This window comes from Fibrisoma limi BUZ 3, from assembly GCF_000296815.2.
GTDB classification, from domain to species: domain Bacteria; phylum Bacteroidota; class Bacteroidia; order Cytophagales; family Spirosomataceae; genus Fibrisoma; species Fibrisoma limi.
Genome location: NZ_CAIT01000006.1, coordinates 1,554,461 through 1,612,131, shown reverse-complemented (window position 1 = coordinate 1,612,131; position 57,671 = coordinate 1,554,461). Strand labels below are relative to the sequence as shown.

The following is a 57,671-nucleotide window of genomic DNA, read 5'->3' as shown; positions in this document are numbered from 1 at the left end:
CGGTTACCAGTGCCGGTCAGGAGCAGTATGCTCCGGGGCGTAACTCATGCATATACCTCGCCATGAAATCTGACCGGAAGACGTACCTGATTGCGGCAATTCCCAACCCGCCGACCAGATTAACTATCTTCAGGCCGGCCCCCGGCTTCTGGGCCGCAATGCCGGTTTCCATGATTGAGCCGGGGCGCTACCGTGTAGGAATCGTACGAACAAATTCCCATGAAGCCGATGTCCGATACACAGATCAGTTTGTGGACGTACACTAGGTTCATTGGCCGATGAAACAAGTCCCTGCCGGGTTTTTAGGAGAATCGCTTATTTTTGTGCGAATAACCACCAGCCACTTTGGATACCGAAACGGCCCCTTATTCTGAACGTATCAATATTGTCATTCCTCTTTTCAACGATTGGCCCGCATTAGGACTACTCCTGGAGCGAATCCGGGCGGTGGTGGATACTCCGATACGCGACCGGCTGGCGTTTCTAATCGTAGATGATTGCTCGGCTACTGACTTTGATACCCTGCCGCAGGGCGTTGGGCAGTCGTTGTCGGTACTGCGACTGTTCCGGAACGTTGGCCACCAGAAAGCCATTGCGCTTGGCCTGTCCTACCTGGCCGATCAGGCAGAGCAGTACCCGACCATCGTTATGGACTCCGACGGCGAGGATCGCCCTGAAGACATTATCAAACTGCTGGAAATGGGGGTTGCCCAACCGGGCCGCGTGGTCTTTGCGCACCGCGCCAAACGGCACGAAAGCTTCATGTTCCGGCTGTTCTATACGATCTACAAAAGCGTGTTTCGGCTGCTCACCGGCAAAGTGATTACGTTTGGGAACTTCAGCCTCATACCGGCGTCCAGGCTGCGAAAACTGGCCCACGTATCCGAAATATGGAACAACTACCCGGGGGGCGTAATCCGGTCAAGGCTGCCTTATACGGCCGTACCGCTGGAACGGGGCCGGCGGCTGGCGGGGCAGTCGAAAATGAACTTTGTTTCGCTGATCATGCATGGACTGAGTGCGGTGTCGGTCCTGATGGATACGACGGCCGTCCGGATTCTGCTGTTCTGCGTCATGATGGCGGCCGTGTCGGCGGTGGGTATCGGTGTGGCCGTGTACCTGCGGTTGTTTACCAATACGGCCGTACCGGGCTGGGCCAGCTACCTCGTGTTTTCGTTTCTAATTCTGATTTTACAGGCTTTTTTGATTTCGTTGCTGTTGGTATTCATCGTATTGACCTACCGAACGCAACCGCAGTTCATCCCCGCCCGGCAATACCGGGACTTTGTGGAGCGGGTCGAGCGCGTTTACTGATTTTACCGTATGCTGTTCAACTCGCTACAGTTCATTCTTTTTTTTATCGTCGTTACGCTCGCCTACTTCAGCCTGAAGTGGCAGGGAAGGTGGGTGTTGCTGCTGCTGGCCAGTTGTTATTTCTACATGGTATTTCAGCCGATCTATATTCTGATCCTGCTGCTGACCATCGTAATCGACTACATTGCCGGGCTACTGATCGAACGAACGGAAGGCCAGACCCGGCGCTGGCTACTGATCATTTCGCTGATTTCCAACCTCGGTATTCTCGCCTTTTTTAAGTACCTGGGTTTTTTAACGGAGAATATTGCCGGGCTGTTCAACTTCCTGCACCTGCCCGAACTGGCCGATCAGATTACGTATGTGATTGACCGCGTGTTTGTGAAAGTGCTGCACGTATTCGGGCAAAGTGGTATCAGTTCGTTTAAGGACAATGCCACGAGTATCCTGCCTATTGGGTTGTCGTTTCATACGTTTCAGGCCATGAGCTACACCATCGAGGTGTACCGGGGCAATCAGAAGGCTGAGCGTCACTTCGGTATCTACGCCCTCTACGTTATGTTCTACCCGCAGCTCGTAGCTGGCCCGATCGAGCGACCGCAGAACGTACTGCACCAGTATCATACGTTTTTTCCCTACGATTTCGAAAATGTCAAAGCCGGCCTCATGCAAATGGCGTTTGGCCTCTTTAAAAAGGTGGTCATCGCCGACCGGCTGGTCATGATGGTCGATCCGGCGTTCAACAACCCCGACCAGCACAACGGCCTGACGCTGCTCGTTGCTACGTTCTTCTTTACGTTCCAGATTTACTGCGACTTTTCGGCCTACTCCGACATTGCCATCGGAGCCGCGCGGGTGATGGGCTTTACGCTCATGGAAAACTTCCGGACGCCCTACATTGCCCGCTCGATTACCGATTTCTGGCGTCGCTGGCACATTTCCCTGTCAACCTGGTTCCGTGATTATCTGTACATTCCACTGGGCGGGAACCGCAAAGGAGAAGCCCGCCGGAACCTGAACCAGTTGACGGTTTTTCTGGCCAGCGGCCTGTGGCACGGCGCCAACTGGACCTACGTCATCTGGGGCGGTCTGCACGGCGTGTATCAGGTTGGGGCTGGTCTGCGCGACAAGTACCTGAAGCGGCAGGGTATCGAACTCCCCGAAAGCAATCGGCTGTATCAGGCGCTTCAACTCCTGCTGACCTTCGTGCTGGTCATGCTGACCTGGGTGTTTTTTCGGGCCAGAAGCGTTGGCGACGCATTCCTGATTCTGGGCCGGATCGGTACGTTGTCGTTCAATGATACCGTCAGTACACCCCTGAATGCGACCGAAATGGGATTCAGTATTTTCCTGATCGCGTTTCTGATGATCAAGGAATATTATTACCTCTATATTCCAACGCGCAATACATTGCGGTTCTACGTGCTGTTTACGCTGATTATGCTGGTGAGCTACCTGTTCGGTGTGTTCTCGTCCAACCAGTTTATCTACTTCCAGTTCTAACTATGGGGTAGGTACACCGTGAACGTACTACCCTGGCCGGGCTTGCTCTGGACCGTAATCGTTCCGCCGTGGTTTTCGACCACCCGTTTGCAGATGGCCAGGCCGATACCCGTTCCCGTGTGCTGACTGCGGTTATTCAGGCGCTGGAACAGCTCAAAAATGCGCTCTTCGTGTTCCGCATCAAAGCCAATACCGTTGTCGCGGATGGCGATGACGACAAACCCGCCGGGCGGGATATTCAGCCCCGATGGCAAGTCGGTTTGCTGGTTTTCGTGGACGTCGATGTGGATGTCGGGTAGTACGTCGGGGCGGCTGAACTTCACCGCGTTGGCCAGCAGATTCTGAAAAAGCTGCCGTAGCTGCAATGGGTCACCCTGAATGACCGGCAGCGGATCGATGGCCAGGTGGGCTTTTGTTTCGGTCAGCACAGGCTCCAGGTCATCAAGTACGTCGTCGATGATGGTGTTCAGGTCAACTACCTGGTGGGGCTGGCGGTCGGTGGTCGTACGGGAGTAGGCCAGCAGGCCCCGGATCAGTTCCTGCATTCGGGAGACAGCCCCCTGCATGCGCCGAACCAGATCAGTTCCCGCTTCGCCCAGGGATGGTTCATACGAATCGAGAAGCATATCACCGAACGTCCGGACTTTTCGGAGGGGCTCCTGTAGGTCGTGTGAAGCTGTGTAGACGAACTGTTCCAGGTTTTCGTTCAGCAGGTTCAGTTCGGAGATTTTGTTTTCCAACTGTAGCTGGGTCTGTTTCAGCAGTGTATGGTTTGACAACGTGACCAGTACCTCACCGTCGAGCGGCACCGACTGAATATCCACCCAGGCGTCGATCCCATCGGCGTTGTAATGAAACTCGAACCGTTGCCGGACCTTCTCGTCGGCCGTTTGCCGGTAGCGCTCAAAAAGCCCCAGTGTTATATAGGAAGGAAACGACTCGCTCAGCAACCGCTGTACAATCGGCACCGACGACTTTATGTAGTCTTCCAGCGCTTTGTTGGCCAGAGTTATTTCAAAATCAACAATGTCGGAACCAGGTTCATCAGCACGTACGGGCTTCAGCGTAGCAACGGCCGTGTGCGCCTGATCAATAATGGACTGGAGCCGGGTTGTGGCCTGTTTACGGTCGGTAATGTCGATAAAGGAAGCCAGGAACCCATCGCCGAGGGGAGACAAACCGATGTCGACCCATCGGTTGATATGACTCGAGAAAAACTCGACCCGGGTCGATTGTCGATGCGTTACGACCTGATGCAGCACCGTCATGATGGCAGGGAGGTGGTCGGGGGGAACCTGCTGCCGGAATGTTCGCTGCCGGAAATGGTTGGCCGACAGGCCGGTCAGGGCCAGACAAGCCGGATTGAAAAAGGATATGCGGAAATCAGTAATAGCGTTTTGCTCGTCCCGGATAGCCACGAAGCCCATCAACCCACTCAGCGAATTGTCGATGATACTTTGCAGCATCGACGGCTGGTCGGCGGGTTGAACGTCTGGCTGTGCGCTCAGTTTGTTGAACGATATCACCAAGCCCTCCAGCAGGGGCGTGGCCTCGATTCGGTACCTGCCGCTGAAGCCGTCGGCATTGTACGAGAAGTCGAACTGCCGCCCTTGTTTTGTAGCCAGGGTTTGGGCGCAATGATCAAGCAGACCGGTCGCTTTGGCAGAAGGCAGGAAGTGGCTTACCGGCTGATTCACTACCTGATCGACCGAACGACCCAGTAACCGGCAAAGTGGCTGATTGACTACCTTGTATACTAGATCAACGAGAGGAGACGGCTCCGGACCGGTTTTTTCCCAGATGGGCTCGCAGTAACAAAGGAATCCCGGCGATGCATCAAGCATACCCTGCAAGAGGTAAACAAGGCTTCGGTCACCTGATTCTGTATTCGAAAAAAAAGGATTATCAGCACTCATAACGTCGGCGATCAGAAAGCGACAGAAACGTACAGGGCATCTGCCGCACCGTTTCCGTCAGGTCATAAATGCAAAAATAAATCGAGAGATTTGGAATTTTATAAACATGAAAGTTTCTAAATAAAGAATATAGTAATCTGAATGTGTCTGTTTTGCTTTAGTAAAAATTAAGTGACAAACCGCTTGCGCGCGATAATGATCTCACCGAAAGGCGAGTATGTAGAGATCGTCGTTTTTTATCAGCACGAGTTTACCACTACGAATTTCAGTGCCAAATTCCCCGGTCAGGATCAAACTTTTGTCGGCGGTTGTTGGCCAGGTTGTCTCATCCTGAAAGGTGATGACCCGCCCGGAGGTCGAGAAGGTGCCTTTGCTGATTAGCGGACACAAACTGCCACTGGAGCTGACGCTGTTGACTGTGCCGGTATACCGGCCTTGTGGCTCAAACGTAATCGTTACCTGACAGGGCACCGATCCCCCGCGTTGAAACGTACCGTCGTAGATGCCCTCCAGCGGGCCAAGCGAATCATCGGGTTTTTTGCAGCCCAGTAAGAAGACAAGGGCGGAATAAAGAAGTAGTCGTTTCATGGAACAAGCGCTTAGATCCGTACCGTAACGACGAAAGATAACGATCGATCCAGATAGTTGTCGGGATATTTACTGGAAGCGGCTACTTCTCCGGCTATTGGCTGTATGAAGACAAAAACCCCTCTCCGTCTGTCTAAACAAGGCAGGAGAGGGGCGTTGAAAAAAATGGACGGCTAGTCGGCGGTATACTCGTACACGTCGAGTCCCAGCACATTACTGGTAACCGTGCGAATTTCCTGCAATAATTGCGGGTCGTCGGCCAGCGAACGGCCGTACGACGGAATCATTTCCTTAAGCCGTTGCTGCCAGGCTTCGGAATTCAGTTTGTCGGGGAAACACCGCTTGAGCAGATCGAGCATGATTGATACGGCCGTTGACGCCCCCGGCGATGCACCGAGCAGGGCGGCAATGCTGCCGTCGGCCGCGCTGACAACCTCCGTCCCAAACTCCAGTACGCCCCCTTCCTCTTCGTCTTTCTTGATCACCTGCACACGCTGGCCAGCAATTTCCAGCTCCCAGTCTTCCATCCGGGCGTTGGGGAAATAGTCGCGCAGGGCGGTCAGGCGGTCTTCCGGCGACTGAAGCACCTGCTCAATCAGGTATTTCGTCAGCGGAATGTTATGCAGACCGGCCATGAGCATTGGCGCGATATTGTTCATCTGGATCGACTTGGGCAGATCCATGTATGAACCGTGCTTCAGAAATTTAGTCGAGAAACCGGCGTATGGACCAAAAAGCAGTTCTTTCTGGCCACCAATCATGCGGGTGTCGAGGTGGGGAACCGACATCGGAGGTGAGCCGACAGCCGCTTTGCCGTATACTTTAGCCTGGTGCTGCTCGATGATGTCGCGGTTCAGGCACTTCAGCCACTGCCCACTCACAGGGAAACCACCGTAGCCACGGGCTTCCGGAATATCCGATTTTTCGAGCAGACGCAGTGAACCACCACCCGCACCGATGAAGATAAACTCCGACCGAACGTCGCGGATCTGGTTGGTCGTCAGGTTTTCGACCCGGATTTTCCAGCCGCCCATGCTCTTCGACCGCCAGATGTCCCGCACATCGTGGGCGAAATGCATATTTACACCCTCCATGTTCTGCAACTGCTGGAACATGCTGCGGGTCAACGCACCGAAGTTGACATCCGTACCGATGTCCATGCGCGTAGCGGCTACCTTCTGCGCCGGGTCGCGGCCGTCCATCACGAGCGGAATCCACTGCGAAAGCTGCGCCGGATCTTCTGAGTACTGCATGCCTTTGAACAAATGCGACTGCTTCAGGGCCTCAAAGCGTTTGCGCAGGTACGTTACGTTATCGTCGCCCCAGACGAAGCTCATGTGCGGAATCTGCCGGATGAAGTTGGGGGCATTTTTCAGGAAACCCTGCTGGATCAGAAACGCCCAGAACTGCTTCGATACCTCAAACGATTCGGCAATTTTGATGGCCTTCGTAGTCTCGATGGAGCCATCGGGGCGTTCGGGCGTGTAGTTCAACTCACAGAAAGCCGAGTGGCCGGTGCCCGCGTTGTTCCAGGCATCGGAGCTTTCGGCCGCTGCTACGTCGAGTCGCTCGTATATGTCAATCGTTAGATCGGGTTGTAATTCTTTGAGCATTACCCCAAGGGTAGCGCTCATAATCCCGGCGCCGATCAATACGACGTCCGGACTACTATACACTGCATTTTTACGTTTAGCCATACTATAAGCGGAACATCTCCGATTTACCTACAAAATTGCTGGGTTGGTTGTTCCGAAAAAAGCCTTTCTACTTAGTAAGTGGTTGATTACTACTATTCCAATAAATAATACTATCAGTTGAGCGCCTGCCGTACATCGTCGACAAACTGAAGCATCCGCTGGTGGTGCATACCTTCCCAATACACTCGGTTGCAGTGCGAACATTGCCAGAACTGGTGCCGATACGCCCGAACTTTCGGGGGAAGCTGATCCTGAACATCTGCTTTACTGACGGGGGTAAGCTCACCGTTGCAGGCCAGGCACCGTGTGAACGGTCGGATGTGTTCAGTCAGTTTAAACCGTTGCAACACGTCAATCAACTGGCGGGCCGGTTGGGTGTGGCGTACAAAATAGCCGTATTCGACCAGGCTCCGCATCAGCAGACCCCGGTCGCGGGTCAGCAGAATCCAGTGGTCGTTGTGCGAAATTCGGGCCAGTTCGTCGTCGGCGTAGTCGTTACGGTAGAGCGTATCGAAACCCATCAGGCGCAGGTGGGTTGCCAGCGTACCGAGGTGAACGTCCAGCACAAACCGGACCTCCGCCAGTGGGGTGGGCTGAACCAGCGAAACCGCCGATACGTCAAACGCCCCGAAGGTCGGATAAACGCTCACGTAATCGCCATCGCGCAACAACTGCGAGAATGGAGCTGACTGGCTGTTAATCAGCAGCAGCCCAACTTCCGGATGCGGCACCCCCAGCGACTCGACTACGTCCTTGACCGACACCCGCCCGCCGACGTTGTGTGTGAAGGACACCTGCTGCCGGTTGTTGGGCAGAAAATCGTTAAGAGAGCCGTAGAAGCGAAACGTAGCGGAAGTCATATTAAAATAACAGTAAATACGACTTTCAGTTTGCTTGTCTTTACCCCCGGGTACTTCTCCCACAATGGGAGAAGAAAGCCCACCGCTCATTGAACACCCTGGTCACCGGTTAAATATCTTTTCCAGGCACTTGACCGTGATGAGATACGTTGGTTTGACGCCCAGGGTGCCAAGACTACCAGAAGCGAGCGTACCGCCCGTGATCAGCGGGTTGTCCGACGCGTAGTAGGCGTACCGAACCTTGACGTTTGCTGGTACACTGTTACGAATTTTCACGTGGGCCTGAATCGCCTTCTGGTAGTGCGCGCCTTCCATTTCCAGGCCGACTGCCTTCCACGATGAATTGCGGAAATAACTCAGAATGTCTTTGTTCTGAAGCGACGTCCCCAATACGGTAATCATCGCGCCTTCGTACACGGCCAGGCCGTTGCCCTCAAAGTCGGCGGGGGTGAAGTCATTGTCCAGGGGATAGTTGTCGGCGGTTCCCTCGAAAATATGCGAAGTCGGAATCATCAGGTCGCCTTTGTCTCCGGTCAGGATGCCGGCTTTACCGATGATCGACACCGACGCTACGTTCAGGTCGAACGACTCTCCGTTCTGATCGTACGGCTTCAGTAGTTCGTCCATGGTTTCGAACGCCTGCTCGCCAAACGCATAATCCATCACCAGCAGCAGCGGCTGCGTTTCGTCAATGTAAGCGGGATCGTGGCTGATTTCGCCGGGTAGCTTTTTGGTCGGTAACTGGGCTGTATCGATGAGCTGTACCAGCAGGTTCGTGCCGCCCGCATCGGCCAGTTCATGCAGCCCATGCGCCAGGGCGTATTCGGCTACTTTCGACCGCAGGTTCTGCTGAAGGGGCTGGCTGAGTTTAAGCGCCAGATCGTAGAGGTTATCCCACGTAGTGGTACCGGTCAGAGCGGCCGGGGCATACAGGCAGTTCACGACGCTGTGCGGATTGGCGCTGATGACGTGAATCGGGCGTTCGTGCAGGTTGTTGTCCCGGATGTACTGCTTGATGCGTGTAGCCCAGCGTTCGCCGTAGAGGTGCTGGCCGATCCGTTCGCGGAGCATGGGCGTGAAATTGATTTCACGATCGGCCTGGCTCTCCCGAATCTCGCGGATCGATACGCTGCCCAGCCCATACACGATCCGAAACAGGCCGTTGTTAGTGCCCCCCGTCTCATCAAATCGCTGATACGCACGTTGCGTTTCCTCGAATGTTCGGCCCAGAATGGAGCTCAGGTACGTCAGGGCCAGTTCACGTTCATCGTCGGTGACCGTACCGCCGGCCTGAACAATAGCTTCGAGTTTTTCCCACTCACGGGTTTTGCTGCCCCGTTCCTGAAAGGCGTTGCGCCGGATTTTGTCAGCCTCCATGAACATGAACGTCAGGTGAGTCAGGATATCATAGATCTCACTGCGGCCGTTGGTCACCTCGATGACCATTTGCTCCTGATCGATGCGGTAACAGTTCCGACGGCGTTTGGCGGGAACCAGGATTGGAAAGTGCGAATGTTCGAAGCCTTCCCGCGAAGCCAGCGTAATGACCCGGCAGGATTCAATGCCTTTGGGCAGGCGGTCCATGACGTACACCAGCCCGTCGAGTTCCACGCGTTGGGAGTCGCCGACCAGTCCGTAAATTTCGGGTTGCAGAACGAGCAACGCCCGGCGGATTTCTTCGCCTGATATACCCGACGGCTTATAAAAACCCCGGTTAAAGAGGTGCCGCATGGTGATGTACAGTCGTTCGATAGCAACGCGGGACGCCTGGGCGCGGGTGAGGGGAGGGGATTGTTCCTGGTTCATGAAGTGGTATAGTGTTGTATTCGGGTGCAAGTTACGGGGTCTGTCGCTTTCAGAAAGCAGATTGTTGGCGAAAGACCTGCCCCGTGTATATTTGGTGATCTTAACCCCATTCAACATGCATCGGTTCTTCGTCAGTCTCTTTTTTCTGTCAACCACCGCCTTAGCCCAGCATGCCCGTACCGGAACGAACGGCAGCCGCGAACCCTTCGCGCATACCTTCTCGATCGTAGCCCGCGACGAAAAAACCGGCGATCTGGCCGTGGGCGTACAAAGCCACTGGTTCTCGGTCGGCACCACCGTCTCGTGGGGGGAAGCGGGCGTTGGCGTAGTCGCTACCCAGTCGTTTGTCAACAAGTCGTTTGGCTTGCGCGGCCTGGCGCTGCTGAAGAAGGGCAGAACCGCCCAGCAGGCCCTGGACGAACTGCTCCGTACTGACGATGGTCGAGATGTACGGCAGGTGGCTATTGTCGATGCCAGGGGTAACGTAGCGGTGCATACCGGTAAGAAGTGCATTGACTTCGCCGGCCACCGCAAGGGGAAGAATTATTCGGTGCAGGCCAACATGATGCTTACCAATAAGGTCCCCGATGCTATGGCCGCGGCTTTTGAAAAGAATGCCGCCTTACCTCTACCCGAGCGGGTGTTGTCGGCGCTCAATGCGGCTCAGGGGGCCGGGGGCGACGTTCGTGGCCGTCAGTCGGCGGTGCTGCTGGTGGTCAAAGGTAAAGCAACGGGTGCGCCCTGGGATGATAACCACGTAGTCGATCTGCGCGTCGACGACGCCAGCCAGCCCCTGCGTGAACTCGACCGGCTGCTACGGACGCATCGGGCCTACGAGCACATGAACAACGGCGATCTGGCCGTTGAGAAAAACGACATGAAACGGGCCATGCAGGAATACGGGGCCGCCATGCAGCAGTTTCCGCAGAACCTGGAAATGCAGTACTGGACGGCTATCGCCCTGGCCAACACGAAGCAGGTGCCCAAGGCTGCGGATATGTTGCGGACCATCTATGTCAAAGACCCGAATTGGCGGGAACTGACCCGAAGGCTGCCTAAAGTTGGCTTACTGACCGTGTCGGATACAGAGTTAAAGACGCTGCTCCAATAACAAACCCGTCATACAAAAAACGCAGACCGCCATCAGTCTGCGTTTTTTTGTATGACGGTAAATTGATCTTATTTGTAGCGACCACCCCCAATATCAACGCCCAGTTTAATACCGAAATAGGAGTTTTTGCTCGATACGTTTGTGTTGAGACCGTTGTTCGACATAATAATGCCTTCCGTAGCCGGAATCAGGTTGTACTCCAGACCCAGGTTGAAATGGCCTGCCTTGAAGCCTGCGCGCACCATGCCGCCAAACTTCGTTCCGCCCGTCAGGGTTCCGGCTTCGGCTTCATCGTCTATGACGGTAACTCCCGTGCTGGCAACTGAAAACAGACCGGCACCCGCTCCAATGTAGGGCCGGAAATTCGTGTTTGTCAGCAGATACGTTCCCGTAACCAGGTACGACCCTGAGGCTTTCAATTCGCCCTCGGCATCTTCGCCATTGACAACAACCCCGCGAACCATCAAAGCGCCCTCAATCCGCAGACCCAGGTCGATGTTGTCCGAAAGGCCGTACTTCGGTTCCAGTGAATACAGGAAACCGCCGGAGGCACCCGGACCGCTTGGTTTTGCATACCCGAGCGAAATGTTGAATTTAAACGGTTTAAACTCCTGGGCCGTAGCAGAAACGGCTACCAGCATGAACAGTGAAAGCAGAACTTGCTTCATGAATTTGTGAATAGTGAAGTAGTGGAAAAACTGATATTTTATTTATGAAGCTGCGAACATAAGCCAGGAATAGCATATAAAAAATGGCCAAAAATTTGATACGTATATAAATGACTATCTAATAGGTGATTAATGAAAGTGGTTGTTTACTGAATTGACTTTCCGGCGGTATTTCGATAAGATTTTGAGCCTATTGCATAAAAAAAGTCGATGTAACTCCGAGAAGCTACATCGACCTGCTGGCATCATGCGTTACCGAGACAACGCTCTACGTGTTATGGGCAACTTTAAGCGAAGAAGCACTACCGGCGTCCTCCGCCGATGTCAAACCCTACTTTTATGCCCAGATATGAATTCTCGCTGGTAACCGTTGTGGTGCCCAGCCGATTATCAGTGGTCGGGGCTGCGTTGTATTCAACGGCTGCTACAAAGTGGCCTACTTTGACACCCCCACGGATCATACCGCCAAACTTCGTGTCGTTCACAAACTCGACGTTCTGGTTGTTATTCTGACCATCGGTGATCACCACTGTACCGGCTGCGCCTACAACAAAGAGCCCCAGCCCGGCCCCTAGAAAGGGACGGACATTGTTCTGGCCAAACAGGTAATTACCCGTCACCAGAACTGAACTGAACGCGCCTACATCACCAGTGGTTGTATTGCCGTTCACCTGAACGCCCCGGGCTACCCAGGCCGATTCAAGGCGCAGGCCAAGGTCGAGGTTATCGGTAACACCGTACTTTGGTTCGACGGCAAGCAGAAAACCACCGTCAACGCCCGGCGACAGGGGTTTGGCGTATCCAACCGACGCATTCACTTTGAAGGGTTTGTATTGCTGTGCAGTAGCCGACAGGGTACCAAGCAACAAGATTGAAAGAAGGAGCTTTTTCATACGTGTACATGAAATAGTGATAAATGAAACAAACTAATGTTGCTATATGATGATTCATGATAGCAGACACATTACTCATAATGCGAGCAGAATGTTATACGATCCGGCCAAAACTTAGTAATGTTCAACAAAAAAAGACCTGAGTAACCCCAGGTCCTTTTTTTTGTTGAACGTGCGTAATTGGCTCTATTTCAGTTCGCCCGGCGTAGCCATAACGCCCCGTTGCCGGTTGTCGCGCAGGATGGTCAGTTGAATTCGCCGACCAATCGTTTCTTCCGTCAGCAGGCGGTGCAGGTCATCGACGGTAGCCACGGGTTGCCCGTTGAATCCAACGATGATATCGCCCTGCTGCAACTCACTGTTACCCGCTACGCCGTCGGCCTCCACACTGGCAATGATGACCCCCGTTCGGGCGCTGAGCTGGTTATATTGCCGGATGCGCTCCGTCAGGTTGATCAACTGACCGGCAATACCCAGATACCCCCGTCGGACCCGACCGTGCATTATGAGCTTCCCGGCAACCAGCGCGGCCAGATTCGACGAAACCGCGAAACAAATGCCCTGAGCGGGCAAAATCACGGCTGTGTTGACGCCGATTACGTCGCCGTTGGAATTCACCAGTGGCCCACCTGAGTTTCCGGGATTCAGGGCGGCATCGGTCTGGATGACGTCGTCGATCAGGCGCCCCGATTCAGAACGTAGCGTACGGCCGAGCGCGCTGACCACACCGGCCGTCAGCGAATACTGAAAGCCGTATGGATTACCGATAGCAATGGCAATCTGCCCGACCTGCGTCTGTTTGGAATCCGCGAATTTGATGGCTTTCAGGCCTTCACCGTAGATCTTCAGTACGGCAATGTCGGTAGCGGGGTCGCGACCGATCAGGGTGGCTTCGTAATCACGGCTGGGTTCATCCTGTCGCTCGGGCACTGTTACGTCAATTTTGGTTGCGCCTGCTACAACGTGGTTATTAGTAATGATATACCCATCCGAAGAGATAATGAATCCGGAACCAGAGCCACCCCCATCGCCCCGACCAGGCCGACGCCGGGTATCAGGCTGATTGCTGTCGGAAGCACGGCCGCTGACCTTAATCTGAACCACCGACGGGCTCACTTTTTTGGCTACATTTACGACTGTATTTGAGTACGCATCCAGCAGGATTGGGTCCTGATCACCAATACCACCGGCCTGCGACGAGATGTCGGCAAATGTCACAAATTGAGTTTCCATACCTATGTTGTTTATCTGGATAGGGGAACTGCGCCAACATCTGTTCCAGTACACTATCTTCATGTATCCAGGGCAGTCGATCAGCCATTTTGTCCTGAACTTGCCGGTTTCTGCCTTGCATGGCGACCATATCCTATAATTGATCAAAACACGATTGTAACAAACCTGCTAAAAAGGCAGAGTAAGTACGTATGACATTCGAAGAATACCTGACCCAGAAGAAGATTAACGCCGATCAGTTTCGGACGAATGAGCCAGCGCGTTATGCCGAATGGGAAGCTGAGTTCAGCCAGATGCACCCCGAAAGCTTCACGGCCCAGAAAAAATTTTTGATTAACGACATTAGGAGAAAATATAATAATCGCTAAAATAGCGAATAGATAGCGGCTTGAAGGTCAAGTCGTTTCGTATGTGCTTACCTAAAACCTATTCATTATGAGTATTACTCTTGGAGAACTGCGTGGAATTACTAACGCCGTTCTAAACGCACTGAAAGCGCAGGGTCTCGGCGACAGCAGTGCTTTACTGGAAGCAGCTAAAACTCCGGAGGGGCGTAAAGCACTGGCATCGGCTGCCGGTATCAACGCTACCATGATTCTTGAATTAGCTAACCGGGCAGATCTGGCCCGCATCAAAGGGGTTGGTCGTGTGTATAGTGACCTGCTGGAAGAAGCGGGTGTCGATACCGTAAAAGAACTGGCGCATCGTTCTCCCGAAAACCTGCACGCTAAACTGATTGAAATCAATAATGTCCGGCAGTTCACCCAGCGTCCGCCATCGATGGAGCAGATCGCGGATTTTGTTGAGCAGGCCAAAGCCCTGCCAGGTATGCTGGAATATTGAAGAAAGGAGGAAAGAAAGGAATAGGCAAAACCCTTTTCTCCTTTCCTCCCTCCTCCCTTTCCTCCTTTCTTTTTAAAAACTAACCAACAACCCCACTGATGCGTAGTTGATCCACGTAAAGTTGTACACTTCGTCGACGTCGGCGCCACCTTCTACAACCCGGTAGCCGGCTTTCAGGCCAACCGCTGGACTAAGCCGGTACGCAAGACCGGCAAATATATCCTCCGCCCGTCCAAATCGGGAGCCCAGCGCATCGCCCTCTACCAGAATGGACCACTGCTCCGTAGGCCGGTAGGCCGCGTAAAAATTGAGCAGCGGCACGAACCCCACATTGTCGTAGCCTGTATCCCGGTTTTCGCTCACCAGCCGGACGTTGGCATCCCGGATTTTAGCCGTGAAGCCTGCCCCAACACGCCAGCGTTCACTCCGTACAAAATCGTAGCGGTACGTCAGTCGGTACGAGTTAAAGGTATAATAAGCCGTAGTAGCCCTATCGGCCGGGAAAACAACATTGTTATAGTTCACTGCCTGAGGAAACGCGCCTTCATACCGAACGGTCAGCGGAGCGTATAGTGCCGAAATAGTATGCCGATCCGCAATCGTGTATCCCAGCCGAATGCGGTAAAAGACCTTGGGCTTCACCGATAGATCCTCGGCCAGGTTAAATTTCGTACCCCCCTGATTGGGTATCCGTACGTTATTGTAGGGAGTGCCGAGGACAAGGCCCGATTCCAGGTCGAGCCGAACCTGGGCCTGAGCCTGAATAGAACCGGTTAGTAGCGCAATCGTGAGCGCAGCAAAGAAGCGATTAGCGTTCATAGATCGTTGATGTATGAACACCTAACGATCCAGGTAAGCAATGGTTTTGACGGACTGCTCAGGGCGTAATGTTGCCCAGTGGTTTAAGGCCCGGTTCGTTCAGGTACTTATCCAGTCGGCTTTCCAGCTCGGGCAGGCTCAGGTTGGTCGATAGTTCGCCATTGATAGCCAGCGCCAGTCGGCCGGTTTCCTCCGATACGGCAATCACAGCCGCGTCGGTGGCTTCGCACATGCCCAGAGCCGCCCGGTGGCGGAAGCCCAGCGCCGGTGGCAGTACGTCGTCGTCAGATACGGGCAGGATGCAGCGAGCTGCCACAATACGTCCATTGCTGATGATAACGGCCCCGTCGTGCAGGGGGCTGTACTGGCTGAAAATCGAGAGCAGGAGCTGTTTCGACAGGTTAGCGTTGATTAACTCGCCTGTTTGTACGTATTTATCCAGATCATCGTTCCGTTCAATAACGATCAGCCCGCCCGAAAACTCGGCGCTCAGGGTTTTGCAGGCGTCGACAATAGGCTTGAGGGGCGTAATCGATTCGGGTAAATAAGGTTGCCGAAGCAGCCACCGGCGCATCAACCGGTTGTTGACTACGTTCGTCGATTTGCCGATCAGGAGGAGAAAGCGCCGGATTTCCTGCTGAAAAATAATGATCAGCGCGAGAGCTCCCACGCTGATAAAATACTCCAGAATGGTGGTCAGTAGGTTAAGTCCCAGTGCTTTAACTACAAGGTAAAGCAGGTAGATTAACAGATACCCGACAAACACCCGACTGGCTACGCTACCCCGGAGCAGGTTGTAAATCTGGTAAATCAAAACAGCAACCAGCAGGATGTCGAGAATATCGAGCCAGCCTACATCGAGAAAGCCTAATCGGAACAAAAACATTTTGTGGTAAGGTTCGGGTAGGTGCAAAGTTAATGCGCCCACTTGTTTATTTCGAGCGTTTCGCCTTCGACCGCCAGATACGTTTCCGGGAAAACGGTGCGGGCCTCGATCAGAAAGGGGTCAAATTTTTTGTAGCGGGATGAAAAATGGCCAATCAGTAACCGGCCGGCCCCGGCTCTGGCTGCAATAGTAGCCGCCTGCTGCGCCGTGGAGTGGAATACCTCGGTTGCCCGCTGAGCGTTGTCTTCCAGGAAGGTAGCTTCATGGTAGAGCAAATCCACACCCTGTAGCTGCGGAATCAGGAATTCGTTGTAACGCGTATCCGAGCAGTAGGCGTAGGACCGGGCCGGCGGACCAGCCTCTGTGTAGTCGGTGGCTGAGTAAAGTACCTGACCGGTTTCGTCCAGAATATCAAAGCCTTCTTTCAGTTGTTTCAGATACGTTACCGGTACGTCGTCGGGCAGGCGTTCACGCAGCAGTCGGAGCTTATGAGGTTTCTCCTGAAACAGATAGCCGGAACAGTCAATGCGGTGTTCGAGCGGAATCGACGTCACTGTCAACTGTGGATGATCCAGGAGCAGCGTCGGATTGCCGGTATCGACCGGCTGAAAGTGAAGCGGGTAGCCGAGCCGCGTGTCGGACACCCTGAACATGGTTGTCAGGACCTCATCCAATCCCTGCGGTCCGAACAGGTACAGGTCTTCCGTACGTCCCGACAGGTTCAGCGTCGACAGGAGCGGGGGCAGGCCGAAATAATGATCGCCGTGGAGGTGGCTGATAAAAATGTAGCGAAGACGCCCGGGGCGAATCTTCTGTTCAATGAGTCGAAACTGGGTGCCTTCACCACAGTCAATCAGCATGTACTCATTACCAACTGTCAGGAGCTGGGCCGTCGGATGACGGCCCAGCGTGGGCGTAGCTGAGCCCGCGCCCAGAATCGTGAGCGCGAAGGAATGAACCGAAGTCCGTCCGGCAGGGTCCGGCTGGCCGTGGTTTACGCTAGAAATCGGTGTCCCGGCCGCTGCTGACCCCTCCCTCATACTCATCGTCGTCCTCGCTGCGGAAATCGTTTTCCAGTTCATTCATGAATACGGCGTCAATGGCCTCTTCAACCGTCGGAAGAATGGTCAGGTCGCTGATATTGGCCGTATCCAGGGTTTCAATTAACTCATCACGTTTCGTAACTAAAACGAGCAAACCAACTTCATTGACGCACTGCCGGTTAATCTTGCGAATCGCCATAATGCCTGCATTATCCACTGCCTGAATCGGCGTCATATCAACGATAATGTTGCTATAGCCCTCCCGGAAGAGACTGCGGCTCAGTGTTTCAAAATCAGTTGGCACATCACCCGAAAATTCGCTCTCTGTCAGCCGAATCAGGGCATACTGCTCATTCTTTTCAATTGTGTAATTCATGCGTTGCAAAAGGTTCCGGGCCTAAAAGTAAAACGAATAAGCTACAATGTAAAACCGATTCATGACCGTAGGGGCCCCGTGGGTTAGGCGTTTGTAAGGGCTTGCCGGATGGCCGTTTCTATACGATTCAGCGGATCAGCTTCCGGTGCCGTTTCAAAGGACTGACCCGTAACGGTTTCAAACAGTTCAATGTATCGCTTCGTAATCTGGTTTACCCATTCGTCACTCATCTCCGGTACGGTCTGGCCGGTTTTACCCTGAAAATTATTTGCAATCAGCCATTCCCTAACAAACTCTTTGGACAATTGTTTCTGCGGCTGCCCGGCTTGTAAGTTTTCGGTATAGGTGTCGGCATAAAAGTACCGCGACGAGTCGGGCGTATGGACTTCGTCGATGAGGTAGATCTGCCCATCGAGTTTACCGAACTCGTATTTGGTGTCGACCAGGATCAACCCCTGTCTGGCGGCCATCTCCGTGCCCCGTTGGAAGAGGGCCAGGGCGTACTGCTCCAACTGACTGTATTCTTCTTCGCTCACGATACCACGACCAATAATCTCCTCCCGGCTGATGTCTTCGTCGTGACCTTCGTGGGCTTTGGTGGTCGGGGTGATGATGGGCTGAGGTAGCCGGTCGTTCTCGCGCAGGCCATCAGGGAGGGGTACCCCGCAGAGGGTGCGGTGGCCATCACGGTACTGCCGCCAGGCGTGGCCCGCCAGATAGCCCCGCACAACCATCTCAACCGCGTAGGGTTCGCACTTCAACCCGATGCTAACGTTCGGGTCGGGAACGTCGATCAGCCAGTTCGGGACAAGATCGGCCGTAGCCCGCAGGAAATAGGCGGCTGTCTGGTTCAGTACCTGGCCTTTGTACGGAATTGGTCGGGGCAGCACTACGTCAAAGGCCGAGATGCGATCGGTGGCGATCATCACGAGCCGGTCGGGAAAAGCGTATACGTCCCGCACTTTGCCTCGGTAGAAGCTCAGTTGCCCGTCGAACTGAAAATTGGTTTCATGAATGGCGTTAGACGGAATGGCTGGCGTTTTCAGTTTACTGTTTTCTGTTGTCATTGTGTTAGTAGTTACGTCCTTTCACGTCGGGTTGATCAAAGAAGTTAAGTTATCAATCACGTTCTCAGAAAATCGGCCGCCGTCAAAAGACGTTTGAACGCTGATAGAGTTTACTATGTAGCCGGTACGCTGCCTCGGCCAGTAGTTAGGTTTTTGTCAGGTGCTCAGCCTCTCAAGACGAGTAATGATGGCCTGCTACCGAAAACAGTAAACCGAAAACGTACTTACAGTTTCTCCAGCACCAGTGCCGAAGCACCCCCGCCCCCGTTGCAGATACCAACGGCACCGTAGCGGCCCCCGTTCTGCTGAAGAACGTTCGTCAGGGTTGTTACGATCCGGGCTCCCGATGCACCCAGCGGGTGACCAATGGAAACGGCTCCTCCGAATACGTTCAGCTTTTCCTGCGGCACACCCACGACTTCGCTGAACGCCAGGGGTACAACGGCGAACGCTTCGTTTACCTCGTAGTAGTCAATGTCGTCGGCTTTGAGACCAGCGCGCTCCAGGGCCAGTGGAACGGCCTTTGTTGGGGCTGTCGTGAACCACTGAGGTTCCTGTTCCGCGTCGGCATAGGCCAGAATTCGGGCCAGTGGTTTCAGGCCGAGTTCGTCGGCTTTCCGGCGGCTCATTACGACCAGCGCCGAGGCTCCATCGCTGATGGGTGACGAACTGGCGGGCGTTACGGTGCCGTCGGGGGTAAAAGCCGGCTTGAGGGTCGGGATCTTATCGTAAATTACGTTCTTGTATTCTTCGTCTTCGGCAACCGTGACGCTGCCTTTGCGGCCCGCTACTTCAACCGGAACGATCTCCGCTTTAAACTGGTCGTTCTGGGTACTGGCTTCCGTCCGGCGGTACGACTGTACTGTGTAGGCATCCTGTGCTTCCCGGCTGATGCCGTAATGCTTTGCGGTCTGATCGGCAAAAACGCCCATGGCGCACTGATCGTAGGCATCGACCAGACCATCCCGGGCCAGCCCGTCAACGAGTTCAGCGTTTCCGTATTTATAGCCAAACCGGGCTTTCGGAACGTAGTAGGGCGTGTTGGACATACTTTCCATACCGCCCGCTACGATAATATCGGCCAGACCCAGTTGAATGGACTGGGCGGCCAGCATGATGGCTTTGGTGCCCGATGCGCACACTTTATTGATGGTCGTGCATGGCACACTGGCGGGTAGTCCGGCTTTCAGGGCGGCCTGCTTAGCCGGAGCCTGACCCAGGTTGGCCGACACTACGTTACCCATGTATACTTCCTGGACCTGATCGGGCTGCACACCCGCACGGGCCAGCGCCCCTTTTATGGCCGCAGCCCCAAGGTCCGTTGCCGACAACGTCGATAAAGCGCCACCGAAACTGCCAATGGGCGTCCGGACGGCTGAAATAATAACGACTTCGTTCATGATGGTTTTAGTTGTTGATACTTACCAGCGGTTGCCGGACGTTGCGGTTTCCAAGTCGGAGCGCCGGGTCGACCGGATCAGCGGATAGGGCAGATCATCGGCTTGCATGGCATTCAGCAGTTGCAGCGCCTGCTCTTCGGTTAGGTTTAGCTGCCGGAACCGACGTAGCAGATCGTCCTGACGATCCGACCGCTCTACCAACTGTCCCCCCATCGGTTTAGGTTTGTTAACCTGCTGGGGCTGTTTGGTGGATGATTTCGTTCGGGGATTGGGAGCCGGTGATTTTTCCGAATACCGCTGTTTTACTAACTCAAAATTATACCTGGCGGGTTCATTATTGGGGTCTTCCAGTAACGCCTGTCGAAAGAGCGACAGGGCGGTGGCGCTATCACGGCGTAGGCAGGCAATAACACCCAGTTGCGTAGCCGCCACAGTTCGCAAATCGGGGCGGTCGGAGCGAAGCAGGTTTTCGTACTGTGGCTTGGCTTTACTGTATCGACCGAGGTGAAAGTACGTATGACCCAGATTCAGGCGAACGGCCGGATCAATGGTCGTCGTCAACCGGCTCAGGTAGGCGTAGCGATTGAGAGCACGGACATAGTCACCTGCTTTGTAAGCCGCTTCCGCTTCCTGGCGAGCCTGGTTGTTAAGCGAAATCTGGTTCAGCAAAAGGGGCTCTTCCCACCATAACCAAAGGGCAATGAAGAGATAAATCATAGTCTATGAACGTACGTAGGGGGCAAAAGTAAGACGAAAGTTCAAAAAAGTCTGCCTTACAGCCAAAACGTCCGGATGATAACGAGCAGATCAAATGCCAGCAAACCCAGGGCCGCCAGCAGGAAATAATAATATTTATTGGTGGCAATGAGTACCCGGTTCTGATCGATTGTCCGGCCGGGCAGCGAACGGAGCATACCCGCCAGTTCATTAACGTACCGGCCTTCGGCGTCAGCTTCAAGATACTGCCCCCGGCCATCGCTGGCCAGGCTTTGCAGAAACGACCGGTTTAGTCGGGTACGGACGATCTGCCGCTGGTCGTCGCGAACAAAATCACGTCCCGCCCGAATCGACGATCCCGACTCGGTGCCGATCCCCACCGTAATGAGTGGAAGCCCAAACGTTCGGAGCCGGGCCAGCCCAGCGCGGTCGCAGGGGCCGAAGTTTTCACCATCGCTGAACAGAACAATGGCTTTGGTACTCTGGCGCGTACTGGGGTCGGTCAGGAGTTTCTGGCGGGCCAGTTCCAGCGCGTTGCAGAGATCGGTCCCTCCCCGGGCGGGTATGCTGGTACGTACATCCTGAACAAATCGCTTAAAGGCTTCGTGATCGGCCGTAAGGGGCGACAATACAAACGATTCAGATGCAGTCAGGATGAGCCCGAAGCGGTCGGAAGGGAGCGTATCGGCTAACTGCTGAATGTCGTATTTTACCCGTTCCAGTCGGGTAGGTACGATATCACTGGCATCCATGGAGCGTGAAACATCGACCAGCAGATATACATCCCGGCCCACTGTAGCCACATTGCGCTCGCCTTCGCCGAACAAAGGACCCTGCAAGGCCAGTAACATCAGGGCCAGGTATGTACTGCGCAGGAAAAATTTAGGAATAACGCCCCAGGCCGACGTATTGAGCTGCCGAGCCACCCGGAAAGTGCGCCGGATGTAGAGCACATACAGTGTAATAAAAATACCAATGAACCAATATTCAGTGGCCGAGAACGAATAAAGCCAGTTCATTACAACATAGAGTATAAGGCTGATTCTAACGTACTTCGGCTTCATCAACCCCTTCGAGGAAAGGCGAAATTAGCGATTTTGAAAAGATTTTGTGGTTTGGGTTTTGTTGTAAACGCCAAATCCCTCTATATTTGTGTCCCAATCGCGCGATGAGCAGCGGTTTCAAAAGGAGAGATGCCTGAGAGGCCGAAAGGAACAGTTTGCTAAACTGTCGTACTGGTAACGGTACCGAGGGTTCGAATCCCTCTCTCTCCGCAGCAAAGATATTCGGGGTGTAGCGCAGTCCGGTTAGCGTACCTGGTTTGGGACCAGGTGGTCGCAGGTTCGAATCCTGCCACCCCGACGATTAAAAGGTTTACAGTTTTAAGGTTTACGGTTTTCAGTTAGTACAGTCGCTGTAAACGTAGTAGCCGAAAACCGTAAACCTTTTTTCTTAGGTCCCGTAGCTCAGTTGGATAGAGCATCTGCCTTTAAATGAGGAGCCATAAGAGGGGAAACTACTTATGGGATGTTGTCAAATTCGGTGAAGTCTTCTGACCTTGAGTGCCTGATTCGATGGCAATTTGCGCAAAGGAGTATGTACTTATCCAGCTCCTGCAGGATCGCTTCCCACGACAATAGACGGAGTTTAGTCCAATCGTGGTCTTTCTGAGCAGGTGTTAGGTGGTAAAACTCAAAAACGGAGTAGTGGCTGTCTGACAAAGACAAGTAATAGTCGTGACAGGCGCCACCTTTGTAAATAAGGGCTTTACATTTTCGATCGATCCATCGTTGGGTTGCTTTCCGATTGAAGTACTGTTTACAATAGCACATAACTCCCCTGATTATGCGTCTTTGATTTATAGAAGTCGCTTAAGGGTTTGTGGATACCGCACTTGGTGCATTTCTTTCATCAATTGGTCGACAGGTTAATGATAATACCGAGCCAAGTCTCCCCAGGGCGGGAGAAAGGTGTAGAGACTATACGGCAACCACCTGTGTCTTAAATAGATATGGTGAAGATATAGTCCAGACCACAAATGTACAGATGTGTTGTTCCTGTGCAGCAGCGAAAGCTGTAGTGGTAAGCTAAGCAGACGGTCTTTGGTTCGAATCCAAACGGGATCACATTGATTATAAGTCAGTTAACTTACTGGTTGGCTGACTTTTTTTATTGTAAGTATAATAGCCTGCGTAACCAGAGACATTACGCTGCCTGAATTATTTCGGGATGGTAAGTGCCTTGCTTGTACGGCTTTCCGTTGTTGATCCGCGTGGTTGTAATACTATTCTGCCATTGCTGATCTGAGTTCAGGGTATCTCAGATCATCCTGCGACCGCAGATACCAGTCTTCAAGTTGTTGCTGCATCTGTTAAAAATGAGCAAGATGGTTCCCCAACTCTTCAGGGGACTAAGACAAGTATGAAGTCCTTGTAGATCTATACGAAGCCAGATTTCTGGCGATTGGAAGATAGTCTCGAGTATATACATAAGGGCATAGGCATTGGCCAAGCAGTCCTTGTGGCTACGAGTCGGAGTTGCCAGGGGGCATTATCGCCCTTAGCAGTTCACGAAGCCGCAATAGGTTAAGCGGCTTGAGCAGGTAAGCCGCAAAACCGGCCTGATCCGTTTGGGCTTTGAGCGGTTCCTGACCATAGCCCGTTAATGCAATAACTGAGATCGTGTTGCCCCACGGCTGCTCGGTAAGCCGCCTTTTTACCTCAAAGCCGTCCATGTGGGGCATGCCCAGATCCAGCAACATCATATCCGGTCGCCACTGCTGGGCCACCAATAGTGCGTCGGCACCACTATAGCTGGTCTGAGCTTCATAGCCGCTCAATTCAACCAGCCGAGCCGTCATATCGGCCAGCGTCTGATTATCGTCCACCACTAACACCCGGCCCTTGCTTTTAGCGGAAGAAGAAATAGATGGACCGGTTGTGACCGACCCGGAGACCTCAAGCGTCAGCGGCAACCGAATTAAAAATTCACTGCCTTGCCCCGGTCCTTCACTACGTACCTCAATACTGCCGTCATGCAAAGCCACCAGTTGCTTAACCACAGCCAAGCCCAGGCCTAAGCCGCCCTGGGGCCGGTCCAGGGTGGTTTCGCCCTGCACGAAAATATCGAAGATGGCTTCCTGCCGGTCAGCAGCGATTCCGATGCCATCGTCCTTCATCCGCAGGAGCGCTTGCTTACTGAGCGCCGAATTGTCTGCTAACTCCAGGCTAACCCACACGTGACCCGCTGGCTGGGTGTACTTTAGGCCATTAGTCAGCAGATTCATCAGCACCTGTTTTAGCCGGGTTTCATCGCCCTGCATCACAAGTGAATAAGGGGGCAAAGCTAGGCTTAACTGCCGCTGCTGCTGCTCATAAAGCGGCTGGGCCACTTCGACGGTTTGACGCACCAACGTCACCAGATCAATGGGCTGTTTGTGAAGTTGAATCAGACCATAACGGATGCGGCCTACATCCAGCAGATCATCTACCATGCGCGTCATGTATCTTACTTCCCGGCTCATTAGCCTGACAGCCTTTGGGTAGGACAAGTTTTCGTCGGTTCCGTCGGTTAGTTCCAGAACCAACAGCAGGTTAGACACCGTAGCCAGTGGGTTCCGCAGTTCGTGACCCAGCATAGCCAGAAACTCATCCTTGCGTCGGTTGGATTCCTGGAGAACTTCTTCGGCTTGTTTGCGTGCGGTAATATCGCTGGATGCGCCCAGCCAGGACTGAATGGTGCCCTGCTCATCGAGCATGGGAATCGCCCGGGAAAACATCCAGCCGATGGTTCCGTCCGCCCGCATGATTCGGTGCTCCAATTCAAAAGGGGTTCTGGTGCGGATGGCTTCTTGAATCAGTTGCTGTATCTGCGGTTGATCTTCAGCCGGAATGTACGTTTGAAGCCAGGTAGCATTCGAATCCTGTATATCGGCCGGAAACGTTGTGCCGATGAGTCGATGCAGCTGCGTCCAGTCTGGATTCATCCGATAAACAATATCGGAGGAGGCCGTGACCAACATACGAAATTGCTCTTCGCTGTGGCGTAACGCTTCCTGGGCTTGTTTGCGCTCAGTGATGTCGTCAAAGACGACCACGAATTGCCGGTTGTCTGCCCCGCCTACTCGAGAGGTATAGGCGGTATACCACCGATCAGTGGCCTGGTTGTAATTCTCAATACGTATCGGCTGACCGGTTTGCACGACTTGATGATAAGCCTGGAGCCAGTACGATTCAACGTTGGGCGCTATCTCACTGCTCAGCCGGCCCACTGTGTTCTGGAGACCGGTCTGCCACTCAAATACGGGATTGACTTCCAGAAAGCGATAATCGACGGGCTGTCCGGCCTGATCGTAAATCAGCTCACTGATATGAAAGCCTTCGTCAATGGAGTCGAACAGGGTACGATACTTTTGCTCCGAAGCCCGCAAGGTTTCTTCAGCGCGGGCGCGCTCGTGGGCTGTCCAGGTGCGCTCGGCCGTTTCTTCCACTAAGCTTATCTCTTCGGGCTGCCAGGGACCCGGCTGTTCACGAATGGCACTCAGCACCACGACCAGCTTACCGTGCCTAAGCAGGGGTACCGAGATAAAGGCCCGCACATTCAGATCAGCGTAAGCGGCTACCTGCTCATCCGTCACGTTCGCTTCGGCTTCAATATCGCTGATCACAACGGTACGGCCGGCTTTGAAAGCGGTCTGCTCGTTGGGTCTAAAGCTGCTGATGGCGTATTGGCCGATCATGCTCGATAACCCTGCCGAATGGTATTCGTGCTCAACAACATAGGTGTTTGTCTTTACCTCGGCGTAGTTGACCCGAATGGCCCCCAGCTCTTGAGCTAGCAGTTGGCAGGCAATTGTCGGCATATTCGGTTGATCAGCATACATTCGCAACGTATCGGCTAACTTCAGGAGGTAGGTCTGCTGCTTTTGGCTGGCACGCAGGGCCGCTTCAGCTTTTTTGCGGGCCGTGATATCATCAAACAGAATCGCCACCTGGTGATTCGTAGCAGGGCCGAAAGGAAAAGCGAAGACTTCGTACCAGACTCCACCGGCTAAATGGGCGGCCTGATTCTCGAAATGAATCGGCTGACCGGTTTTGACCACCTGAGCGTACGTGTCAAACCAGTGTTGTTCATGGGCCGGCTGAAGTTCCCGCATCGTTTTGCCCACGGGGTCAACCAAGCCGGTTTGCTGTTCGAAAACGGGATTTACTTCCAGGAAGCGATAATCGAGCGGTTGGCCTGTCTCATCAAACAATACTTCAATGATACAGAACCCCTGCTGCATATGATTGACCAGCATCAGGTATTTCTCACTTGCAGAAAGATTGTCGGGCTGGCTGGAATCGCCATGAAACCAATCGCTTTGTTGTGGGTTGTTCATGGCTGTAGCGAAGGATTTATTGCCTAAACCACTCAATTAAGGAAGTGTTCAAGCCGGTAACCGTGACCCAATTTGATTGAAACTCTTCAATAGAAAGGTACAATGAGCTAACTATAAAGTCGAATGATTACCTTACGCATACGACTAAATGTCTGTTTTGTAGGAGAGTAAAACAATGCGTAAGAAAGCTGCTGTTTTTACTGAATAACCGTTTCAGTCAGCTATTTCATCGTTGGTTCAATGACAAATCAATACGGAAGTGATTTATCATTTTTAAAGTAAATAAGCTGATTGATAAGGACTAATTAGTTGTTGTAAAGATGGTAATGAAATGGCAATACATACCGACTAAGTTGTCGGCCTGAATAACTCACATTGACAGAGTAACTGCGTCTTTTTTAATGAAATGACAAAATTCTCTCGTACGAGTTGGTAATGGTTAAGTATAGACGAATGAAGAGGTTTTTGAGATGAACCTTTGGCTCTTTCAATCAACTGATCCATCCGTTGAATATGTGCCATGATGTTCACTATCTGATTTTGGTAGTGCAAGAGTAAGCCCTGAATGAGTTCAGCATGGTTCTCCCTGTTTACGCTTGTCTGGCCGGTAAGGTCCGGACTGGTAATCAGTCTGGGTGTCTCCGGATGTAGTTGATTGTGAAGTTGGCTGTATAGATTAACAAGGCGAGTTTGGGTAGGGCCGTCGACTACATCAATGTATTTGGCAATGATCGTATAAATATACTCCTCAAAAAGTCGCTTGAGGTGTTGGTTGTTGTTTTCCAAGAGCTAGCTATTGATGTAGTGCAACGTAATTCGCCTATGGGACAACTAACAATTGAGCCGCCGAAGGCACTGATTATAAAACGAACCTCTCAGCAGAGGTGGTATGACAATCGATTAACTGACACGGACTTTATGGGAGAATAAGAACCGTTAAGCGGGCAAATACACGCAGAAGGTGGCTCCCTGGCCTGGTGTACTGCTGGCCGTGATGCCCCCGCCATGATTCTCTATCACTCGTTGGCAAATGGCCAGCCCAACGCCTGTTCCGGGAAATTCGGTTTTGCTATGTAACCGCTGAAAAACCTGGAAGATCCGGTCCATATACTTCATGTCGAAACCTATTCCCTGATCGCTCACACTAATTTGGTGGTAGAAAGGGGCTGACTGGCTGGGCCGTACTTCGGCGGGCAGTTCGGCCAACTGCCGGTAGAAATACTCCACACGTATCTGAGGCTTTTGAGGAGCAGGCGTAAACTTGAGGGCATTGCTCAGCAGGTTCTGAAACAACTGCATCAACTGTGAACTATCTCCTTTGACAATGGGTAATTCATCTACTTCAACCTGGGCCTGGCGTTGCTCAATTTCCAGTGAGAGCGTATCTAGTACACCGGCCACTACGGTATCGAGTGAAATGGGCCCAAAGGTCTGCTGACGGGTAGCGATGCGGGAGTAGCTCAGCAGGTCCCGAATCAGCCTGGACATCCGGGAGCCGGATTTGACAATACGCTCCAGATAATCGGTCGCGGTGGCATCGAGTTGGTCGCCCAGGTACTGGCCCAGCAGGGTACTGAACGACTGAATCTTGCGCAGGGGCTCCTGCAAATCGTGGCTGGCTATGTAGGCAAACTGCTGGAGGTTGTCGTTGGAGCGTTGCAGATCCTGATTGGCCAGCTCTAACTCATGCGTCCTCGTCTGCACCCTGGCTTCCAGCTCTTTGGAGAGTTGCCGGTAGCGGGCTTCGCTTTGCCGAAGGGCCTCTTCGGAACGCGCCCGCTCGACGGCCGACCAGGTTTGCTCGGCTGTTACCTCGATTAACGCCACTTCATCAGCCGACCAGTGGTGCGGCTGGCTAAAATGAACAAAGAGGATAGCCACCAGCCTGCCCTGTTTGACCAAGGGCACGTTAATCGTAGCTCCTAACTCAAGAATGGCATGGGCTTGCTTTTCGGCTTCAGTTAAGGTAGGGTCATGGGCAATGTCCGAACGAATGACCGTTTTTCCCACCTGTAGATCGCTTAACAGCGCTGGTCCATAATCCTTATACTGGTAAACGCCTTCCAGATCCGGCACATCCACTACGTAATTACGGGTGACGGCCACCAGGGCTTCGTCGGGCTGCGTTTCGGCGTAGCCCGCCCGGTTCGCTCCCAGATACTGCCCCAGTACGGTAACCGCCTGGTGCTGAATGGCCACTGGGTTGTCCAGGGGACGTAACTGATCGTTGAGTTGGAGCAGGAACGCCTGTTGTTGCGCACTCTTTCGCAACGCCGTTTCGGCGAGCCGGAACTCGGTTACGTCGGTGTTGATGGCCACGGCCGCCACGACCTGACCATTGGCTACTACCGGAGAGGCCGCACAACGCATCACCCGGTCTTCGCCACTCAGGCGGTGCCGTACCAGCACATCCTGCACTACGTGTTCGCCCCCCAGCGCCCTGGCAAATGCCTGCCGCTCGATCGGAATAAGCTCTCCACTTAGCCAGTCGCGCGTTTGTATCTCTTCGGCCAATATGCTAATATGACGGTTAAGCTCGTCGGCGCTGGTAAAGCCAAGCTGTTCCAAAGCCGCCTGGTTGGCCAGGGTTATGCCGTCCATGCCACCAATATAAAGGCCATCGGTTATGCTTTCCAAGACAGCCCGCAACCGCCCTTCACTTTGTCGAAGGGCCTCTTCCGCCTGCTTTCGATCCGTTGTATCGATGAAAGCCGCTACGCCCAACTTGATGGCTCCTTGAGAATCAAAAACGGGTACGGTGTTGACAGTCGCATAGCCCCAGCTACCATCGCCCCGCCGGAGTTTCATCTCCGTAGCAACCACCGTTTCGCCCTGTAATAATGTCCGCACCATCGGCATGGTTTCCAGCGGAAAGGGTTCACTGGTGAGTGGATCAAATAACTGCCAGTTTTTATAAGCCTCAATATCCTTACTGACCCGAAACGGATGCCGAAAAATCTGCTCGACCTGGGGATTGCCGTAGATCAGCTCGCCCTGCGCATTAGCAATGAGAATACCCACCGGCAATGCCTCCAAGATGGTGTGTAAGCGGCTTTGTTCGGCCAGCACCTCCTGACGAGCCAGCACCTGCTGGGTCACTTCAACGGCTACAATCAATACGCCGACTACGGTTCCGTCGGTACCCCGCTGGGGCTGGTAGGTAAACGTTATGTAAATCGTTGCAGGTTGGTCCCGCCGGATAAGTTGCACAGGCACTTCCTGGTCAGTATAAGACTGTCCGGTAGTCATAACCTGCTGCACCCATTGATCAAGCCTCTGCCTCTGAGTCTCCGGGATAGCTTCAGACAGCGGCTTGTTAATGAGCTGCTCGGGCGAGCGACCCACTAGTTGAGCATAGAAGGGGTTGGCTGAGCGAAACGTCAGTTCAGGTACGCTGATAGCGGCAATACCCACGGGTGTCTGCTCGAATTGATTGAGTATTTGTTTCTGGGAACTTTCGAGTTTTTGCTGGGTCAGTACCTGCTGGGTTACGTCCTGAGCAATACCGCCAAAGCGGCTGAGTTCACCGGTTTCGGTAAAGTAGGAACGTCCCACAAATCGTACCCAGCGCAGGAGTCCATCGTCGGCCCCCAGGGTACGGTAGGTTTCATCGTAGCTTTCTCTGAACTGGGGCGATATAGCCCGCTGAACAGCCTGGATAACCCGATCTACGTCGTCGGGATGTATATACCGAACAGCTTGTTCATAGGCTAAACGGTTATTATGAGCCAGGCCAAAGAGCTGTCGACACTGGTCGTCCCAGTGTAGGAGCCGGGTTAGTGGATCAAACTCCCAGACGCCAAGTCCGGCCGCCCGAAGCGCAAAGTCAACATCTAGTCGTTGATTGAGTGAGGGCGTCGAATGAGTGGGTTGCTGGTGATCGGGCATACTACGTATTAAATAAAGCTATCTATAAATGTACCGAGGTTGGCATAAGACTAACGGTACAACTGGCTAGATCTATAAAAATGAGAATAATGTAGCAATTTATAGGATTTGCCAAGAAAAAAAGTCGGAGAAACCACCCCTCCGGCCCATGTGAACCGGGGTACCGCCGGACGGATGGTGTACAGACCAAGTTGCCTGATAAGGGAATCGAGCCAGAGCAACGATGCACTGGGTAACTGCCCTATGAGCCAGCGTGTCAGCTTGTTCGTTATGTTGTACTCTGATCCGTACGCTCTATGGAGAAGGACGTAGAGAGGTTGACTTAGGCCGGGTTACGATACGTTACCGTAACCTGAAAAGTGCTGCGTGAGACTTTGATTTAATGAGTATGTACGATGGAGGAGTGTCCGAGTGGTTGAAGGAACACGCCTGAGTTGCCGATTACATCGTTGGTGCATACCTGCGTGATGTGTTGGTAAAGCCGTTGCAACAAATAAGACCAAACTGCTTACTACGGTCTCTAGAACGTCAGTTCCCGAATCCGATCCATGTATGATCGGCTGACCCGCACTACGTCGCCGTTCTGCATGATGACGTCATAGCTCGATGGATACTTCTGGATTTCGCGAATGAAATTCAGGTTGATAATGTCGGACCGGTGAACCCGTATGAATTGCTGCGGATTCAGCTTCGATTCCAGACTGCTGATACCATAATTGCTCAGAAAGCTTCCTTTGTTCGTAACGAGATTAGAATAGTCACCTTCGGCTTCGATCCGGAGGATATCGGCTACGGAAACGGCCAGGAGTCGATTGCCAGTCTGGACCAGTATTTTTTCCGGATAAGTGGAAGGACTGAGCAGACTCTCGGCCAGCGGCTGTATTTTTTGTATGCTACTACTGCTAATCCGGTTGACGGCCTGTGCAAACCGCTCACGGGTATAAGGTTTCAGCAGGTAATCGACGGCATGAACGTCAAAAGCCTGGAGGGCATACTGATCGTAGGCCGTTGAAAAAATAATCTGCGGAATTTCGTCGAGGTGCTTCAATACGTCGAAACCCGTCAGTCCGGGCATCTGAATGTCGAGGAAGATCAGATCGGGCCGAAACTCATTGATTTGCCGGACGGCATCAACCCCGTTGTTAGCTTCGCCCACAACGATTAACTGAGGGTAGGCTTCCAGATATTGTCGGATCAGCGTTCTGCTGGCGGCTTCGTCGTCGATGATAACTACTTTCTGCATCAAAGCGGAATGGAAAAGGCGACCGTCAGGCCGCTGGGTTGGTTGTTGATCAGGTGAACCTGGCTGCCGTACATTTTGTCCAGCCGCAGTACGGTATTTGCCAGCCCGACCCCCCCCGAAGGCTGTGTGGGTTGGGTTGTGCCATTCAAGCCCACCCCTGTATCAGCTACTTCAATATGGAGCTGGCCGTTCTGTCGTTCAATACGTATGCTTACTTCACCACCATCGATCAGGGGCGAAATGCCATGCTTCACTGAATTTTCGACGAGCGGTTGCAGGAGCATCGGCGGAATATGTTCTGTCAGTACGTCGTCGGACACGGCCAGCCTCACGCGCAGTCGGTCGCCGAAGCGGGCTTTTTCCAGGTCAAGGTACTTCATCACAAATGTAAGTTCGTCGCGCACCGTAACGGTTTCGCTTTTGGACGCCTGTAATTGATAGCGAAACATATCCGACAGTTGAGCGAGCATCTCGCGGGTATGCTCCAGCGCAGGCGGTACCGACGCGCTGATTGTGTTAAAAACATTGTAGAGAAAATGCGGATTCAACTGCGCCTTGAGCGCCGATAATTCGCTCTTCAGTGTTAGTTCGCGCAGCTTTGCTTCCCGTTCATGCTGTTTCTGGAGATCGCGGTGATAAGCAAAGGCGTGAAAGATGCCGAACTGTACCAGATAAAACAGCGAGCCGATGTACGTATCCCAGATGATACCATTGTTGCGAAGACGGCCAATACCCAGGGCGTCTGATATGGCGTAATAAACTACCTGCCAGGTGAGGATGAACACTGGAAGCAGAATGAGGTGCAGGAGGAGTCGTCGGGCAAGGGACAAATGCTTCAGTCGATAAAACAACAGGTACCAGATAGGCGCGGTAAACAGCAGTTTCAGCGAGTAATCCAGTAGAATACGTGGAAACTCTACCAGAAAATCGGTCAGAAAGGGCTTTTCAGACCATGGCCGCTGGCTGATTGTCAGCGATCCATCGTAGAGTAACGCAGCTACCGCATACAGGCCTAGTACTAGTGCCAGTTGGTAATACGTGATGCCCCAGAATGTCGTTCGGTTCCAGTTCATGAAGGGTATTGGACGCTAATGATCCTGACTGATGAAGGTACTCACAAACATACAGGCTTGTATGAAAACAAGTCCACCCATATCCGACGAACGACAATATACGGCGACGAATGACAGATGGCTATACCCAACGTAGCGTGTAATCGCCTTGAAAGATAGAGTTGTTAATTGGTTACCTCCTTAAAAATAGTTACCGTCGACCGCGTCGCACCAACCCATAAATTAATACAACAGCTACAACAATCAGCACAGCGGGTAGCCACGGGGCCGTTTCGTTATGGGTTAGGGTTGTAGCCGTGTCGCTTTGCGCACCGGCTACCGTAATGGTAATGAGTAAAATAAGAGGCAGAAAGATTTTCATGCTATGAATAAATATATTTGTTTACACTACCGGTCGGATCGGCCTTTGTTTCGACTAACTATGTAGTGAGTAAGCAAACTCATTTGAATTAAAGGAATTAACGAGTCGTATTAGTAAAAAAGGCAACAATGTGTTAAATTAATTATTTGGTATAATGATCTATTAATCAATTAGTTGATGGAATATTTAAGGCTTTGAAATTTGCTTGCTTTTTTTTTATTAGTATTTTACCGTTTAATTACGAAATATTTTCATGATAGAAGTATTGTGGAAGTTGACCAAATTGAAAGTTTATCGTCTTAATGCTGATTAAGTTTACAGAAACAAGCTTTTATTGTATACGTGTAACTTTTTATGAAATCCCACCTAAACGACGAAGAACTGATCCGGCAATGCCGCGATAGTCAGCCTATCGACTGTTTTGAAGAACTATACAGTCGATACGTCGATAAAGTGTACCGGCGCTGTTTGTCCATCACGCAAGATTCTGAAAAGGCTCATGACTTTACACACGACATCTTTTTGAAGATGTTCGCTAAACTTGAGATGTTTCAGGAGCGCTCCAGCTTTTCAACCTGGTTATACAGCATTTCGCACAACTACTGCATGGACCAGCTTCGGCTGGCAAAGCGGATGCCGACGGATTCCATTGACGACGATGACAGCGATCAACTGGCCGATTCCAACGAAGGTGTCATCGTAGAAGAACGTCATCGGCAACTGGAGCAGATAATGGCCCAATTGTCGGCCGACGAGGTAACGTTGCTGCGATTGAAATACGAGCAGAATTGCAGCATTGAGCAGATAGCCCGACAGTACGGCGTTAAACAATGCGCTATTAAAATGCGGCTGAAACGGAGTCGGGATAAAATTCAGCGGTTATACCAGCAGCAATACGGCAGCTAACGATTGCCTTTCAGCTTTACCCTCTATATCTTCACGAACATAGCCAATTCTAATCCCAGAATGAGTTGGCTCAGAATCAAGGGCTGGTTTGCTGAGCGTTGGTGAGCTTTATACAGTTAATAGTAAGCTCGATTACCAGGTCCGCTTCACCGGCTGAAATCATGCGCTGGCAAACAATCAGTCGCCCATCTGATAGCTATAGCGTGTGTACGCTAGCTTCATAATCAATAATCAGTTAAACTCTTTGACAATAAGCGAGCTCGCCGGACGCTATTTTGTGTTTGTGCCGTAGCGCAACCCGTTGGTCAGTTGGCCAACGTTTTGGACGTTTTCTTAAGCAACGTCAGTTGTACCCTCACAACTCTTATCCTCACCAGAACGCATAAAGGGTACAGTAGGGAACGCGAAAACGAGTTGTGCGTTTGCGGCAAATTATTCAGGCTGGACGTTGCCCGAATCCTATGCCAGAGTGGGTTCATAATCAGAATGCTCAGTACAGTGGGAAATTGAGCTTATATTTTTGGTGCTTTAGATAAAAAAATATCGAGTAGATTTGGTTAGTTTTGGCTGCTTTGATTATATCAAAACAGGTAGTCATACCGCAAAACTTGATTGCTATTTACACTTGACTGATTGTTTAAGTTATTAGGAAAAGGCTAAACATCAAGTTGTTATAGTTTCTCGTTGATACCCTATTCTGTACTTATTAATGATGTAAAATATGCTTCTCGTATCATTCAAGTTCCTGGCTGGATTAAGCGGAGTTTAATATATACTTAATCTGACTAATTTATAGATTATTATTTTTGCGTTTCAGTTGCATAATAGGATTAACACAATTTCCCCCGTATGCTTGAGAGTCTTACCAAATTTTTGATCTATGTAGTTGATGACGATGAGGACGATCGGTATCTGCTTCAGTCCATTTTTGCCGATTATTTCGATGACTGTGAATTACGGTTGTTTGAAAACGGTTCAACCTTGCTGACTCAGTTAACCCATCGGCTAGACAACCAGTTGCCTGATCTGATCCTGCTGGATATGGACATGCCCATTCTTAATGGCGTGGATACGCTTCGGTTGCTGGCTCAGGATACAGTGCTTCGACGGATTCCAACTGTAATTCTTACGTCGTCTGAGGCTGGTCGGCATATTGATTTGTGCTACCAGTTGGGAGCCAACTCGTATGTCAATAAAGGGGCGAACTACGTGCAGATGCTTCGAACAGTTGGGTACCTGCGAAACTACTGGCTGGAAACTGCGCATGGGTTGACCTCGCCAAGAGGTCAGTCTAAACGGCGTTATTTTAGTTATGGGTTAAACTGACAGCATGCGGAGTGCGTGAAGACTATCGGACGGCTGAACGAATCGTCCGGACTGCTTTATTGTGCTATACTTTTCAGGATTGATCGCCAGAGCCGGGCGAAACTGAATGATGGTTCGGGAGCTTCCGGGCTAAGTTTATCGATGGTATTGTTCCGGCGACCGAAATAAATAATCTGATCGTCGATGGCCCGAACGATTGTCAGCAGGTCATTGGTATTAGCCTGGTGGTTGATTAGCAACTGGCTCAGATACGTTTTTGCGGCTTCAGGCGAAGCCATGTAGGCGAAGGTTGGCCGAACGCCGTTGTAATGGATGGCAATGTAGGGTTGCATTGTGGTGATTAAAAAGAGGTGATCGGGGTAATATTTTGTTGTCCGGGTACTGAATGCTGGTTGGTCGAACTGGATTTAGGACGCTTCTATTGTGGTGAAAGTCACTTTGCTTTCAGGCAAAATATCAAGCGCTAAGGCTGTCGGCTCGGTGGGTATAATCCGAAAGCCTCGGTTAGTTAGTCTTTGAGCCAGCTCGATAGGCAACACCCAGAAGAAAGCATCGTCTTTTGTCACTACAGTCAATCGTTGATTCAACGTATCCTGGGTTTGCATATGATGGATTGCCAGAACCGCGTTCGCGAAGGATGCGATAGGTACCGTTGACTCTACCGGAATAGCTTTCACTATGTCCAACCAGGCCAGATGATACAAAGTGTTCATAGAACTGCCATGAAAGTGCGTAAATGGAATTATATAGCAACTTGGTATACATACGATATGATCTAATGGTTGGATTTAATCTTAAGTAAATTTGTTTATTTTATAAGTGCAACTATTATACTTAAAGGTATATTGTACTCATCATCAAGTAACAAGAAGCCGAATTTTCAGCGTAATTTCCGTCGCCCGATTAGGTATCGAACAGTGATGGAACAGCTAATTTTTTAGAGAAAATATCAACAATTACGATCAGATACCTTGACTGTTCTTGGGTTAAGGGTCAGCCTGAGCGTAATGGACAAGCCGTTGCAACTACTGATTAACGACAACGATTTCGAGCCGGTAACCGTACAGCAGGGGAGTGGCTTATCGAATTGCAGAAACGCGCCCGCGAGATCAAAGGGAAATAAACCCTCACTACGGCACTGGGGACCGCAACGCAGATCGAATTTCTGGCAAATTTTCCTCGAAACGATGCCATCGACATAGTCTGCTGCAAGGATGTAGGGACGGGCCAAACTGAACTTGCTGCCGCAACGAGTACTCCATCGATGTTGACCCATACAAAGTCTGTAAGGGCCAGTTTGTTAGAAGAGGTCACGGAGTAGATTACCCAATCAATAAGCCGATTGAAACCAGGGCAATGATGCCCAGTAAACTACCTAGCCATACCCATGTGTTTGACAGGCCTTTTCTATCTCGGTAGTTACGAGCTGCCTGCACGAAGAAGATTCCTGGCAACCCAAATATAAACCAGACAGCGGCTAGATTAAACCAACCTGTGGGGGTCATATTACCCACTCCTTTGGCCGGATACTCAAGCAAACCGGCTAAAATGACCAGTTTAACGACTAGCTCGGCAACAGGATAAGCCAGTTGGGCACTGGCCGCTCCCGATAATCCCCCAAGAATAATCCAGGTAGCTAGCTTTTCCCCCCATTGCTGAATACTGGCCAGCGCGATGATGACAGTCAATAAGCGGAGTATTGATGCGCCTAAGATAATCCAGGCCGTTTGGTCAATGACCTCTCCCTGAACAACGTGGCCATATAGCCACAGGGCAGTGACGACTACGACAAAAAGACCAACAAAGCCCGTGATTGCATACACAGGCCAGCGAACAAGCAGTTTTTGGTGAGAGATCAAGACGCCGTCAGAAGTGCAATAGTTAATCGTAGCTAAGGTAGATAATAAATAGAAGGGGGTAAAAAAAGCGAGGTCGTTTTCTGGGAAGAGGTCAATCAAGTTCGGTCAACAACTTACTTCCCCAGCGCTTCTTTAGCCGCCTACGCTGAACGTTTTTCTCTAACTATATGCCTAGAAAAAATCCTTATAAAAATTCTGATTACACAAAATTGGCTTAAAGCTTTGATTTTTCGTTTATTGCCATACCTTTGAATAGTTAAATAATATCTAAATATACTTAATTTACTTGTTACTATACCCCGCCTTACTTTATGTCGTACTCTACCTGTTTGTGGCGCATCACTGGTAATCTGATGAGGCCACTTGGAATCCTTATTTTTTCACTCTCTGTTGCGGCTGGAACTGCTTTTGCCCAGCAGGTGACCGGTACCGTAACCAGCGGCCAGGGCAGCCCCTTACCTGGGGTGAACGTGGTCGTTAAAGGGACTAATCGCGGTACAGCTACCGACCGCGATGGCCGTTATACCATCAACGCCGGCTCATCGGCAACCCTGGTCTTCAGCTATATCGGCTACGTGAGTCAGGAAGTGCCCGTTGGCAACCAGTCGACGATAAGCCTCCAACTGGTGGAAGATCAGCAGGCCCTGAACGAAGTGGTGGTTGTCGGTTATGGTACCCAGCGTAAATCGTCGCTGACGGCGGCCGTTTCGACCGTAACACCCAAGGAGTTGAAAGCCCTGCCCGTCATCAGCCCCCAGCAGGCGCTCCAGGGCCGTGTACCGGGTGTTTCCATTGTCAACAACAGCAGCCCCGGGGTTGAGCCCGTTGTGCGGGTGCGGGGGGTTGGCTCCATCAGCCTTAATCCAAATCCCCTCTACGTCATCGACGGCGTACCGGCGGGTGGTTTGAACAACATCGATCCCAAGGATATTGAGTCGCTGGAGGTTCTGAAAGACGCCAGTGCCGCAGCTATCTACGGCTCGCGGGCTGCGAATGGCGTGATTCTGATTACGACCAAAAAGGGATCTAACAACGGCAAGATCAACATCAATCTGGATTCGTACTACGGCACACAGTCGGCCTGGCGGACACTCGACCTGCTCAACCGCGACGAGTATATTCGCTATGGTACGTCCCTACTGACAGCTTCCGGACAACCGGTGCCGGGGCGTTTCAATAACCTGAATACGCCAATTTATGATGGCGCTACCCAGACGTTTGCCCAGACCGACACCGACTGGCAGGACGTCATGTTCCGGAATGCGCCCATCACCGACAACCAGCTTTCCATCTCGGGTGGTAATGCCCAGTCGCGCTTCTACATGTCGGTGGGGCACTTCAGCCAGCAGGGTATCCTGCCGTTTACGGACTACAACCGGCAGAGCTTCCGTATCAACTCAGATCATAAATTCAGCAAATTCCTGACCATCGGCCAGACACTGCTGGCGTCGACCGATTTCCGGCGGCTCGAACGTGACGGGGGGGGACGCAGTCTGGTCATGAATATCATGCGGATGATCCCGTACTGGCCGGAACGCGACCCGACGAAGCTGGGCGGTTTCAGTACGACTGCCCAGGGTCTCGATGCCACCGACCCCGAAAACCCCCTCCGCGTAGCCGAACAGGAACAGCAGTTTCAGACCGACCGGGGCGTTAAACTTCTCGGAACGGCCTTTGCCGAGATTCGCTTTGCCGACTGGCTACGCTATAAATTCACCGTGGGAACCGACTTTTCCACGACGCGCTTCAACGGGTTTCTGCCCATCTACAACGACGGTAACCGCAGCCGCCCGCTGGCCAGCGTGACGGAAAACCGCACCAACTTCTTCTCGTTGCTGCTGACCAACCAGCTCACCTTCGACAAGACGTTTGGCAAACACTACGTCAACGCCACGGCCATCGCCGAGCGGCAGTCGGCTGAGTCGAGATTCATACAGGCCACCGGTCAGCGCCCCGACAACAACATTCAGGTCATTCAGGGCGTATCGAACCCCAACGGTTCCAGCACACTGAATGAAAACTTACTGATTTCGTACGTGGGTCGGGTCAACTACGAGTACGGCGGCAAATACCTGCTGAGCGCGTCGGTTCGGCGCGATGGGTCGTCCAAGTTCGCGCCTGGCCGCAAGTGGGGTACGTTCCCGGCGGCTTCGATAGGCTGGCGTATCAGTGAGGAATCGTTCATGAAAAACGTACCACTGATCTCCGAACTGAAGCTGCGGGCGAGCTACGGTCGCACTGGCTTCAACGCCATCGGCGATTACGACTGGCAGGCGCTGGTGCTGGCCAACAACACGCTGTATCCGTTCAACAACGCAACGCAACTGGGTTCGTACATCAACGTATTGAGTAACAACGAACTGAGCTGGGAGATCAACAATACCACCGACATCGGGTTTGATCTGGCGCTGCTCAACAACCGGATCAGCCTGACGGCCGACGTATATGAGCGGCAAACCGATGGCCTGCTGCTGCGCGTTCCGCTGGCGAATTCGCTGGGGTACTCGAACAGCCCGCTGGCCAATGTGGGTAGTATCCGCAACCGGGGACTGGAACTGGCCCTGGGGTACAATCACTCCGGCAAGAGCTTTCAGTGGTCGGCTACGGGCGTATTCGACCTGGTGCGTAACAAGGTGCTGAATCTGGCGACGCCCAATGCGACGATCAACTCGGGCTCCAATGCCGACTTTGGAGGCTTCGACATCACCCGGACGGAAGTGGGTTATCCAATCCAGTCGTTCTACGGCTGGGTAGTCGATGGTATCTTCCAGAACCAGGGTGAGATTGAAGCCGCCAACGCGATCGACGGCAACAACAGAACGTTCTACCAGAACGACAGAACCGCCCCCGGCGACATCCGGTTCCGTGACCTGAACGGTGATGGTCGGATCGACGCCAACGACCGGACGTATCTGGGCAGCTACATTCCCAAGTTCAACTACGGCCTGAACCTGACCGGTAATTACAAAAACTTTGATTTTACCGTGTTCTTCCAGGGCGTGGCTGGCAACAAGATCTACAACGGTACAAAAGTGATTGGCCAGGGGCAGCTCCGGCTGTTCAACGCTACGACCGATGTACTGAACGCCTGGACCCCGCAAAATACCAATACCGATGTGCCCCGCTCGATCAGTGGCGATCCCAACCAGAACTCGCGCACGTCGGACCGTTTCATTGAAGATGGTTCATACCTGCGGCTGAAAAACCTGAGTATCGGCTACACGATACCGGCGTCCGTACTCAGCAAAACGACCCGCGGCTACATGAACCGCCTGCGTGTATACGTATCGAGCAATAACCTGCTCACTTTCACGAAGTATACAGGTTATGACCCGGAGATTGCAACCCGGAACAACAACCTGCTGAACAATGGCATTGATTTCGCCAACTATCCGCAGGCTCGTACGCTACTCGTAGGTGTTAACCTTGGCTTTTAATTAACCCACTAATCATCATGAAAAAAATTCTGATAGTAAGTGCGCTGTCGATTGGCCTGGCCGTTAGCTGCAGCGACGACGAACTGAATAAAGTAAATCCCAACGGCGTTACGTTCGATACGTATTTTAATAACGAGAGTGAGCTGACAGCGGGCGTGAATGGCATTTACGCCCTGGTTCAATCCAATAGCCTGGTGTCGCGGGAGTGGTTCTTCACGCACGACCTGCGCGGTGATGAAATGGCGTCGGGGGGCGGTCAGCTCGAAACACCCCGTAATCAGTTGCTCATCGGGGTGCATGATACCGGTAATGGGCTGATAAACAGCATCTGGCAGGGCTGGTACCGGACCATCCACCGTGCCAACATCGTGCTGGAAAAAGGAGCGAAGGTGCAGGGCGTACCGGCGGCTAACCGCGACCGGCTGCTGGGGGAAGCACGTTTCCTACGGGCCTGGGCCTACTACGAACTGGCTACGTTCTTCGGGGGCGTACCACTCTACAAGGAGTTCGTTAAATCGGTAAACGGATCGCTGCCCCGTTCCTCACAGAAAGAGGTATACGATTTTGCTATTGCCGACCTGAAGGAGGCCGAGAAAGGGCTGGCCGCCAGCTATTCAGGGGCCAACCTGGGCCGGGCAACTAAATCGGCCGCCCAATTGCTGATGGCGCGTATCTACCTACAGCAGGGCGACTACACCAACGCCCGGACGGAGTTGAAAAAAATCATTGACTCGGGGCTGTACAGACTGGTAGACAACTACGTGGATATAACCACAGAGGAAGGGGAGTTCAACGCCGAATCAATCTTCGAGGTGGTCTATGCGCCCTCGGGTGGAGCCTATAACTGGGGGGCCGACAGCGATGGTTCGGCCGTGCAGGAGGAAACGGTTCGCTCGCAGGAGTACGCGGCCATCGCGTGGCGTAACGTAATCCCATCGAACAAAATCCTGAACGAGTACGAAATGGTAGCGAAAGGCGATACCAAGGACGATCCGCGCTACGCTTTTTCGTACTGGACGGAAGGCGATATGTTTAACAACGGGACCACTGTCCTGACCTCCAGTATGGTACAGGGGAACACATCAGTGGTGAACGGCAAAACGCTTAAAGTGAGCTGGCGGAAATATTCGCTGATGTACAAATCCAGTGCGGCTAACCAGCAGAGCGGCATCAACATGCGGATCATGCGCTACGCCGACGTGCTGCTGTTGATGGCCGAGTGCGAGAACGAACTGGGGAACTCAGCCGCTGCCATCTCGCTGATGAACCAGGTGCGGGCCCGGAAGAGTGTAGCCATGCCATCGTACCCGACCAAGAACTTTCCGGTTGCCAACAAGGATCAGGTGTTCGACGCGATTGTACACGAGCGCATGGTTGAGCTGGCGGCCGAGCAGATTCGTAACTTCGATATCGTTCGGTGGCGGAAAAACAAGAAGCTGAAAACGGAGCCGTTGTCGTATTTCCAGGCTAACAAGCACGAACTGCTGCCCATTCCGCAGCAGGAAATCGACAATAGCCCGGCGCTCGACATCAAAGACCAAAATCCGGGGTATTAACAGTGCTTTTAACCGCAAAGGACGCAACAAATTACGCAAGGGGCGCAAAGGGAACTTCGCGCCCTTTGCGTATGTACGTTACGTCTTTGCAGTCAATGCTTTTGCTCACGTGCCTGCTTCTGGCAGGCTGTCGGGATGGGCGGCAACGGCTTTTCGAGAAAATTGACCCCGACGATTCGGGCGTTACCTTCACCAATAGGATTGCCGCCAGCGACTCCCTCAATGCCTTTACGTTTACCAACTTCTACAATGGCGGGGGCGTGGGCGTCGGCGACTTCAACCGCGACGGTCGGCCCGATCTGTTTTTTTCTGGCAATCAGGTCAGTTGCCGATTATACCTCAATCAGAGTGACTCCACTACCCTGCGGTTTCAGGACATTACGGAAGCCGCCGGGGTAACGACCGACCGCTGGTGTACGGGGGTTTCGGTAGTGGACATCAATCAGGATGGCTGGGACGACATCTACGTCGGGGTAGCGGCTCATTCCAATTTCAAAAACTCACGCAATCTGCTGTTCATCAACCAGCGAACGGCTCATCCTACGTTCCGGGAGGAAGCCGCCCACTATGGCCTTGACTACGAGGGATTTACCACCCAGGCCGCTTTCGTCGACTACGACCGCGACGGCGATCTGGACTGCTTTCTGCTCAATACGGCCCCCGACGTTCAGAATCCCAACTACCTGCGCCCGGCGATCAATGACGGTACGTATCCGTCTACCGACCGGTTGTACCGGAATGATGGCGTGGGGCAGGGGGCAGGGGGCAGGGGGCGTGGGGCAGAGGGGAAAAAAAACACGCTCTCCGCCCCACGCTTTACCGACGTATCCAAAGAAGCCGGTATCCGGTTCGAAGGGTTGGGACTTGGCGTCGTCGTGTCGGACCTAAACGGCGATGGCTGGCCGGATATTTACTGCTCCAACGACTTTCTGAGCAGCGACATAGTATACCTGAATCAAGGCGACGGTACGTTCAAAAACGTAGTTCGGGAAGCGACGGCGCATACCAGCCTGTATGGCATGGGTATCGACGCGGGCGATCTGAACAACGATGGGCGACCTGATCTGCTTCAACTGGATATGCTGCCCGAATCGAATCAACGGCTGAAGCAGATGCTGGCCGGTCAGGATTTTGACAAAAAAGAACTCAGCCTGCGACCGCAATACGGCTACCAGTTGCAGTATATGCGCAATACGCTGCAACTCAATACGGGAAACCACAACGGGCTGCCGATGTTCAGCGAAGTAGGGCTGCTGGCGGGGCTGGCCCGCACCGACTGGAGCTGGTCCGTGCTGCTGGCCGACCTCGACCAGGACGGTCACCGCGATGTATTCATCACCAACGGCTACCGCAAAAATGTCACCGATCGGGATTTTATCAATTTCACCGAAGATTTTGACTTGTTCGGGACTGACTCGGCCCGGCAGAAACGACGGGCGAAGCTGCTGGACAAGATACCGGAAATAAAACTTCGCAACTACGCCTTTCGGAGTCGTATGGGTGATCCGTCCGGCGATCTGGCGTTTGAGGACGTTTCGGATGAGTGGGGTCTCGACGAACTGTCGTACGCCAATGGAGCCGTCTACACCGACCTCGACCGCGATGGTGACCTTGATCTGGTGATCAACAATATTGATGAGGAAGCCTCTATTTTTCGTAATACCACACGGGAGCAGGACAAGAACGGTTTTCTGGCGGTTTCTTTCGCGGGTGAAGCTGGTAACCGAACCGGACTGGGCGCGACGCTTACTGTCTGGCAGAAAGGGCGGCAGCAGCGTTACGAAAATCAGGCCGTTCGGGGGTACCTATCGTCGGTGGAGCCGGAATTTACCATCGGTACTGGCTCGGCTAAATGGCTCGACTCGGTGCAGGTGCGGTGGGTCGATGGGCGCGTAGAAACGCGTTACAAGGTAGCCGCTAACCAACGCTTGCTCTTTCGGCAATCCGAGAGCCGTTCCGCACCTGCCATGCCGGCCTCTTCGCCAAAGCCGCTTTTCCAGGCCGATACGAGTCAGTTTCAGTTCATCCATCAGGAGTCGGATTTCGTCGATTTCAAGACCACACCCGCCCTTCATAAAATGCTGTCGCGGAGCGGTCCGGCCGTTGGGGTAGGCGACCTGAACGGCGACGGCCTTGCCGACGTAGTGGTCGGCCCATCTTACCGGGGTAGCGCCGGAACCCTGTTTTGGGCAAAGCCGGGGGGGGGCTTCCGGGCGCAACCCTGGCTGATCCAAAGTCCGCTGGAAGCCGGTGACGTACTGTTATTCGACGCCGATAATGATCGGGACCTCGACGTACTGCTGGTCGGTGGGGGCAACGAACGGCCGTTGACCGCAACAGACGCCTACCAGCCCATACTGTACCGTAATGATGGCCGGGGCACACTCACGCCCGTACCGGATGCCTTGCCTCGGCTATCGGTCAGCAGCCAGGCGGTCCGCGGCTTCGATTACGATCGGGACGGTGACGCAGACCTGCTCATCACCGGACGACAGGTACCCGGCCAATACCCCATGCCTGCCGGTAGCTACCTGTTTCAGAACGAAAACGGACGTTTCCGGGACGTAACTGCCCGGGTGGCTCCGACGCTCCGGCAGGCCGGTATGGTCTGCGATGCAATCCCCGTCGATGTTGACAAGGATACGGATACGGACCTGGTGCTGGTTGGTGAGTGGATGGCCCCGACTGTGTTGCTCAACCAGCGAGGCTCGTTTAGCCCCGTATCGCCGGTATCCAGTGCTACCGACAGTACGATGGGCTGGTGGAATTGCGTGTCGGTGGCCGACTTTGACCACGACGGCGATCCCGATCTGTTGCTGGGCAATGAAGGGCTGAATACCATCTATCGGGCATCGGTTGATGAGCCGGTACAGATCGTGGCCAAAGACTTTAACCAGGATGGCCAGATTGATCCCATCATGGGCTTTTTTCTGCAAGGCCAATGCTATCCGGTTCTCCCGCGCGAAGCCCTGAATCAGCAGATTATTCAGTTTCGTCGGAAGTATCCCCGTTACGTCGATTACGCCGAAGTAACCTTTGCCGACCTGTTTAAAGCGGACGAACGCGACGGGGCCTGGGTTGGGCAGGTGACTCAGTTGCAAAGCTGCTACGCCGAAAACCTCGGCAGTGGTCAGTTCAGGCTGCGGCCATTGCCCCTGCCGGTACAGCAGGCTCCAGTAGCGGGTTTTGTGATAGATGATTTCAACCAGGACGGTCACCCCGATGCCCTGGTAACGGGAAATTTCTATGCCAACGAAGTAAACATGGGCCGTCAGGATGCTTCCCAGGGCGTACTGTTGCTGGGCAATGGAAAAGGCGGTTTTACGGCTGTTGATGCCGAACGGAGTGGCCTCCGGCTGCGGGGCGATACCCGAAAATCGTACCGACTGTTTCCCGGCAGGCGGGTCGTCACCGCGACGAACAACGGTCGGTTCGTTGTGCATAGCTGGTAAACCGATGCCGCTACGCTCAGGGCTGCTGGTGCAGGAACAGCACCGCCGAATCCGAACTAAGTTTGTAGCCATTGTCCAGTTGTTCAACGGCAAAAGTTGCCTGGTTGATGTTGAGGCTGTCACCGATAATCTGCCAGTTAAACAGCGCATCGTCTGAGACCGTACCCTGTCTGGTGTGTTGTCGGCCCCGCCCGTTTTTGCTGAAGCTGTACATCGTTTCCATGGTACGTAGTTGCGCCAGCCTGGAACTGTCGACACCCTTTGCTGAATCCGCGTCGACAGTTACCCAGTAGCGTCTGCCTTCAAAGTCGATATCTCGGACGCCCGTTGAGCAACTGCATACCAGCCACAGACCAACCACCGCCACTGTTATCCACCGCAACCTCATAGTCTATTCGCCCTTGTGCTTAGTTGAATCTTTATCATAACCAGCGGCAGCCGTTGGATGGCCGTGAAAAAGAGGCACTGGTTCTTTTTTGTACTATCCTGGGGGAGGAGTCAGGGCGTGGCTACATTTTTTGTAGCGTACATGATTATAAACCAGCGCCGTGTTCTTTTTAAAGAAAACACGGCGTAGTACACAAGATTTGATTACGACAACTAACATCTTGTGTCATAAATTACGTAGCAACACCTTTTACAGGAATTCTGATGCCTATACCTACCCATTCCTCATTGACTATTCCAACTTACAAAAAACCGATACGATGCCTGCTGCTTGTGCTCGGGATGCTTGGCGGGTTGTCTGCAACCGCACAACGTACCGTTGCTCAGAAACCGGCAACATCACCAGAGCGGACTGCTTCGGCAACGAATTCGTATTCAACGGATAAGCAGGTTCTGACCAAAGGACAGCAGTTGTTTCAGAGCAACTGCTCAGCCTGTCATAATTTTTTACAGAAAGGGATTGGGCCTAATCTGTCGGAGGTTACCAGCGAAGTATCGCCCGACTGGATACGAAAATTTATTCGCAACGCGCCCGATGTCATCAAGCGCGGAGATGCCCGGGCCGTCAGGCTGTTCGACGAATACAAGCAGGCGATGCCCGCCTTTACGACCCTGAGCGACGGCGATGTGCAGGCCATCATGTCGTACATACGCGTCAACCAGAAACAGAAAGCGTCGGCGGCCGCCGATGCTCGTCTGGGCGCAGCGCTGCTGGACCCCATTCCCGCCCGCATCGCCAGTTCTGGTTTACGGCTCAGCCTGGAGGAGGTGATTACGGCACCCGCCACTGCTGAAAAGGCTCCAGTAGCCCGGATCAACAAAATGCTGGTTTTGCCCGGTTCGCCCGACCGGCTGTTTCTGGAAGACCTGCGCGGTACGCTCTACGAGATTGTGAACGATAAGCTTCGGGTGTACATGGAAATGGCCAAGGAGCGCCCGGATTTCATTCACACCCCTGGTCATGCGACGGGCTTCGGTAGTTACGCCTTTCACCCCGATTTTTACAAAAATGGTCTTTTCTACACCACCCATACGGAAAAGGCCAACACCGCCCCCGCTGATTTCGCTTATCCTGATTCAATTAAGGTAGCCCTGCAATGGGTGCTGACCGAATGGAAGATAACCGACCCGACAAGCGCGACGTTTGCCGGGTCAGGGCGGGAGCTGATGCGCGTGAATATGGTATCGCCCATTCACGGCGTGCAGGAGATTACGTTTAACCCGCTGGCGAAACCCGGTGGTCAGGACTATGGTCTGCTGTACATCGGTGTGGGCGACGGAGGAGCCACTGAAAATGGCTACCCGTTCATCTGTAATACGAAGGGCCGTATCTGGAGTTCGGTGCTCCGGATCGATCCGCAGGGACGGAACAGCAAAAACGGCCGGTACGGCATCCCAGCCAGTAATCCGTATGCGGAAGACAACGACCCGGCTACGCTGGGCGAGGTTTTTTGTCGGGGCTTTCGGAATCCCAACCGCATCACCTGGACCCCTGACGGTAAGATGCTGATCTCCGATATTGGGCACGCTAATGCGGAGGAACTGAACCTGGGCATGGCCGGGGCCGATTATGGCTGGCCGGAGCGCGAGGGATTATTTCTGATGAATTACCGGGGCAAAATGGATAAGGTGTACGCGCTGCCCGAACACGACGCCAGCCTTCAGTACGTCTATCCCGTTGCGCTCTACGATCACGATGAGGGCAATGCCTTTTCGGGCGGGTTTGTGTACACAGGATCGGAAATCCCTCTGCTGAAGGGTAAATATATCTTCGGCGACATTGTAAACGGCCGGGTTTTCTACGTCGACAGCGATCAGTTACAGCTCGGCAAACAGGCACCTATTGAAGAGTTGCAGATCGCGGTAGGGGATAGCCTGACCACATTCCGGACGCTCACGGGCGCTCAGAAAGCGGATCTGCGTTTTGGCGTGGGACTCAACAACGTATTCTATCTGTACACCAAATCAGATGGCAAGATTTATAGAGTCAGGAATTGTCAACGCCAGTAGTGACTGTTTTCTTTTACCCTTCCAGCAGGAGGACTGGATGAGATACAGCTCAGTCTACGCAAAGAAGCCAATCCAGGCTTTTGCCTGAAGCAGAGCCTGGTCGTGGGGGAGGTCCGGAAAAAGAACCATCAGGTTGACGGCCGTTTGCTGCAGGGGCGTTAAGTGCTCAAGCTCGTCCGTATCGTGGGTAGTATGTAGTTGGGTCGTCATGGTGAGGGAGGGTCTTACACAAATGACCCCGAATCATGACAAATAGTTCGATACGGGTGTATATAATTTTTTAAGTTGTAAAAAAGGTGGCTCACCCCAACCCCCTGAAGGGGCTTAGCGCTGCTATCTCCAGAATCCTGGCCTGAGCGGAGCTAAGCCCCTTCAGGGGGTTGGGGTAACTCTTCAAGAATCACTCGCCACAACTAACAGCCAATTTATCGCGGTTCTGTTTTACCCGCGTTACAGAGAAATTTACTTGCTTTCGCCTTAAATCTGGTAAAAGCGCTACGTTGATGTCTTTTAGTAAACAGGGCGGTTTGTCCCGGGCGGAGAACGCTCTTTCGCGTGATTCGTCAGGAAGTCCAACCCGGCCCACCCAAGCATCTAGTAAATAATCGTATGGATCAATCTCGCAGAGAATTTATCAAAACAGCCGCTCTCGGTTCGGCCGGTGTCGCCATTGGGGGGCTGGCTAAAGGCATGACTGCCCGGAGTTACAACCGGATCATCGGGGCCAACGAGCGACTTCAGGTCGCCATTGCCGGGTTAGGCCGTCGGTTAGGGGCTTATTATGAGCCGATTGCTCTTAAGTCGAGCAACGTAGAACTGCTGTATCTCTGCGATGTTATGCAGAAACAGCGGGAGTCGGCTTTGCAGAAGTTTAGCAAACACATTGATTACAAGCCTAAGCTGGAGAATGACATTCGCAAAGTGCTGGCCGACAAGGACGTGGATGTGCTCATCAACGCTACTCCCGACCACTGGCACGCGCCGGGTACGTGGCTGGCCGTGCAGGCCGGTAAGCACGTGTACGTCGAGAAGCCGTGCAGCCACAACCCGCGTGAAGGCGAAATTCTGTCGATGCTGCCCAAAAAATACAACAAGGTGATCCAGATGGGTAACCAGCAGCGCTCGGCCGTTGAATCCATCGACCTGATGAAGCAGATTCACAGTGGCGCGATTGGACAGCCCTACAAAGCGGTGGCTTTTTACATTGCCAACCGCGGGGCGGTGCCCGTACCCAAAGCGGCTCCCGTACCCGACGGACTGGATTGGGAACTGTTTCAGGGCCCCGCTCCCCGGCAACCCTACCAGCACGACACCTGGGATTACAACTGGCACTGGTACGGCTGGACTTACGGCACGGCCGAAGCCGGGAATAACGGCACCCATGAGCTGGACGTGGCCCGCTGGGCGTTGCAGGTAGAACATCCCCAGCAGGTGAGCGTCGAAGCAGCCAAGCGTCATTTTGCCGACGACGGCTGGACGATGTACGATACGATGGATGCTACGTACCGGTATGCCGGTGATAAAATCATCAAATGGGAGTGTCAGTGCCGCAACGGCTACAAAACCTTTGGTTCTGACCGGGGCGTGATCATCTACGGCACCAACGGTTCGGCCTATGTAGACCGCGATGGCTACCGAATGTACAACCGCGAAGGCAAACTGACAAAAGAGCGCAAAGCCCAGGGCGCAGAAGCGGGTACGGCACTCGGCGGAGGGGGCGACATGACGACCCGCCACGTCGTAAACTTCTTCGAGGCCATTCGGGGCAAGGAGAAGCAGAACTCGCCGATCGAGGAGGGAGCCAAAAGTGTGCTGCTCTGTCACCTGGCCAACATCGCCTACCGTGCTAACAGTGATCTGGCCGTTGATGAGACGAACGGACATATTAAGGACAAGAAGGCTATGAAACTCTGGAGCCGCGATTACGAAAAAGGCTGGGAGCCTCCGGTCTTAACGTAGTGGGTTGCTGAAGTGTATTATCATGAATGTATGCAAACCAGAACGAGCGTCGTTTGCCGAATGCATTGGTAAGGCTCGCGATGGTTTGCATACGTCTGTACAGACAAACTTCGTTTCCCAGAGAAGTAGCCTCATACTGCCCCTGGACCAACCTTTTCGCCACTCAGCGTACAAGCTCCTGACTGGAATGACCCGGCTGTGTAATGCGGTATACGGTCGATATTGCGTGCATTTAGTTTAAACATACCCGATGAAACTACTGATTGCTGCTTTTTTTAGTGCCTCGCTGGCGTTTGTTCAGCCCAGTATGGCCCAATCAACTTCAACCCGGACGGATGGAACCTCATCCATTCAACTCATTCCCCAGCCGGTGGAGGTTACCCCACAGACCGGCCAGTTTCGGCTGACAAAGGCCAGCACCATTACGTACGACGGACAGGCCGCCGAATCCGTTGCCGGGCAACTGGCCCAGTTCCTGAACCGATCGACGGGCTTCACACTGCGTCCCCGCGCCGGTAAGGCGGGCAGTGTTCACCTGCAGATCAACGCGCAGCCCAACGAAACCCTTGGCCGCGAAGGGTATACCCTGAACGTAACACCGAAGGGCGTAACCATTTCGGCTAACCAGCCCGCCGGGTTGTTCTATGGAATGCAGTCGCTGTTGCAGTTATTCCCCAAAGAAATTGAAAACCCGAACGTAGCGTCGGCGGTTTGGGCGGCTCCGGCCGTGCGCATCACGGATTATCCACGGTTTGGCTGGCGGGGCATCATGCTCGATGTCAGCCGTAATTTCTTCACCAAAGAAGATGTCAAGCAGTACATCGATCAGATGGCCCGCTACAAATTCAATACGTTCCATTGGCACCTGACCGATGATAACGGCTGGCGGATCGAAATCAAGTCACTGCCTAAACTGACGCAGGTAGGGGCCTGGCGCGTGGCTCGTAGCGGCCACTTCGGCGACCGTGCCGAGCCGAAGCCGGGCGAACCGACGCCCGTTGGCGGTTTCTACACGCAGGACGACATCCGCGAGATCGTTCGCTACGCTCAGGAACGTAACGTAACGATTGTGCCCGAGATCGACGTACCGGGCCACAGCATGGCTGCCCTTGCCGCTTATCCCGAACTGAGCTGTACCAAACAGCAGGTAAGTGTGAACCCCGGCACACCGTTTTCAGAGTGGTACGGCAATGGTACGTTCCGCATGAAGGTCGAGAACACGCTCAACCCCTCCGACGAGAAGGTGTATGAGTTCCTGGATAAAGTCTTCACCGAAGTGGCCCAGTTGTTTCCGAACCAATACATCCACGTCGGGGGTGACGAGTGCTACAAGGGCTACTGGGCGAACGATCCCGGCTGTCAGGCGCTGATGAAGAAGCTCGGCATTCGGCACGTTGAAGACCTGCAGGGGTATTTTATGAACCGCGTGGAGAAAATTCTGACCGCCAAAGGCAAAAAGCTGCTCGGCTGGGATGAAATTCTGGAAGGCGGTATCTCGCCGGGGGCAACGGTGATGAGCTGGCGGGGTGTCAAAGGGGGAATTGAAGCTGCGGAAATGGGCCACGACGTTGTGATGACCCCAACCACCTTTGCGTACCTCGACTACGTGCAGGGCGAACCGACCATCGACCCGCCGATCTATGCCAACCTGCGCCTGAAAAAATGCTATGGTTTTGAGCCGGTTCCGGCCGGGGTAGACGCCAAACATATTCTGGGTGGACAAGGTAACCTCTGGACGGAGCAGATTCCGACGCTGCGCCACGCCCAGTACATGACCTGGCCGCGGGGATGGGCGCTGGCTGAGGTGTATTGGTCGCCGGCAGCCGCAAAAAACTGGGATCGGTTCGTATCGCGTATGGAGAGCCACTTCGAGCGGGCCGATCAGGCTGGAATTCGCGTTTCGCGGGCAATCTACGATCCAATCATCCGGACCCGTCAGAACGGCGAGAAACTGATGCTGGAGATGGAAACCGAAGTGCCGGGCATTGAACTCCGTTACTCGTTTGACGATACGATGCCGGATATGCTCTCGTCCCAGTATACGCAGCCGATCGAACTGCCCGACGGCCCCATTACGCTCCGGGTGCAGCCGTATCGAAACGGCCAGCCGATTGGGCACTTCATTACGTTACCGCGCACGGCCCTGCAGCAGAGGCTGAACAAAGCCATGGGCATGTTTTAGGTGGTGGGCATTCGCCGATAGATGCGGGGTAGGCCAACGATCGACTCGACGTGTTCGAGCCGGACACCGGAATGGATGTAGATATACTTCCCGGTTGGATACGAAAACTCAAAAATGAGTCGTACGCTACGCGTTTCTGCTATGTGCTGTGCGTAAAGCAACCGCGACGTATCACTAACCGGAAGCGGAGGACGCAACGTAACCGGCTGCAAGGGCTGAGAATGGCCCGTAAGCAGTATCGCTAATGGGCCGCTGGTTTCGTCCAGGTTCAATGAGCGGAATTCGTCTAGGGTCATGATACGGTCAAGTGCTTAAAATTTTTTGTAAAATAATACGTATCTGTTTCAGGATGCACAATAAACCGATGATGGGCGCGTTATAGTGATACGTTGCCCGATTTGCCCCAGCCATTTCTATGCGCTGGGGCTTTTTCATGTAGTGGGCTATGGCTGCCCACCGCCAGCATCGGGCTGATTAGGTTGCAACCTCTCCTGCCTTTTATAGGCTAATCGCTGTCTGATTCGTGTTCATGAAACCTTACCTGCTGTGCTGGCTCATTATGTTCATTCCCTGTTCAGGTTTGGGGCAGCCTATTGCATCAGGTGTGTACGCATGGGACAAAGCGACCGTTGTACGGGGAACCGGGTTTGAAGAACGTACGCTGCTCAACGGTTCAACCAGAGGGTTTTCAACTATGACGGTTCAGGCGATTACGCTTGGAGCCAATCACCCCACCCAGCCCGATCAGCAACTGGACGAAGAAGCGATCCTTGTCGTTAAAGAAGGGCATCTGACCGTTACCCTTGAGCAGAAACGGCAGGTACTTGGCCCCGGCAGCGTTGTACTGATCATGCCCGGCGATTTTTTCCGGCTGGAAAATAAAACTGCACAGCCACTTACGTATTACCAGATCCGGCTGACCTCCAGCGAAGTGCCCGACCTTGATCTGTATCGGCTGATGGGCCAGTCGTTCTGGATTAACGGGCCGGAAGAAACGAATGCATCGGCAGAACGTAGTGAGGGGCGTCTTCTATTTGAAGGGCCAACGCTGATGACGAAGCGTATGCGGCTATACGTAACAACGCTCGATTCCGGGGCATCGACCCATTCGCACGCCGTTCATGCCGAGGCCGAACTGCTGATCGGGCTGGACAAAACAGCTAAGCTTAGCCTGGAGGGAGTGGTCCAATCGGCAAACCAGGGCGATGCGGTGTTTATTGCATCCAACGCGGAACATACCCTCCAAAACCGTGGATCGGTTGGATACACCTATCTGTCGATACGGTTTCACTAAGAAGGGCCCGGATTACACGTGGTACAGGAATCAGAAGGAATTACAGTAGATATTAATTTAGATGGATTTTTTAGGTATATCGAAAGAAGTAAACCCTTCGGCCATGAATACATTGCGCTGGCTTATACCCTTCCTTGCTATCACCTTGTTTATAAACGCGCCGAATTGCGCAGCTCAGACCGCTAGAGCGAAACCCGCGCCGGATACCGCCAGGGTGGATCGCGAATACGCCCTGGAATCAACCATGCTGGGCTATTTTGCCCCGAATGGTGCCCGCAACCCGACGCTGAAGGCCAATAAAGGCGACCGGGTCCGGATTACGGTCACCAACGGCGAGACCATGACCCACGACATCGTTCTGGAAAAACTTGGTATCAAAAGTAAAACCTTACAGGAGAAGGGCAGCAAAACCAGCATCACCTTCAAAGCCGATAAAAACGATACGTATTTCTGTTCAGTGCCGGGCCACCGGGCCGCTGGTATGGTCGGCAATGTTGAGATCGTCGAAGGCGTTATCTCCAACGAGACCATTGCCGGGCAACTGCCCATGAAAAACGGGCAACCGGTAAATCTTGGTTTTGAAACGGGCAGCCTGACCGACTGGACCGCTACGGGCGATGCCTTTACCAGTCCGCTCGTTAGCCAGGACCCGTCGCCAGTGCATGAGAAAGACATGATTATTGGCTTTGAGGGTAAGCACTTCCTGAGCAGTGGCGGAACGGCCAACTATAAACTGACTGGTACGTTAACCTCAGTGCCGTTTACCGTAACCCAGCCCTTTGCCGCCTTTAAGGTGTCGGGGGGAGCCTTGCAGGACACGCGGGTCGAGCTGGTGCAGGTCGGGACCAATAAGGTCATCTATACGGTCACCGGGCAGGGGCGGGCCACCTTGCAGCCGGTCGTGGTGGATCTCCAGCCGTATCAGCGCCAGGAGATCTTCATCCGGATTATCGACAACGAAACCGGCATTTCGCAGATTCCGTACATTCCCAACGACAAATGGGCGCACATCAATTTCGATGATTTTCGCTTTTACCCAACCCGCCCGAATTTTCCTAATGAACTGAAGCGGGAGGACATCATCATTCTGCCCCCGCTTGATCCGGTGCTCAACGCCGGGCTGTCGGGCGTTGAAGCGGCCAAAGCCATGACGCTGCCTAAAGGCTTTACCATTACGCTGGCAGCCGCCGAACCGGACGTAGTACGGCCAATCTGCTTCACCACCGATGCGCGTGGTCGGCTCTGGGTCGTTGAGGGGCATACGTACCCTGTTCCGGCACCCGAAGGGCAGGGCCGCGACCGAATTCTGATCTTTGAAGACACAAACGGCGACGGTACGCTCGACAAGCGCAAGGTGTTCATGGAAGGCCTGAATCTGGTCAGCGGTATGGAAGTGGGCATGGGTGGTGTGTGGCTCGGAGCGGCACCGTACCTGCTGTTCATTCCTGCCGACTTCAGGAATGACAAACCCCTTGGGCCCCCACAGAAACTGCTCGACGGCTGGGGCACGGACGATACGCACGAAACCCTGAACAGCCTGCGCTGGGGGCCTGACGGCTGGCTGTATGGTACGCATGGCGTCTTTACTCACTCTAACGTCGGGAAGCCGGGTGTACCAGCTTCCGAGCGGACCAAGCTTAACGCCGGTGTCTGGCGCTACCACCCGAGCACGAAGCAGTTTGAACTCTTTGCCGAAGGAACCAGTAACCCCTGGGGGCTCGATTTCAACGATTACGGCCATGCTTTCATTACGGCCTGCGTGATTCCGCACATGTACCACATGATTCAGGGTGGGCGCTACCAGCGGCAGGCGGGCAATCACTTCAACCCCTACACCTACGACGACATCAAGACGCACGCTGACCATCGGCACTGGGTCGGTGAGCGGGGGCCACACGCCGGCAACTTCCGATCGGCGTTGGCGGGGGGGGGACACGCCCATGCCGGAGCCATGATCTACCTGGGTAATAGCTGGCCGCAGGAGTACCGTAACGATATTTTCATGAACAACATCAACGGAGCCAAGCTCAATCAGGATCATCCGGTTCGGGAGGGGTCAGGCTATACCGTGACACATAAACCGGATTTTCTGGCGATGAACGATTCGTGGTCGCAGTGGCTCAACATGAAGTACGACGCCAGTGGGTCGGTCTGGGCCATCGACTGGTACGACAAAAACCAGTGCCACAGCTCGAATCCGGATGTGCACAACAAGACCATGGGCCGCATCTTCAAGATCACCCACGAGAACGACAAGTGGGTGCAGGTTGACCTGACGAAAGCATCGGATAAAGAGCTGGTCAATTACCAATTGCACCCGAACGAGTGGTACGTACGGCAGGCCCGAACGATCTTGCAGGAGCGGGGACCAAACAAAAAGGTCCACAAAGCGCTGAAGGAAATGCTGGCCAAAAATCCAGATGCTACCCGTAAGCTGCGGGCGCTGTGGGCACTTCACGTGACGCAGGGCTTGACCGAAAAGGAACTGACGGCGCTGTTGTCGGATGAGAGTGAGTACGTCAGAAGCTGGGCCATCCAGCTTCTGGCCGAAGACAAAACCGTATCGCCGGAGACACTGAAACGCCTTGTTGAGCTGGCGCAAAACGACCGGTCGGCCCTGGTACGGCTGTATCTGACATCGGCGATGCAACGGATCGATCCGGCCCAGCGGTGGGACGTACTAGATGCCCTCGTTCAGAAGGTGGAGAACAAGGACGACCACAACCTGCCCCTCATGCTGTGGTATGCCGCCGAACCTCTAGCTGCCATTGACATGAAGCGGGCGCTGGCGCTGGCTCAGAAATCAAAAATGCCGAAGCACCTGCCGTACACCATTCAACGGGTAGCTGCCATTGGCACCGACGAAGCCAAAAAGTTGCTGCGGGAGTTGAACGAGCGTGTCGGTAAGCTGGAGCATTCGCACCAGAACCACGAAATTCAGATGGTGCTGGCGAAGGCGTTAAACGAGTAAACAACACCCCCAATCCAATCCCCTAAAGGGGGCTGAACCATCCGGATCAAAAGCCTCCTTTAGGGGGTTGGGGGTTAAAGCAATCGGCGAATCAGAACTATGAAAATCAACGTAGCAAACCGACATTTGGTAAGTAGCCTGCTGTTTTTAGGCTGTATCGCAAACGCCTACAGCCAGGACAAAGCCCTGCTCAAAGTACGGCAGCAGCAGGCCGAGAAAGCGGCTTCCAGCGAACGGGCACCCGCAAAGCCTTTTGTGCCGACAGCTGATTTCAAAAAGACCAAACTAACCGGCGATTTCCTTTCCGAAGGCGTAGCCGTGGCCGATCTGAACAAGGATGGCCGCCTGGACATCGTAGCCGGTTATTACTGGTTCGAAGCGCCTAACTGGACCCGGCACGAGATGGCTCCATCCCGTACGTTCGACCCGCGCAAGGAGTACAGCAATTCGTTCCTTAACCTCGGGATGGACGTAAATCAGGACGGCTGGGATGATGTGGTCATCATCGACTATCCTGGTAAGCCCGGCTTCTGGTTCGAAAACCCGAAAGGAAAATCGTCGGGCGAATGGACGAAACACATCTTGGCTGACTCGGTCGGTATCGCCAACGAATCGCCGAATTTTGTGGATATCGACGGTGATGGTCGGCTCGACATCCTGTGCGCCGACAAAGCCAGAAAGCAGATCGTCTGGCTGAAATCTCCCTCAAAACCTGGCCAAACCGAGTGGAAACGCTTTGCGCTGAGCAAGGAGAATGTACCCGGTACGGAGATGTTCTCGCATGGCATCGGCTACGGTGATGTCAACAAAGACGGCTTCAACGATGTGGTAATCCGGGAGGGGTGGTTCAAGGGAACCGCCGATAAAACCGGCGGCAACTGGGCGTTTCATCCGGCTAATCTGGGTGAGCCCTGTTCGCACATGCAGGTCCTGGACGTAAACGGTGACGGTAAAAACGACGTCGTGAGTGCGTCGGCACATGCACTGGGCGTCTGGTGGCACGAGCAGGTTGCCGACGAGCAGGGGAATATTAATTTCCGCACTCACCAGATGAGCAACACGACCGCTCAAACCCATGCTACGATCATGGTCGATCTGAACGGCGACGGACGTAAGGACATGATTACGGGCAAGCGTTTTCTCGCTCACAACGGTCACGACCCCGGCGACAGCGATCCACCCATCCTGATGTGGTTTGAGTTCACGCCCGGCAAAGCACCCTATTACAAAGAGCACGTTATCGACAACGATTCCGGTGTAGGGCTTAACATTGTGGCGCAGGATATGAACCGCGACGGAAAAACGGACATCGTCGTGGCAAACAAGAACGGCGTTTACCTGTTCGAGAACCGGATGGAGTAAGGAGCTTACACCAGTTTACGATGGCTTCGGCGTAGAACAACCGACTGCCCTTTAGAGCGTTTGGGGTGAGCTGTGCTGCCGTCGGTACTGGCTGGGAGGCAGGCCAAGCTGGTGTTTGAAGTGCTTGCTGAAATTGGCCCAGTTGTGAAACCCACTTTCAAAACAAACTTGCGTAACAGGCAGGTTGGTGGTCGTCAGGAGCTTGCAGGCATGCGCCAGCCGAAT

45 protein-coding genes and 2 tRNA genes (2 of these 47 running past the window's edge) are annotated in these 57,671 nt (G+C 53.3%); 19 read left to right on the top strand and 28 right to left on the bottom strand.

Annotated elements, in window-relative coordinates; all coding sequences use genetic code 11:
- The 3 genes from BN8_RS14645 to BN8_RS14635 all read left to right on the top strand — a co-directional run.
- Positions 1-266 carry the end of a hypothetical protein gene (locus BN8_RS14645; RefSeq protein WP_009282683.1) on the top strand. Its footprint begins 1,411 nt before the window's first position, so only the last 266 of its 1,677 coding nucleotides appear in the window; its start codon lies beyond the left edge, outside the window; its stop codon occupies positions 264-266.
- Between the two features lie 79 nt (positions 267-345).
- Positions 346-1,314, top strand: a complete 969-nt coding sequence (locus BN8_RS14640; RefSeq protein ID WP_083882498.1) for a glycosyltransferase — start codon at positions 346-348, stop codon at positions 1,312-1,314.
- Positions 1,315-1,323: 9 nt separating this feature from the next.
- Positions 1,324-2,817, top strand: coding sequence for an MBOAT family O-acyltransferase (locus BN8_RS14635; protein WP_009282681.1), 1,494 nt, complete (start codon positions 1,324-1,326; stop codon positions 2,815-2,817).
- On the opposite strand, the gene BN8_RS31755 is transcribed toward BN8_RS14635, so the two are convergent.
- The 5 genes from BN8_RS31755 to BN8_RS14610 all read right to left on the bottom strand — a co-directional run bounded on the left by BN8_RS31755 (position 2,814) and on the right by BN8_RS14610 (position 9,684).
- Positions 2,814-4,661, bottom strand: a complete 1,848-nt coding sequence (locus BN8_RS31755) for a sensor histidine kinase (RefSeq protein WP_051041050.1) — start codon at positions 4,659-4,661, stop codon at positions 2,814-2,816. The genes BN8_RS14635 and BN8_RS31755 overlap by 4 nt on opposite strands.
- Positions 4,662-4,934: 273 nt before the next feature.
- Positions 4,935-5,321, bottom strand: a complete 387-nt coding sequence (locus tag BN8_RS14625; protein ID WP_009282679.1) for a hypothetical protein — start codon at positions 5,319-5,321, stop codon at positions 4,935-4,937.
- Positions 5,322-5,494: 173 nt separating this feature from the next.
- On the bottom strand, positions 5,495-7,018 hold the full coding sequence (locus tag BN8_RS14620; protein ID WP_009282678.1) for a malate:quinone oxidoreductase: 1,524 nt from the start codon (positions 7,016-7,018) through the stop codon (positions 5,495-5,497).
- Between the two features lie 113 nt (positions 7,019-7,131).
- The gene (locus tag BN8_RS14615; RefSeq protein ID WP_040005825.1) at positions 7,132-7,878 is read right to left on the bottom strand and encodes a Mut7-C RNAse domain-containing protein; all 747 of its coding nucleotides are present in this window, start codon (positions 7,876-7,878) and stop codon (positions 7,132-7,134) included.
- A 102-nt stretch (positions 7,879-7,980) separates the two neighbouring features.
- Positions 7,981-9,684 carry a DUF6909 family protein gene (locus BN8_RS14610; protein ID WP_040005824.1) on the bottom strand — a complete coding sequence of 568 codons (1,704 nt, stop codon included), beginning with the start codon at positions 9,682-9,684 and terminating at the stop codon, positions 7,981-7,983.
- Positions 9,685-9,799: 115 nt separating this feature from the next.
- Between BN8_RS14610 and BN8_RS14605 the strand changes: the two genes are divergently transcribed.
- Positions 9,800-10,795, top strand: a complete 996-nt coding sequence (locus BN8_RS14605) for a DUF1028 domain-containing protein (protein ID WP_040005823.1) — start codon at positions 9,800-9,802, stop codon at positions 10,793-10,795.
- Between the two features lie 68 nt (positions 10,796-10,863).
- On the opposite strand, the gene BN8_RS14600 is transcribed toward BN8_RS14605, so the two are convergent.
- The 3 genes from BN8_RS14600 to BN8_RS14590 form a co-directional block, all read right to left on the bottom strand.
- On the bottom strand, positions 10,864-11,463 hold the full coding sequence (locus BN8_RS14600) for a putative outer membrane beta-barrel protein (protein ID WP_009282675.1): 600 nt from the start codon (positions 11,461-11,463) through the stop codon (positions 10,864-10,866).
- A 302-nt stretch (positions 11,464-11,765) separates the two neighbouring features.
- Positions 11,766-12,356 carry an outer membrane beta-barrel protein gene (locus tag BN8_RS14595; RefSeq protein ID WP_009282674.1) on the bottom strand — a complete coding sequence of 197 codons (591 nt, stop codon included), beginning with the start codon at positions 12,354-12,356 and terminating at the stop codon, positions 11,766-11,768.
- Positions 12,357-12,542: 186 nt separating this feature from the next.
- Entirely contained in the window at positions 12,543-13,589 is a 1,047-nt protein-coding gene (locus tag BN8_RS14590) for a S1C family serine protease (RefSeq protein WP_040005822.1), read from the bottom strand.
- Positions 13,590-13,780: 191 nt separating this feature from the next.
- Here BN8_RS14590 and BN8_RS33320 point away from each other — a divergent pair, with 191 nt between their 5' ends.
- Together BN8_RS33320 and BN8_RS14585 are read left to right on the top strand one after the other, a co-directional pair.
- Complete coding sequence (locus tag BN8_RS33320) at positions 13,781-13,957, top strand: hypothetical protein (protein ID WP_009282672.1); 177 nt, start codon at positions 13,781-13,783, stop codon at positions 13,955-13,957.
- 67 nt (positions 13,958-14,024) lie between these two features.
- Positions 14,025-14,432: a DUF4332 domain-containing protein gene (locus BN8_RS14585; RefSeq protein WP_009282671.1), complete on the top strand. Its 408-nt coding sequence runs from the start codon at positions 14,025-14,027 to the stop codon at positions 14,430-14,432.
- Positions 14,433-14,504: 72 nt separating this feature from the next.
- On the opposite strand, the gene BN8_RS14580 is transcribed toward BN8_RS14585, so the two are convergent.
- The 8 genes from BN8_RS14580 to BN8_RS14545 all read right to left on the bottom strand — a co-directional run bounded on the left by BN8_RS14580 (position 14,505) and on the right by BN8_RS14545 (position 21,759).
- Positions 14,505-15,251, bottom strand: a complete 747-nt coding sequence (locus BN8_RS14580) for a porin family protein (protein ID WP_009282670.1) — start codon at positions 15,249-15,251, stop codon at positions 14,505-14,507.
- Between the two features lie 58 nt (positions 15,252-15,309).
- Positions 15,310-16,137, bottom strand: a complete 828-nt coding sequence (cdaA, locus tag BN8_RS14575; RefSeq protein ID WP_009282669.1) for a diadenylate cyclase CdaA — start codon at positions 16,135-16,137, stop codon at positions 15,310-15,312.
- A 29-nt stretch (positions 16,138-16,166) separates the two neighbouring features.
- Positions 16,167-17,183 (bottom strand): ribonuclease Z, encoded by a 1,017-nt coding sequence (locus BN8_RS14570; protein WP_009282668.1) that lies wholly within the window; start codon positions 17,181-17,183, stop codon positions 16,167-16,169.
- Complete coding sequence (locus BN8_RS14565) at positions 17,137-17,556, bottom strand: STAS domain-containing protein (RefSeq protein ID WP_009282667.1); 420 nt, start codon at positions 17,554-17,556, stop codon at positions 17,137-17,139. The genes BN8_RS14570 and BN8_RS14565 overlap by 47 nt, the downstream gene beginning before the upstream one ends.
- A gap of 83 nt (positions 17,557-17,639) precedes the next feature.
- A complete protein-coding gene (locus BN8_RS14560; protein WP_009282666.1) occupies positions 17,640-18,623 on the bottom strand; it encodes a phosphoribosylaminoimidazolesuccinocarboxamide synthase in 984 nt (327 codons plus the stop codon).
- A 224-nt stretch (positions 18,624-18,847) separates the two neighbouring features.
- Positions 18,848-20,023, bottom strand: coding sequence for an acetyl-CoA C-acyltransferase (locus tag BN8_RS14555; protein ID WP_009282665.1), 1,176 nt, complete (start codon positions 20,021-20,023; stop codon positions 18,848-18,850).
- Between the two features lie 21 nt (positions 20,024-20,044).
- Positions 20,045-20,740, bottom strand: coding sequence for a tetratricopeptide repeat protein (locus BN8_RS14550; RefSeq protein WP_009282664.1), 696 nt, complete (start codon positions 20,738-20,740; stop codon positions 20,045-20,047).
- 56 nt (positions 20,741-20,796) lie between these two features.
- A complete protein-coding gene (locus BN8_RS14545; protein WP_040005821.1) occupies positions 20,797-21,759 on the bottom strand; it encodes a vWA domain-containing protein in 963 nt (320 codons plus the stop codon).
- Positions 21,760-21,927: 168 nt separating this feature from the next.
- Between BN8_RS14545 and BN8_RS14540 the strand changes: the two genes are divergently transcribed.
- Both BN8_RS14540 and BN8_RS14535 read left to right on the top strand, forming a co-directional pair.
- A tRNA-Ser gene (locus tag BN8_RS14540) sits at positions 21,928-22,014 on the top strand.
- Positions 22,015-22,027: 13 nt separating this feature from the next.
- A tRNA-Pro gene (locus BN8_RS14535) sits at positions 22,028-22,102 on the top strand.
- A 1,162-nt stretch (positions 22,103-23,264) separates the two neighbouring features.
- On the opposite strand, the gene BN8_RS31750 is transcribed toward BN8_RS14535, so the two are convergent.
- From BN8_RS31750 to BN8_RS33315, 5 genes are all read right to left on the bottom strand, one after another.
- Positions 23,265-26,120 (bottom strand): ATP-binding protein, encoded by a 2,856-nt coding sequence (locus tag BN8_RS31750; RefSeq protein WP_009282662.1) that lies wholly within the window; start codon positions 26,118-26,120, stop codon positions 23,265-23,267.
- Positions 26,121-27,056: 936 nt separating this feature from the next.
- Positions 27,057-30,008: a PAS domain-containing sensor histidine kinase gene (locus BN8_RS31745; protein ID WP_009282660.1), complete on the bottom strand. Its 2,952-nt coding sequence runs from the start codon at positions 30,006-30,008 to the stop codon at positions 27,057-27,059.
- A gap of 520 nt (positions 30,009-30,528) precedes the next feature.
- Positions 30,529-31,251, bottom strand: a complete 723-nt coding sequence (locus BN8_RS14510) for a LytR/AlgR family response regulator transcription factor (RefSeq protein ID WP_009282659.1) — start codon at positions 31,249-31,251, stop codon at positions 30,529-30,531.
- A complete protein-coding gene (locus BN8_RS14505; protein WP_009282658.1) occupies positions 31,251-32,324 on the bottom strand; it encodes a sensor histidine kinase in 1,074 nt (357 codons plus the stop codon). Before BN8_RS14505 ends, BN8_RS14510 begins: the two co-directional genes overlap by 1 nt.
- A 190-nt stretch (positions 32,325-32,514) precedes the next feature.
- Positions 32,515-32,685: a hypothetical protein gene (locus tag BN8_RS33315; RefSeq protein WP_009282657.1), complete on the bottom strand. Its 171-nt coding sequence runs from the start codon at positions 32,683-32,685 to the stop codon at positions 32,515-32,517.
- Between the two features lie 354 nt (positions 32,686-33,039).
- Between BN8_RS33315 and BN8_RS14500 the strand changes: the two genes are divergently transcribed.
- Complete coding sequence (locus BN8_RS14500; RefSeq protein ID WP_009282656.1) at positions 33,040-33,591, top strand: RNA polymerase sigma factor; 552 nt, start codon at positions 33,040-33,042, stop codon at positions 33,589-33,591.
- An 849-nt stretch (positions 33,592-34,440) separates the two neighbouring features.
- Positions 34,441-34,917 (top strand): response regulator, encoded by a 477-nt coding sequence (locus BN8_RS31740; RefSeq protein ID WP_009282655.1) that lies wholly within the window; start codon positions 34,441-34,443, stop codon positions 34,915-34,917.
- A 56-nt stretch (positions 34,918-34,973) separates the two neighbouring features.
- On the opposite strand, the gene BN8_RS14490 is transcribed toward BN8_RS31740, so the two are convergent.
- The 3 genes from BN8_RS14490 to BN8_RS14480 all read right to left on the bottom strand — a co-directional run bounded on the left by BN8_RS14490 (position 34,974) and on the right by BN8_RS14480 (position 36,875).
- Positions 34,974-35,249, bottom strand: a complete 276-nt coding sequence (locus BN8_RS14490) for a hypothetical protein (RefSeq protein WP_009282654.1) — start codon at positions 35,247-35,249, stop codon at positions 34,974-34,976.
- 75 nt (positions 35,250-35,324) lie between these two features.
- Positions 35,325-35,630: a hypothetical protein gene (locus BN8_RS14485; RefSeq protein ID WP_040005819.1), complete on the bottom strand. Its 306-nt coding sequence runs from the start codon at positions 35,628-35,630 to the stop codon at positions 35,325-35,327.
- Positions 35,631-36,239: 609 nt separating this feature from the next.
- Positions 36,240-36,875: a hypothetical protein gene (locus tag BN8_RS14480; protein ID WP_009282653.1), complete on the bottom strand. Its 636-nt coding sequence runs from the start codon at positions 36,873-36,875 to the stop codon at positions 36,240-36,242.
- Positions 36,876-37,087: 212 nt separating this feature from the next.
- Between BN8_RS14480 and BN8_RS14475 the strand changes: the two genes are divergently transcribed.
- From BN8_RS14475 to BN8_RS14465, 3 genes are all read left to right on the top strand, one after another.
- A complete protein-coding gene (locus tag BN8_RS14475) occupies positions 37,088-40,213 on the top strand; it encodes a SusC/RagA family TonB-linked outer membrane protein (protein ID WP_009282652.1) in 3,126 nt (1,041 codons plus the stop codon).
- Between the two features lie 17 nt (positions 40,214-40,230).
- Positions 40,231-41,769, top strand: a complete 1,539-nt coding sequence (locus BN8_RS14470; protein WP_009282651.1) for a RagB/SusD family nutrient uptake outer membrane protein — start codon at positions 40,231-40,233, stop codon at positions 41,767-41,769.
- A 95-nt stretch (positions 41,770-41,864) separates the two neighbouring features.
- The gene (locus tag BN8_RS14465) at positions 41,865-45,221 is read left to right on the top strand and encodes a VCBS repeat-containing protein (RefSeq protein WP_202806392.1); all 3,357 of its coding nucleotides are present in this window, start codon (positions 41,865-41,867) and stop codon (positions 45,219-45,221) included.
- A gap of 16 nt (positions 45,222-45,237) precedes the next feature.
- Here the strand turns inward: BN8_RS14465 and BN8_RS32880 are convergent, their stop codons facing one another.
- Entirely contained in the window at positions 45,238-45,609 is a 372-nt protein-coding gene (locus BN8_RS32880) for a hypothetical protein (RefSeq protein ID WP_009282649.1), read from the bottom strand.
- A 287-nt stretch (positions 45,610-45,896) separates the two neighbouring features.
- Between BN8_RS32880 and BN8_RS14455 the strand changes: the two genes are divergently transcribed.
- Complete coding sequence (locus BN8_RS14455) at positions 45,897-47,678, top strand: PQQ-dependent sugar dehydrogenase (RefSeq protein ID WP_229368000.1); 1,782 nt, start codon at positions 45,897-45,899, stop codon at positions 47,676-47,678.
- A 54-nt stretch (positions 47,679-47,732) separates the two neighbouring features.
- Here the strand turns inward: BN8_RS14455 and BN8_RS33310 are convergent, their stop codons facing one another.
- Positions 47,733-47,888, bottom strand: a complete 156-nt coding sequence (locus tag BN8_RS33310; RefSeq protein ID WP_009282647.1) for a hypothetical protein — start codon at positions 47,886-47,888, stop codon at positions 47,733-47,735.
- Between the two features lie 399 nt (positions 47,889-48,287).
- Here BN8_RS33310 and BN8_RS14450 point away from each other — a divergent pair, with 399 nt between their 5' ends.
- Both BN8_RS14450 and BN8_RS14445 read left to right on the top strand, forming a co-directional pair.
- Positions 48,288-49,637 (top strand): Gfo/Idh/MocA family oxidoreductase, encoded by a 1,350-nt coding sequence (locus BN8_RS14450; RefSeq protein WP_009282646.1) that lies wholly within the window; start codon positions 48,288-48,290, stop codon positions 49,635-49,637.
- A 250-nt stretch (positions 49,638-49,887) separates the two neighbouring features.
- Complete coding sequence (locus tag BN8_RS14445; RefSeq protein WP_009282645.1) at positions 49,888-51,819, top strand: beta-N-acetylhexosaminidase; 1,932 nt, start codon at positions 49,888-49,890, stop codon at positions 51,817-51,819.
- On the opposite strand, the gene BN8_RS14440 is transcribed toward BN8_RS14445, so the two are convergent.
- On the bottom strand, positions 51,816-52,115 hold the full coding sequence (locus BN8_RS14440; protein ID WP_009282644.1) for a hypothetical protein: 300 nt from the start codon (positions 52,113-52,115) through the stop codon (positions 51,816-51,818). The two genes, BN8_RS14445 and BN8_RS14440, sit on opposite strands and share 4 nt — an antisense overlap.
- Positions 52,116-52,348: 233 nt before the next feature.
- On the opposite strand from BN8_RS14440, the gene BN8_RS14435 reads away from it, so the two are divergent.
- The 3 genes from BN8_RS14435 (at position 52,349) to BN8_RS14425 (ending at position 57,446) form a co-directional block, all read left to right on the top strand.
- Positions 52,349-53,113 carry a cupin domain-containing protein gene (locus BN8_RS14435; RefSeq protein ID WP_009282642.1) on the top strand — a complete coding sequence of 255 codons (765 nt, stop codon included), beginning with the start codon at positions 52,349-52,351 and terminating at the stop codon, positions 53,111-53,113.
- 103 nt (positions 53,114-53,216) lie between these two features.
- Complete coding sequence (locus BN8_RS14430; RefSeq protein ID WP_040006093.1) at positions 53,217-56,084, top strand: PVC-type heme-binding CxxCH protein; 2,868 nt, start codon at positions 53,217-53,219, stop codon at positions 56,082-56,084.
- A gap of 99 nt (positions 56,085-56,183) precedes the next feature.
- Positions 56,184-57,446 (top strand): FG-GAP repeat domain-containing protein, encoded by a 1,263-nt coding sequence (locus BN8_RS14425; RefSeq protein ID WP_009282640.1) that lies wholly within the window; start codon positions 56,184-56,186, stop codon positions 57,444-57,446.
- Positions 57,447-57,497: 51 nt separating this feature from the next.
- Here BN8_RS14425 and BN8_RS14420 read toward each other — a convergent pair whose 3' ends face one another.
- Positions 57,498-57,671, bottom strand: partial view of a helix-turn-helix domain-containing protein gene (locus BN8_RS14420; RefSeq protein ID WP_009282639.1) — the final stretch only. Its footprint extends 684 nt past the window's final position; the window shows 174 of its 858 coding nt (coding positions 685-858); its start codon lies beyond the right edge, outside the window; it ends in the stop codon at positions 57,498-57,500.

Coding starts and splice junctions, on each gene's coding strand:
- BN8_RS14635 (WP_009282681.1), top strand. CDS start 1,324: ATGCTGTTCAACTCGCTACAGTTCATTCTTTTTTTTATCGTCGTTACG.
- BN8_RS31755 (WP_051041050.1), bottom strand. CDS start 4,661: ATGCTTGATGCATCGCCGGGATTCCTTTGTTACTGCGAGCCCATCTGG.
- BN8_RS14625 (WP_009282679.1), bottom strand. CDS start 5,321: ATGAAACGACTACTTCTTTATTCCGCCCTTGTCTTCTTACTGGGCTGC.
- BN8_RS14620 (WP_009282678.1), bottom strand. CDS start 7,018: ATGGCTAAACGTAAAAATGCAGTGTATAGTAGTCCGGACGTCGTATTG.
- BN8_RS14615 (WP_040005825.1), bottom strand. CDS start 7,878: ATGACTTCCGCTACGTTTCGCTTCTACGGCTCTCTTAACGATTTTCTG.
- BN8_RS14610 (WP_040005824.1), bottom strand. CDS start 9,684: ATGAACCAGGAACAATCCCCTCCCCTCACCCGCGCCCAGGCGTCCCGC.
- BN8_RS14605 (WP_040005823.1), top strand. CDS start 9,800: ATGCATCGGTTCTTCGTCAGTCTCTTTTTTCTGTCAACCACCGCCTTA.
- BN8_RS14600 (WP_009282675.1), bottom strand. CDS start 11,463: ATGAAGCAAGTTCTGCTTTCACTGTTCATGCTGGTAGCCGTTTCTGCT.
- BN8_RS14595 (WP_009282674.1), bottom strand. CDS start 12,356: ATGAAAAAGCTCCTTCTTTCAATCTTGTTGCTTGGTACCCTGTCGGCT.
- BN8_RS14590 (WP_040005822.1), bottom strand. CDS start 13,589: ATGGAAACTCAATTTGTGACATTTGCCGACATCTCGTCGCAGGCCGGT.
- BN8_RS33320 (WP_009282672.1), top strand. CDS start 13,781: ATGACATTCGAAGAATACCTGACCCAGAAGAAGATTAACGCCGATCAG.
- BN8_RS14585 (WP_009282671.1), top strand. CDS start 14,025: ATGAGTATTACTCTTGGAGAACTGCGTGGAATTACTAACGCCGTTCTA.
- BN8_RS14580 (WP_009282670.1), bottom strand. CDS start 15,251: ATGAACGCTAATCGCTTCTTTGCTGCGCTCACGATTGCGCTACTAACC.
- cdaA (WP_009282669.1), bottom strand. CDS start 16,137: ATGTTTTTGTTCCGATTAGGCTTTCTCGATGTAGGCTGGCTCGATATT.
- BN8_RS14570 (WP_009282668.1), bottom strand. CDS start 17,183: ATGAGTATGAGGGAGGGGTCAGCAGCGGCCGGGACACCGATTTCTAGC.
- BN8_RS14565 (WP_009282667.1), bottom strand. CDS start 17,556: ATGAATTACACAATTGAAAAGAATGAGCAGTATGCCCTGATTCGGCTG.
- BN8_RS14560 (WP_009282666.1), bottom strand. CDS start 18,623: ATGACAACAGAAAACAGTAAACTGAAAACGCCAGCCATTCCGTCTAAC.
- BN8_RS14555 (WP_009282665.1), bottom strand. CDS start 20,023: ATGAACGAAGTCGTTATTATTTCAGCCGTCCGGACGCCCATTGGCAGT.
- BN8_RS14550 (WP_009282664.1), bottom strand. CDS start 20,740: ATGATTTATCTCTTCATTGCCCTTTGGTTATGGTGGGAAGAGCCCCTT.
- BN8_RS14545 (WP_040005821.1), bottom strand. CDS start 21,759: ATGAACTGGCTTTATTCGTTCTCGGCCACTGAATATTGGTTCATTGGT.
- BN8_RS31750 (WP_009282662.1), bottom strand. CDS start 26,120: ATGAACAACCCACAACAAAGCGATTGGTTTCATGGCGATTCCAGCCAG.
- BN8_RS31745 (WP_009282660.1), bottom strand. CDS start 30,008: ATGCCCGATCACCAGCAACCCACTCATTCGACGCCCTCACTCAATCAA.
- BN8_RS14510 (WP_009282659.1), bottom strand. CDS start 31,251: ATGCAGAAAGTAGTTATCATCGACGACGAAGCCGCCAGCAGAACGCTG.
- BN8_RS14505 (WP_009282658.1), bottom strand. CDS start 32,324: ATGAACTGGAACCGAACGACATTCTGGGGCATCACGTATTACCAACTG.
- BN8_RS33315 (WP_009282657.1), bottom strand. CDS start 32,685: ATGAAAATCTTTCTGCCTCTTATTTTACTCATTACCATTACGGTAGCC.
- BN8_RS14500 (WP_009282656.1), top strand. CDS start 33,040: ATGAAATCCCACCTAAACGACGAAGAACTGATCCGGCAATGCCGCGAT.
- BN8_RS31740 (WP_009282655.1), top strand. CDS start 34,441: ATGCTTGAGAGTCTTACCAAATTTTTGATCTATGTAGTTGATGACGAT.
- BN8_RS14490 (WP_009282654.1), bottom strand. CDS start 35,249: ATGCAACCCTACATTGCCATCCATTACAACGGCGTTCGGCCAACCTTC.
- BN8_RS14485 (WP_040005819.1), bottom strand. CDS start 35,630: ATGAACACTTTGTATCATCTGGCCTGGTTGGACATAGTGAAAGCTATT.
- BN8_RS14475 (WP_009282652.1), top strand. CDS start 37,088: ATGTCGTACTCTACCTGTTTGTGGCGCATCACTGGTAATCTGATGAGG.
- BN8_RS14470 (WP_009282651.1), top strand. CDS start 40,231: ATGAAAAAAATTCTGATAGTAAGTGCGCTGTCGATTGGCCTGGCCGTT.
- BN8_RS14465 (WP_202806392.1), top strand. CDS start 41,865: ATGCTTTTGCTCACGTGCCTGCTTCTGGCAGGCTGTCGGGATGGGCGG.
- BN8_RS32880 (WP_009282649.1), bottom strand. CDS start 45,609: ATGAGGTTGCGGTGGATAACAGTGGCGGTGGTTGGTCTGTGGCTGGTA.
- BN8_RS33310 (WP_009282647.1), bottom strand. CDS start 47,888: ATGACGACCCAACTACATACTACCCACGATACGGACGAGCTTGAGCAC.
- BN8_RS14450 (WP_009282646.1), top strand. CDS start 48,288: ATGGATCAATCTCGCAGAGAATTTATCAAAACAGCCGCTCTCGGTTCG.
- BN8_RS14445 (WP_009282645.1), top strand. CDS start 49,888: ATGAAACTACTGATTGCTGCTTTTTTTAGTGCCTCGCTGGCGTTTGTT.
- BN8_RS14440 (WP_009282644.1), bottom strand. CDS start 52,115: ATGACCCTAGACGAATTCCGCTCATTGAACCTGGACGAAACCAGCGGC.
- BN8_RS14435 (WP_009282642.1), top strand. CDS start 52,349: ATGAAACCTTACCTGCTGTGCTGGCTCATTATGTTCATTCCCTGTTCA.
- BN8_RS14430 (WP_040006093.1), top strand. CDS start 53,217: ATGAATACATTGCGCTGGCTTATACCCTTCCTTGCTATCACCTTGTTT.
- BN8_RS14425 (WP_009282640.1), top strand. CDS start 56,184: ATGAAAATCAACGTAGCAAACCGACATTTGGTAAGTAGCCTGCTGTTT.